Raw genomic sequence first — 57,671 nt, 5'->3', positions numbered from 1 at the left:
TTAGGACATCAACCGATCGTCAAATCCCGACACCAAAAACTTTTAAGCCTGTTGCCTATTAGCTGTTGCCTGTTATATCAAACCACCAACTAATAGGGTTGCTTGTAGAAGTAAAGACATCCCGCAACAGCAAACGTGTCTAAGTTAGTTTGGAGCTTATAGATGTTGGAGAAAATTAATACCCTCAATGGTTTTCAGGCAAACTTAGCAGACCAAGCAGCACTGGAAACTGCGCTCCTGAACCATCCAGAAATTGAAGAGTGTCGGGTATTAATCCGAGAAACAGAAACCACAGATATGTGGTTAGTTGCCTACATAGTTGCATCAGGAAAATGTTCGTTGGCACAGCTAAATGCATATTTGCAGGTTCAGTTGCCAAACACTATCTTGCCTCAATCCTACGTTTGGTTATCCAGATTGCCGCTCACCAGCGAGGGACTGATTGACGATCGCCGTCTAACTGATTTAGCCGTGATTGACATAGATTTGATCGATCGATGGGAATCGTCTTTGCGATCGCTCCCTTCCATCAACCAAGTCGCAGTTATCGTACAAAACCAGACAAAACAACTGCCACCATTACACGTTTGGGATTTACTAGCGGATACTCAAACAACAAAGCTCAATTTTCAATTAGAGGATTCTGGCGTAAATCAACAAATTGAGCCTTCAAAATCTCAGATTTCCCAGCGAAAAGCCAAAGCAATTAGTCATGGCGAACCTTTACAACTGGAAACAGACGCAACCACTAACTTAGCCGAACTACTCCAAAGGGCAGCGTTACAAACTTCAAAAGGAATTACTTACATCCAACCGGATGATGCTTGCCAAAACCAATCCTACGAAAATTTATTAGACGCAGCTCAACGGATTTTGGCGGGTTTAAGAAAATTAGGACTCGTACCTCAAAATCGAATAATTTTTCAATTTGACCGGCCTCAAGACTTCATTCCTGCCTTCTGGGGCTGTATTTTAGGCGGATTTATCCCAATTCCTTTATCCGTTCCTCAGAGTTACGATCGCTCTGATGGTTTCGTTAATAAATTAGCTCAAATCTGGCAAAGACTAGAACCAAGCTTAATACTGACTAGCGATCGATTAGCACCTGAACTGAGACGTTCCCTGACAGATTTGCCAGTTGACAATTTGGCGATTGCTACCCTCAATGAGTTGCAATCTTACCATCCCGATCCTAACTGGTATGTTCCGGCGGCTGATGATTTAGCAGTGCTGTTTCTAACTTCTGGCAGTACAGGTACGCCGAAAGCAGTTATGCAAAGCCATCGCAGTCTCATCTGTCGGTCGGCTGCGAGTGTCCAGATGAATGAATTTACCCAAGAAGATGTTTCCTTAAACTGGATGCCACTCGATCACGTTGCCGGATTAGTGTATTTTCATATTCGGGATGTCTATATAAGTTGTCAGCAAATTCATGCCGTCACCGATTGGGTGTTGCAACAACCCCTGAAATGGCTTGATTGGATGTCTGATTATCGCGTGAGTGTAACCTTTGCACCGAATTTTGCCTATGGGTTAATCAACGCTGCTGAAGCAGAACTTTCTCAGGGGCATTGGAATTTATCATCAGTGCGATACATCTTGAACGGAGCAGAAGCCATTGTTGGTAAAACTGCGAGAAGATTTCTCGAATTGCTGACAGCGCACGGACTCCCGACTACGGCAATACATCCCGTTTGGGGAATGGCTGAAACTTGTTCGGGAGTGACTTACTCTCACAACTTTTCTAGAGAATCAACCACGGATGAAGATGCATTCGTGGAAGTTGGAGCGCCGATTCCCGGATTTTCTCTGCGGATAGTTGATGCTCAAGACCAGCTCGTTGAAGAAGAAGCCATCGGAAGGCTGCAAGTAAAAGGATTGACAGTAACATCAGGTTATTTTGGTCAACCAGAACTGAATTCAGAGGTTTTTACAGAAGATAGCTGGTTCAAGACGGGAGATTTAGCTTTCTTACGACAAGGACGTTTAACAATTACAGGCAGAGAGAAAGACGTTATTATCGTTAATGGACTGAATTACTATAGTCATGAAATCGAAGCAGTTGTTGAAGAAATTGCAGGTGTAGTTGTTTCCTACACTGCCGCAGTTGCAGTCCGCGATGGAGAAAGTTCAGAAAAGCTAGCTATCTTCTTCCATGCAGGTGGCGCGGATGAAATCGAAATTGCAACGTTGATGCAAACCATTCGCCAAAAAGTTGTCCAACGTTGTAGTATCAATCCCAGCTATGTAATTCCAGTTGAAAAAGCTGCGATTCCAAAAACGGCCATTGGTAAGATCCAGCGATCGCAATTGGTTAAACGCTTTGAATCAGGTGAATTTAAACCTATCCTGCGTCAGTTTGATATCCTCAGTGGCAATGCCAACACAATCCCTGACTGGTTTTATCGCCGAATTTGGTGTGTTAAGCAGTTAAATCACAAACATCGGCAGCCAGTTAAACTTCCGACTCAGAAATACCTCGTGTTTCTCGATGATTTAGGTTTAGGAAATTACCTGTGTACAGAACTCGAACGCAATAATCAATCTTATATCTGCGTTACAGCAGGTACAGATTTTATCAAATCTGAGCAAGGCGATCGCTTTACCATCAACCCCGAAAATCCCGATCACTATCGGCGGTTACTAGAGTCTTTGGCATCGGATATTCCCACTCAGATTTTGCATTTATGGACATACAACGAGTCTAGGGGTCAAGTTTCTAGCCTAGAGGAACTAGAACGCGCTCAATACTTAGGACTATATAGCATTCTATTTTTAGTGCAAGCCTTAGCAAATGCCAAGGAAAAACACCAACTACTAAATATAGATATTCAGTTACAAGTCATTTCTAACAACGTCCAGTTAACTAACAGCGATGATGCGATCGCTTATGAAAAATCTACACTTATCGGATTGCTGAAAACAATTCCTTTAGAACTATCTTGGTTGCACTGTCGCCACCTTGACTTAGAAATTGGGTCACTGGAAACAAATGCAAAACATGTGTTTAAAGAATTAAATATTACTAAAAATGATAGTGAAATTGCTTATCGTCAAGGTCAACGGCTAGTCTCATCACTTGCCAAAGTCGATATGCTTGCTAGTCCAACCCAGGAAATACCAATTAAAGCAGGGCAGACTTATCTGGTAACAGGCGGATTGGGTGGAATTGGGGCTTCAGTTTGCCAATATTTACTTAAGCAATTTGGTGTGCGATTGCTGATTGTTGGCAGAACAAATTTGCCACCAGAAACAGAATGGTTGCAGCATCTCGAACAGAATACAGCGATCGCCAAGCGACTAAAAAATTATCGCTCGCTTGTAGCAACAGGTGGTGATTTATTATACAAATCTGTTGATATCTGCGATTTAACTTGCTTGCAACAGGCTGTCACTGAGGCAGAGTTGAGATGGAATCAACCCTTGGCAGGAATTATTCATCTCGCAGGTGAAGGCGATCTCAAACACCACTGGACAGTGATGGAAAATCACTGGATAGCTGTGGCTACACTAGAAAGTTTTCGTACCATGCTACGTCCGAAAGTTCAGGGCACTTGGACGCTTTTTCAATTGATTCAGAATCGACCAGATGCCCTTTTCATCGGCTTTTCTTCTGTAAATAGTGTGTTTGGCGGAGCAACCTTTAGTGCCTATGCTGCTGCCAACAGTTTTTTAGATGGTTGTTGTCAGTATCAGCAATACCATTACCATCCTGAGACTTACTGCTTTAACTGGAGCCAGTGGGATGATGTTGGTATGAGCGAAGGAAACCCGATCCACAGCCGGGAAGCAGCTCATCGCTTGGGGTATCAGAGTATCACTCAAGAACAGGGCTGGCGTTCCTTACTAGCAGGTTTATCGCGTCATCAACCGCAGCTAATTATTGGTTTAAATGGCAGTAATCCCCATATTCGTCGATATCTGAAGACAGAAGCCGATAACGTCAATAAATTAACCGCTTATATTACCACTGTGGATAGTGCAGGGTTGTATGGTTGGGAGCAAATGAGAGTTAGCGATCGCTTTGGGACTCCTAGCCATTGTGAAATTGTACACCTTGCGGAAATGCCCTTAACACAAACGGGTACGATAGACATTGCCAAAATTATTGGCAGCAATCAGAAGCACAACCAACCTTGGCAAGTAGTTTTGCCCCAAACTGACATTCAACGCCAGATAGCTCAAATATGGCAAGACGTACTCGGCATTTCTTCAGTGAGTATCGATCGCAACTTTTTTGAATTAGGTGGTAGTTCGCTCACCTTGGTTCGGGTTCACGATCGCTTACAAAAACAATTTGGGCAACATCTGTCACTGATTGACTTGTTCCAATATCCAACTATTCAGACCTTAGCAGAGTTTCTAAATCAAGCTCAAATGCCATTGCCGGAGCGATCGCAATTATCGCCATCCCATCGTTTGGGTAAGATGAAAGATACCCAGCAATTAGAAATTGCCATCATCGGTATGTCCGGGCGTTTTCCAGGAGCCAAAACACTCGATGAATTCTGGGAAAATTGCTGTAATGGCGTGGAATCGATTTCATTCTTCAGCGATGAAGAACTGGAGTTAGCCGGAATCGATTCTTCATCTTTGAATGATGCCAATTATGTAAAAGCTAGTGGTATCTTATCTGACATAGATTTATTTGATGCTGCATTTTTCGATATCTCGCCCAAAGAAGCTCAAATCCTCGATCCACAGCATCGGCTGTTTTTAGAGTGTGCTTGGGAAACACTCGAAAATGCTGGTTACGACCCTGCAACTTATACAGGATTAATCGGGGTTTATGCAGGCATGGGGATGAATCTTTATGCAGGTCGAACCTACTGGAATCACAATCTTTACCCAAATCGCGATCGCCTAGAACACGTTGACGACTCGCAACTAGCGATCGCCAATGGTACAGATTTTCTCCCCACGCGGGTTTCATACAAATTCAACTTGCAAGGGCCCAGCGTCAACGTGCAAACCGCTTGCTCGACTTCCTTAGTTGCAGTTCATCAAGCGTGTAGGAGTTTGATTCAGGGAGAATGCGATATGGCTCTGGCTGGCGCTGCGGCGATCGCTGTACCTCAAAAATCTGGTTATCGCTATCAGCCAGGAATGATTCTTTCACCCGATGGTCACTGCCGAGCATTTGACGCTAACTCCCAAGGAACCGTTGGCGGCAATGGCGTTGGCATTGTGATGTTGAAACGATTGGCAGATGCGATCGCCGATGGAGATAATATTTACGCCGTCATTAAGGGTTCTGCGATTAATAACGATGGCTCCCAAAAAATCAGCTATACGGCTCCCAGCGTTCAGAGACAGGCAGCAATGATTGCCCAAGCCCAAGCGATCGCAGATATCAATCCAGAAACTATTACTTACATCGAAACCCACGGAACCGGAACGACTCTCGGCGATCCGATTGAAATTGCAGCATTAACCCAAGCATTTCGTAGCAAAACACAGAAGCAACAATTTTGTGCCATTGGTTCTGTAAAGACTAACATCGGACATTTAGATACAGCTTCAGGCATAGCAGGATTGATTAAAACAGTTTTGGCACTCAAGCACGGATTGCTGCCGCCTAGCCTAAATTTTAAACATCCCAATCCCAAGATTGATTTTGCTAACAGTCCATTTTATGTAAATACAACTCTATCAGACTGGCAAACAGACCAAACGCCTCGGCGGGCTGGCGTAACTTCTTTGGGTGTTGGCGGTACGAATGTCCATGTCATTTTGGAGGAAGCGCCCTCCGATTTTAGATTGCCGATTTTAGATTTTAGATTGGATGATGCTGATGACAATCCAAAATCCCTATTGACGGTTTCGGCAAAAACTGAGACAGCTTTACGGGAATTAGCTGGGCGGTATGTGGGGTTTTTGGAGTCTCATTCAGAAGTATGTTTGAGGGATATTTGTTATACGAGTAATGTGGGGCGATCGCATTTTGATTATCGGCTGGCTTTGGTTGCTGATTCACCCGCACAATTGAGAAATCAACTCACAACATTTATTGCCGAAAATTCGCGCACTCGCTTTCAGGCTTCAGGGGTAGCTTTCCTATTCACTGGACAAGGTTCGCAGTATATCGGTATGGGACGAGAGCTTTACGAAACCCAACCTGTTTTCCGACAAGCACTCGATCGCTGTGCCCAAATCCTGGACTCATTATTAGAGCAACCATTGTTAGAAGTGCTGTATCCATTAGGGGAAAGGGAAAAGGGGAAAGGGGAAAGGGAAAAAAACTTAGCGCCTCATCTTCTGGATGAGACGGGCTATACCCAACCTGTCTTATTCGCTTTGGAATATGCATTGTCCCAGCTATGGCAATCTTGGGGTATCAAGCCTAGTGCTGTTATGGGTCATAGTGTGGGCGAATATGTTGCCGCAACTGTTGCAGGTGTATTCAGTCTGGAAGATGGATTGAAACTCATTGCTGCACGGGGTAAATTGATGCAAGCACTACCGCAGACAGGGGCAATGGTAGCGGTATTTACTGATTTGGCACAAGTATCTGCGGTAATTGATTCATTGCCGGAGGTAACGATTGCTGCAATCAACGCACCAAGACAAATCACGATCTCTGGTGCAGCTGGGGCGATCGCATCGGCTGTGGCTATCTTAGAAGCCAGAGGAGTGCAAACAAAGTCACTGAAAGTTTCCCATGCTTTTCATTCGCCGTTGATGCAACCAATGGTGGCAGAGTTTGGGCAGATTGCCCAGCAAGTGAGCTACCGTACACCAAACCCGAATATTCGCTTTATTTCCAACATCACAGGGCAATTGGCAGGAGTGGAGATTAGCACGCCTGAATATTGGGTGCAGCATGTGTTGCAGCCAGTGCAATTTGCTAACAGTATTGTCAGCCTGTCAGCGTTAGGAAATTTGGCTTGTTTGGAAGTGGGGCCGCACCCAATTTTGGTAAGCATGGGTCGTCAGTGTATCCCAGAATCAGGACATCTGTGGCTGGCAAGTCTCAAATCGCAAGAATCAGATTGGCAGCAGATGTTGACCAGTTTAGCGGCGTTGTATGAGCAGGGAATATCGGTAAGTTGGTCGGAGTTTCATCGGGGATCTGAGCATCGGCGCGTGGTATTGCCGAATTATCCCTTTGAGCGATCGCGTTTTTGGGTTGAACCAAACAAAGACAGCAGCCAAAAAAATGTTCAAATCCCCTCTGGAAATCTTAAATCTTCTCATCCTCTGCTCGGTTCTAGATTGCACTTGGCAGACTCGAAAGAAATTCGTTTCCAGACCGAAATCAATTCTAATTTCCCTGCTTTTTTAGCTGAACATCGCGTTTACGGCAAAGTAATCGTGCCAGGAACGGCTTATCTAGAGATGGTTTTAGGGGCAGCAGCGAAGGTTTTGAAATCCAAAAATTTAATTTTAGAAAATGTCCTATATAAACGGGCATTAGTTCTATCAGAAAATGAAAAAACACTCCAGTTAATTTTTCAGCCAACAGAACAACAAGGATATTCCTTTGAAATTTTTAGTTGTGAATTAGATGAAGAAGATTCACCATCTTGGATGCTGCATGTTTCTGGAAATGTCACCGCATCCAATCTCAAACCATCGCTGGAACTTTCTGCAACGCACTGGCTCCCCAAGGAAGTAGCTTCTCATAAGCAAGACGAACATTACCAACAGTTTGTTCAACGGGGAGTTGATTATGGTGCTAGTTTTCGGGGAGTTAAACAGTTGTGGTTGAATTCAGAAGTAGTAACAGGAGAAATTGAGTTACCCCAAAGATGCCTTTTAGAAACAGATACCTATCAGTTTCATCCAGCATTCTTGGATGCTTGTTTTCAGGTTTTACAAGCTAAATTCCCACAAGATAGTAGCAAAGAGGCTTATGTGCCGATCGCCATCAAGCGATTGCAAGTTTGCGATCGCCCCAGCAACCGACTATGGAGTTTTGCCAAAGTACATCCTAGCCAGAACAGTAACAAAACACTGATTAGCGATTTGCAATTAATTACAGATGATGGTGAGATTATAGCGGTTGTTGAAGGTCTGCAACTTCAAAGGGTCGCTGCGGCAACATTGACAGTTTCTCCTCAAGTTCCGCCAGATTGGTTGTATCAAATCGAGTGGCGACCTCAAGCCCAAGTGGGGCGATCGCTTTCACCGGATTACCTGCTCAATCCCAAAGACATCAGCCAAAACCTGATTCCTCAATTGGCCGAACTTTTAACAACAACCTCATCAAACGAGGAATTTTTACCCCAACTCGAAGCCCTCAGTGTGTCTTATGTAATCAGTGCCTTGCAACAACTAGGATGGGACTTTCAACTCGGATTGCAGTTTTCCTTTACAGAAATAGCAGAACAGTTGGGGGTGATTAGCCAGTATCACCAACTGCTACATCGGTTTCTGGATATTTTGACTGAAGCAGGGTGGCTCAGACCTCTTGATTTTGCTAACGGCAGACATCACTGGGAAGTAATTAGCGCCCTCGATCGCCAAACGCCCCAACCAGAGCGATTGTTAGCCCGATTCCCTACCGGAGATACTGAAATCGCCCTAGTAGAACGCTGTGGTGCCAGCTTACCAGAAGTACTTCAGGGAAAACTTGACCCACTACAATTACTATTTCCCGATGGTGATTTCACCCTGCTGACGCAACTGTATCAAGATGCCCCAGCTGCTAGAGTGATGAATACATTGGTGCAAAAGGCAGTTTCCGCAGCACTACTGCGAGTACCACAAAAAAGCAAGATCCGCTTGCTAGAAATTGGAGCGGGAACTGGCAGCACAACCGCTTACATTCTGCCGCAATTGAATAATTATCAAGCTGAATACACCTTCACAGACATTTCACCTCTGTTTGCAGCCAAAGCACGGGAGAAGTTTCGGGATTACCCATTTGTCCGCTATCAATCTTTAGATATCAGCCGAGATCCAGCGACTCAAGGCTTGGAAGGGCAACAATATGATGTGATTGTGGCAGCCAATGTCCTGCACGCGACACCAGATTTACAACAAACATTGGCCCACGTCCACAGCTTATTAGCACCAGGCGGAATTCTGGTGATGTTAGAAGTCACCGATCGCCATTGTTGGCTGGATCTGAGCTTTGGCTTGACCCCAGGTTGGTGGTTGTTTGCCGATCGCTGGTTGCGACCGAATTACCCGCTCTTAAGTAGTGCCGAGTGGCAAGATGTGTTGCAAGCGAATGGATTTACATCGGCGGTGGCGATCGCACCTAAAAACAAAATCATCGGTTCCCTGGCTCAGGCTGCGATCGTTGCCCAAAAAGGAACCGAGAGCCGTATACCACAAAACTGGCTAATTTTAGCAGATAGTCAAGGTATCAGTCAGAAACTTGCTCGACGGTTTCAAGAACGAGGAGATACCTGTACTCTAGTTTTTCCCGGACAGGAATACGAACTGTTGAGCGAGTTCGAGTTCAGGATTAATCCTCACAAACCGGAAGATTTTCAGCAGTTGGTTTCGCACATACTTAGCAAGCGATCGCGTCTCTCAGGGGTGGTACATTTGTGGAGCCTAGAGAGTGGAGAAACTGCACCAACCTTAACCGTCGAAGATTTGCAAGCAGCAACCCGTATTAGCTGTGGCAGTACTCTGTACTTGGTGCAAGCGCTAGTTAAAAAGATGGGTATAACGCCACCTCAGTTATGGGTAATAACTAAAGGAGCAGTTGCCGATAAAGCTGGATTAGTTCAATCGCCCCTATGGGGAATGGGGAAGGCGATCGTCAGAGAACACCCAGAATTACAGCTTCGCTTGATAGATTTAGACCTCCAAGAAAATTATCGGCTAACTCAAAACCCTCTTGATGCACTATTTACAGAGTTGACATCACCAGATCGAGAGAACCAAATTGCATTCCGTAATGGGATGCGTCAGGTGGCAAGACTGGTTCCTTACCGTAACTCTCATAATCGAGCAGATATCCCCATCCATTCAGATAGTACCTACTTAATTACTGGTGGATTAGGGGGACTGGGACTGCTAATTGCCCATTGGTTAGTAGAACGTGGGGCAAAGCACTTAGTTCTCATGGGACGCAAAGGGACAAACGAACACAGCGATCGCCAGATTCAGCAGCTTCAGGCACAAGGTGTATCGGTGATGGTAATGCAAGCTGATGTGTCTGTGCAGTCACAAGTGGCGGAGGTATTGGCAGAAATTGGCCGCAGCCACCCGCCTCTACGCGGCATTATCCATGCAGCCGGAGTTTTGAATGACGGAGTTTTACTCCAGCAAACTTGGGAGCGCTTTCATCAAGTCATGGCACCGAAAGTACAAGGTGCTTGGAATCTGCACGCATTAACCCAAACCTTACCGCTCGATTTCTTCATCTTGTTTTCTTCGGCTGCTTCTGTTTTAGGTTCTGCCGGTCAAGCTAATCACTGCGCTGCTAATGCATTTTTAGACGCTCTAGCACATTATCGTCATCAATTGGGATTACCGGGATTGAGTATTAACTGGGGAGCTTGGGCTGAAATTGGTGCAGCCGCCGAGCGTCAGTTCGGTAAGCAACTCCAACATCAGGGAATGGAAATGATATCGCCATCCCAAGGTTTACAGGCTTTGGAGCAGAGCTTTTTTTGGGAGGTTGCTCAAGTAGGTGTGATGCCGCTCAATTGGCTGACATTTATGCAGCAATTCTCACCGGGGAATTGTCCGGCATATTTGGCAGAGTTTTCTCAACTGGCGGTTACTCAATCGACATCACCACCGCCGATAGAAATTCAGCAGCAATTGCAAACTCATGACTTTGGCGATCGCTTGCAGATTTTAACCATGTACCTGAAAGAAAAGGTTGCCAAAGTGTTGGGTTGTTCTGTGGATCGAGTGGATACTAATCAAGCATTGAGCAAAGCCGGACTAGATTCTTTGATGGCGATCGAAATCCGCAATCGCATCATCACAGAACTGGGAATTGACCTTTCTTTAGAAAAGTTTGTTGAAGGTTCCAGCATCAACCAACTAGCAGACCTGCTATTGAAACAACTAGCTTTACAGGGACTAAACGAAAATTCGGCAACTGAAATCACTGAGGATGTGGAAGAAATAATACTATGAACCTAAATGCCCTTTTAGCCGAGCTTTCAGACCGGGGAGTGAAATTATCAGTTGATGGGGAACAACTCCGCATTCAAGCACCTAAAGGAGTTATCACTCCCGATCTACGGAATGCTTTAGCTAACAATAAAGTAGAGCTAATCCGATTACTACACCAGAATAAAATCGGGGCTGCCTCCATTCCTTTGGTTCCGATTTCACAAACGCAAAACGTTCCGGTATCCTTCCAGCAGGAACGCCTGTGGATTTTGGCCCAGTTAGCTTCTGTAGAATCTGCTCATAATATTGCTCAAGCCTTGCGGTTGAATGGCGATCTAGATTTAAACTGCCTCCAAAAAAGTATTAATGAAGTTTTCCGTCGCCACGATGTCTTTGGGACAACGTTTGGGGTGTGGGAAGGGAATCCCGTGCAAAATATTGCTGCACCAGAACCTTTTACATTATCTGTTTTAAATCTTGAGCATTTAGACACAACCGAACAATTAAAAACTTTCTGGCAAATTGCCGATGAAGCAGCTGAAGCTCCCTTTGATTTAGCGATCGCTCCTTTATGGCGGATTAAACTCATTCGCTTAAATGCAGGCGAGCACATTCTCTTGCTCGTTATTCATCACATTATCAGCGATATGATCTCGATGGGTTTATGGATTCGAGAACTGGCGACAGTCTACAGTCATTTCTACAAGGGACAGCCTTCCCCGCTACCAGAACCTGCGATCCAATATCGAGATTTTGCCGTATGGCAGCGCCAGTGGCTCAACAATGATGCACTCAAAAGCGAACTAGCTTACTGGAAACAGCAACTAGAGGGGGCATCCTTTGAATTAAAATTGCCCATCGACCATCCCCGACCGCCACTCCAGAATTTCCAGGGTCGGCGAAAGTTTTTTAAACTCGATCCTGTGATGTGGGCTGCAATCAAACAACGAAGTCACGAACAAATGGGAATTACTTCCTTTATGACTTTCGTAGCAGCGTTTAAGGCTTTGATTTACCTGTGTTCTCAGCAGGAAGACATTTTAATTGGCTTTACCGCTTCAGGTCGAGTTCATCCGCAAGTGGAGTCCTTGATTGGTTTTTTTGGCTACCCTTTATTGCTGCGTACAGATTTGTCTGGCAATCCCACTTTTGCGGAAGTACTCAGCCGAGTGCGATCGGTGTTGTTATCTGCTTATGCTCACCAAAATGTCCCCTTTGGTAAAGTCGTTGAAGTCATGGGGTCGAGTCGGGTTGCACAAGATACTCCCTTTTTTCAAACATTCCGAACCGGATTAAGCTATGTCAACAGTCAACTGCCCAGCGACTTGACAAATTTACCTAATCTGACGTTTTCATTGATTGACGAAGGAATTTGGGGGCCGACTGATTTAGATTTATATACTTATATTTACGAAGTCGGAGCGGATTTGCAAATAGGAATTGCATATAACACCGACATATTTGAAAGTGAAACAATCGACGCTTTTGGTAATGCTTTATTCCAAATTTTAGCACAATGGGTTGAGTCAAAAGATATTCGCCTCAATGAATTGAAACTACCAACAGACCTTGAGAGAAAAGCAAGATTAGCTAGGAGCCGATATCAAAAGCAAAAGTTGGCGATCGCAGCTACTTTTACCGCCGATTTAGTTGCAGATTCTCTAAATTTCTGGATGCAGCAACTCAATTTACCCTCAGAAATAACCTTTGCTCCCTATAACCAGGTTTTCCAACAACTGCTGACTCCTGATAGCCTGTTATCGCAAAATGAAACGGGAATCAATATTGTTTTAGTGCGGTTAGAAGATTGGGTTAGATCAGAGGATTCACAAGAGTCATCTAGTAACGAACAAAAGAATTCAATTGAGCGCAATACTAAGGATTTAGTTATAGCATTACGTCAATCCTGCGAACGGACTAAAATTCCCCATTTGCTTTGTTTGTTGCCAAGTAATGCAATAATTGCTGATGCAGAAATGGCAACTTTTTTGGAACAAATAGAAGCAAATTTATTAACAGAACTTGCCGATATTAGTGGATTGCATATTATTAATTATCATGAGTTAGCAACAAGATACCCAGTAACTAATTTCTATGATGCTTATAGCGATGAAATCGGACATATTCCATTTACGCCAGCATTCTTCACAGCGTTAGGAACAATGTTGGCGAGAAAAATTCACTGCCTACATAGACCGCCTTATAAAGTAATTGTCTTAGACTGCGATCAAACCTTATGGCAAGGTGTTTGTGGCGAGGATGGAGTTGAAGGTATTGTCATAGATTCATCCTATCAAGCATTGCAAGAATTTATGATTGAGCAGTGCGATCGCGGGATGTTGCTATGTTTGTGCAGCAAAAATAATCAAGCAGATGTCTTTGCTGTATTAGACCAACGCTCCGATATGCTGCTAAAGCGTCACCATTTGGCGGCTTGGCAAATTAATTGGCAGACTAAATCAGAGAACTTGAAATTGCTGTCTCAAGAACTAGGGCTGAGTTTAGATAGCTTCATCTTTATTGATGACAACCCCATCGAATGCGCACAAGTCCGCTATCACTGTCCAGAAGTTTTAACCCTGCAATTGCCGACAAATGCCACTGAAATTCCCCAATTCCTGGCTCATATCTGGGCATTCGATCGTCTAAAGATCACTCTAGAGGATCGACAGCGAACAATTGTTTACCAGCAAAATCGTCAACGCCAGCAAGCAGCTAGCGAATCTCTTTCGTTGCGAGATTTCCTCAATAGCCTCAATCTGCAAGTGGATATTATGGAAATGCAGCCCTCCCAGATAGATCGTGTTGCTCAACTAACGCAGCGAACAAATCAATTTAATACCACCATCTTACGCAGAACGTCGGCTGAAATCAAAACCTTTTGCCTGTTAGATACTCATACTTGCTATGTTGTGGATGTAAAAGACCGCTTTGGTAATTATGGTTTGGTGGGTATGATGATGGTACAGGCCACAGCATCAGCCCTGGTGGTAGATACTTTATTACTTAGTTGTCGAGTGTTGGGCAGAGGAGTTGAGTATCAAATGCTCAATTTCCTGGGTAAAATTGCCCTGGCACGCGGGCTGAAGCAGATCGATATTATTTACAAGCCCAGTTCCAAAAACCAGCCTGTCGGGGATTTTCTAGAACAGTTGACAGCAATTGACAAGGAACGTTTAGCAGAAAGCTATTGTTATAAGTTATCAGCAGATGATTGTCGAGCGATCGCTATTGCTTCCGAACGATTAGACAAAGAAGCAAAACATTCGGCATCTGAAGGGAGTTTAACCCACAGCGATCGCGCAATACCCCAACAATCCGCCAATTACACCGCCTTATACCAAAAAATTGCTTCAGATTGGCATAGACCAGAGCAGATTCTCCAGCACATGGAAGAGTCTCAAGTTCAATACCAACTACAACATCAGACATTTGTTGCACCCCGCACTGAAACCGAAAAACACTTAGCTGACCTGTGGCAAAACTTACTTCACAGATCCCCACTCAGCATCTACGATAACTTCTTCGATTTGGGAGGCAATTCTTTATTGGCAGTGCAACTGCTGTCTCGGTTGCGAGAAAACTTCCAAGTAACCATACCCATTCATCAATTATTAGAAGTTCCAACAATTGCAGGAGTGGCTCAAGTAATTGAAGCGATCGCTCAGACAGGAGTAGCTGCTGATTTAGCGATCGATTTGGCAGCAGAAGCTGTTTTAGATCCGGCAATTCGTCCAACTACAGCATTCAAGTTTATCGCCCAACCCCAGGCGATTTTCTTAACTGGAGCAACTGGATTTCTCGGTGCGTATTTATTAGACGAACTCCTGCAACAGACCACAGCTAATGTTTATTGCTTAGTGCGATGTCTACGACGGGCTGCGCCTACGCAGGATGTAGAACAGGGCATCCAACGTATCCAAAGCCATTTGCAAGCATACGGACTTTGGCAAGAAGAGTTTCGCTCTCGGATCGTTCCGGTCATTGGTGATTTGGCGTTACCCAACTTAGGATTGAATGAGTCACAATTCCATCAATTGAGTCATCAAATTGATGTCATCTATCACAATGGTGCTGTCGTCAATTTTCTTTATCCTTATGCAAAACTCAAAGCAGCCAATGTCTTGGGAACTCAGGCGATTTTGAGTTTAGCAGCTCAAACGAAAGTCAAACCCGTGCATTTTGTTTCGACGCTGGGCATTTTTTCGGCTCCTGCTTATGCAAATGCTAACTACATTCAAGAATCCGATGGATTGGCAGAATTCCAAGGGTTGCAAGGGGGTTATTTACAGAGTAAATGGGTGGCAGAAAAGCTGGTCATGCAGGCACGCGATCGCGGACTTCCTGTATGTATCTACAGACCAGGTGCAATTTCTGGACACAGCAAAACAGGAATCGCCAATGTGGATGACTTCTTTTGCAGTCTGACTAAAGGCTGTATCGAACTAGGTATGGTGCCGGATTTGGAATTTCCGCTCGATTTGACCCCAGTTGATTATGGTAGCAGAGCGATCGTCCACCTCTCTCAAAACCCTGACTCCTTCGGCAAGGCATTTCACCTTGTTTCTCCTGATTGTCTGTCTTGGGGTAAATGGTGTGAGTTAGTTCGGTCTTTAGGCTATTCGCTAGAGCAAGTTTCTTACCATGAGTGGTATGCTAAATTGCTACACAATGCGAAACACAATATTCCAAATGCTTTACATGCTTTCCTGCCATTGTTAGACGAACAATTATTAAAGAACGTGCAGTTACCAGCATTTGATTGCCAAAATACATTGACTGGACTTGCTGACACCAATATTATTTATCCAACAATAAACACCGAATTACTCAATATCTACTTTGCCTACTTCAAGAAAAGTGGATTTTTCAGCGGAATTTAGACTAAGCAGCAAAAAACAACGCAGGAATGCTGAGTTGAAAACAAGCAGGCTTTAGGCATGAAAGTTGGCAATGTTAAGTAGATTCTGGTTGTTTTTTACGTGGCAAGGAATTATGTCAAACCTGCGTGCTGTGAGGGTTTAATGCCATGAAACCTTAAAATGAGAATGAATTAGCGATCGCTAGATATTTACCACTACCAAGATTCTTATGGCGCTGGATGCAGTCCCGCCGAGGTCAGAAGGCGACGCAAGTTAACGACTCCAACCCGATTTAATTGCAGAGCTGACACCGTTGCTCGACCACAGGGAGTTTTACCAATAATATGATGTCCGGGTAATTAACCATAATAACCGGAACCCCACCCCGCAAAAGCTGCGCTTTAGCTCCCCTCCCCGCTTGCGGGGAGGGGTTGGGGGTGGGGTTCTTTTATTATGGGTAATTTGGCGGACATGATATAACCTGTGTAAAATCATCGTTTCAGCTAAAATGCTCTGACCAAAGCTGCTGACGAGGATGAAACAGTGCCACCTCAAGTTTTGTTTCTGGATCGCAATAGCTGGTTTTAGTATGCTTTCGACCATTGCAGCCATAACACGACCAAGCTAAATTTTCTACAAAGGTTGAGCCGATCCAAATTAAGAACAGATGTGCTTTTAGAATTACCCAAGGAATGTTTATAACGACCAAAAAGCAGGTTATTAATCATGCGTTTAAGTTTTTGCATAAATCTGCTTCGGTTTGATTAGTTTTTATTAAAATATAAATCTTAATAATATGTTATATTATTCATCTCATTCTTAAAACGGATTATTAGTAAAACAATTAACTAAAATAGACAGATAATTTAAGTATGATTTTCTCGTCGGAAATTTGACGTTAGCAAAAAGATATAAAAATATGCCTTGAATAGTAAAGCTTTGAGTTAGAGCAGACAGACTTTAGTTTTTAATAGCTGATGTTTGGAGAGTTTTAATCAACACTAATCATACTGTAGGTAGATCCAAAACAAATGAGAAAATATTCAAAATAGAGTTACAAATATTAATAATTTCTGATCGTGGATGAAATCTTGTGTAGCTGCTTCTGGAGATGGAAAAATGGTTTTTATGGAAAGTAAACGCTTGCTCTTCGTTGCTGACTTTCCATCTGTACAGCAGGGTAAAGACTTTTCTCAAACTTTAGTCCAAATACCACCGTCACCGCATTGCGAAGTTTGTGTAATTGTTCCAGTTCGCAATGAAGCTCAGATGTTGGCAGCAACCCTTACTGCCCTGATACATCAAGTTGATTTACAAGGACAGCTTTTAGATCCCAGACGCTACGAGATAATTTTGTTGGCAAATAATTGTAGCGATGAGTCAGCAGCTATAGCCCGGAGTTTCGCCCAAGAACATCCAGATATAGCACTGCATGTAGTGGAAAAAACTCTGCCTCCTGCACAAGCTTATATTGGTCGAGTGCGTCAGATTTTAATGGATGAAGCACACCGCCGTTTGTGTAGCTTAGGACGCACAAGGGGGGTAATCGCTTCAACTGATGGAGACTCGCAGGTAAGCCCAACTTGGATTGCTGCCAATCTGTATGAAATTAACTGTGGTGCTGATGCTGTAGGTGGGCGAATTCTTGTTGAACGGACTGGTCGTGCGGGTCTACACCCTTACGCCAGAGCTTGCTATCTGCGTGAAGTGGGCTACCGCTATTTAATAACCGAGTTAGAAACTTATCTCGATCCCGACCCTGATGACAGCTTTCCCCGCCACTATCAACACTATGGAGCAAGTTTGGCAGTAACAGCAGAAATGTATGCACTGGCGGGAGGCTTACCACCAGTGCGGACTCCTGAAGATGAAGCTTTTTACCGTGCTTTGGTACGGGTAAATGCCCGTTTTCGCCATAGTTCTTTAGTGCGAGTAGTAACTTCGGCCAGACAAATTGGACGTACCAATGTTGGTTTAGCAAATCAGCTGAATGAATGGATAGAAATGGGACGGCAACAACAACCATTTGTAGTCGAGCCAGCAGGGGCTATCGAAACTCGTTTTGTTGCCCGCCGTCAATTACGAGTGATGTGGTGGTGCGTTCTTAATGGCTATCAACCAGATCGCAATAGCGTCGTATCCTTGGCAGAGATGCTGGGAGTTTCAGTCCAATGGCTTTTAGAAAAATTAACCCAACCTTATACCTTTGGTCAGTTGTTTGAACAAGTCGAAGAACGCCAGCAGTCAGAACAAATTTGGGCTTCGCGCTGGAAATTTGTGGAAATTGAACAAGCAATTGGAGACTTGCGCTTGCGTCTTGAGAGTTTACGGCTCAGTTACAGCAAACTCCACGGAAATTCGACCCAGGATGATTTGGAACTAACTAAAGAGCTTTACCCTACGAAAAGCCTAGAAAATAGGGGTCTTAAACCCTCGATCTAAGCGCGTCACAAAACAACCAATCACACAGAGCGTCGGGAGGAATGCGCGGTTGAGGTAGCATTCGCTACGTCAACCAATCTCTTTTCGGACATACAGACAACCTGTTTCTGATGAGCAATTCTGCGATAGCGAAGCGGTAGCGAGTATTCGAGCGTCGCGTCTTGATTATGACCGGAGGCGGAGCGTTTCCGGCTCCGCTCCTGAATTACTTCTTCAACCGAAAATTATTGCACGCTGTACGTGATAGCGTCGGCGTCGGGTAGTTTACACTCGCTCGAATAAATCAAGTCGATATTCTTCATCCCGTTGACCTTTTAAATGCCGCAGTTTATTTGGGGTCAACTCAAAAAACGAGTCATGAACTTCATCTCCACTCAATGGATAATCACGGGCATAAAGTATCCAATGAACTAAAAGTAGATGTCCTCCAGGTTCCAGGTGTTCCAGAATGTACTGTTGGGATTTTTTCAGGTCTTCCCAGCACCAGTAATAGCCAACTTCTGAGACTAGGGTCAAATCAAACATTTCATCAGGATATTGCTCTGGGACACGCATAATCTGGAACTTGATATTGGAGAGATGCTGACAGCGCTCTTTTGCTCTATCCTGCGCCAATTTTGATACATCAACTGAGAGCAGTGAGTCACAACGTTCTTGCAGTTTTTCAGTTAAAACGCCAATGGAACCACCGATTTCAAAGGCAGACCGATAGCGATCTTTGGGTAAAGCTGCAATTGTGGCAGCATATTTGTTAGCTTCGTAAATACTTGTCTCAAACTTCCACGGGTCTGGATTTTCGCTGTAGAGTTTATCAAAGTAGCTGGGTGGTAGGGAATTAGATTGTAACGGGTTCATCGGTTTTCCTCTATATAAACTTCCCAAGGATGAGTAAAATTTGCTAACATTTCGGGAGTTAGGCGAAAGCCTTCTGGATCGTCATCAATTAAGTCTGTAGTTTGGGAACGATAAGCAGCGATCGCTTGCTGTTTCAACTCCACCACTGCGCTAATATTCAATCGCCAAGTTGTCACCTCAAGAGGTACTGGCAGACTCTCTCGTTGGTCAAAGTCCCAATCCCAAATCGGATACTCAATCAATCGGGGGGATAAGTGCAAGTCATTCAGCACTGTGTGAATTAACTTCCACGTCGCTCGGTGGTCTGCATGAGGGTCATATCGCCAGGGTAAAAAGATAATTTGTGGGGCGATTTCTGTAATGTAAGCACGACAACTAGCTACTGCACTTTGATACTGTGTTGAAATTGACCCATCCTCCATTCTACAGAAGGTGACATCATTCACCTCTACACCCAGCAATTTTAATGCTGATAGCGTTTCTGCTTCCCGCAGAGCTAGGAGTCTAGCTGCGGGATATTTCTGGGAACGAGGGTGTGAAAGAGTACCATCACTGATGACTAACACTTGCACATGACAATTTAAAGACCGTAATAGAGCGATCGCACCTCCACAACCTAATGTCTCATCATCAGGATGGGGTGCAACAATCAGTACTGGGCTACAAGCGATCTCGTTAACTGAACGCCAGGGCAAAACATTAGGATTGTCTAGTGGTAATGCAATCAAGCCAAATTCATTCATCATTCCAAAGTATTGAAGCCGGATTACTTTCATGCAAGACATATTGCCCGACATTTGCCAAGGCTGCATCAAAAGCAGGTTGACGCAGATATAGAGTCAAATCTCGGATAATTCGTTCCATCGGATTTGGTGGTAGTAAGCCGCGAGTTCCCACAGAACGTTGACACAAATGCATCACATCAATGCAAATTTGTTCAATTGCTGTCCTGACCATGTTGGCATAGGCGACGAGTTGGTTTGCTTGCGGGTGAACAATAGTGGGATCGCCACCAAACACTGGTGCATAGGCTGCTACTCGATCCGCAGCCCCCCGCAGCCAGAGATTACCACTTTCAATGGCGATCGCCATTCTGCCAAGCCGTTCCTGTTGATATGGATCGTTTGTATATTCCAACTTTTGTAGATACTGACGAGTTAGGTTAAACAGTGCTTCTGCTCCACCTAGTTGCACAGCAGCAAACCGAATTACCCCAACAGATAACCAAGGCTGTCGATAGTAATCTCCTGGCTGACCGATTAAATAGCTTTGATCCAACTCGACACCGCTAAAATCCACTTTGTAACTAGCAGTAGCTCGCATCCCAGAAGGTTGCCACCAAGCGGGATCGCTAAGAGTTGTCACTTCGTCCATTGGCACAATGCACATTTGCCAACCGCCCTCTGGCAATACTCCATTCACGAAAGGACGTTCAACATAGCCAGTACCACTACAAAACGTTTTAGAACCTTCCAGCCGATAACGCCCATTCTCACAAGGAATTATCTTCACACCATCAGAGGCTTCAGCATTCCAAACGCCAAATATTTTCTGGCGATCGCGGGTATCATGAGCGCAGCTTGCGATCTGTTCTATGGAACCAAAGGTCTGAATCAGTTGTAGGGCGTTGATATGTCCTTCATAAATTCGCCCAACTGCCAGATTGCCATGCCCTATCTGCTTTAATAGCATTAAAAGCTCGTAGGTAACATTAGCATCAATTCCTGCACCCCATCCACCTAATTCTTTCGCTAATGGTGCAGCCAATAACCCAGCCTTAGCAATTAGCTCAAACTCTTGCTTGGGAAAAGCAGTATTGCAATCGATTGCAGTGGCATTGTTTAAACAATAATCCGCAATTTCTGCGGCACGTTTGAGATCCAGAGCAATGTTGGAATTATGCCATTTTGGGATGACGACATTCTTTAATAATTGGATGCTAATAGCCGACTCCTTTCTGTAATATTTCTTTATATCTTGTTAAGAAGAATTAAATTAAATAAGTTAATATCTCTATCTTTTGTATGATTATATACCTAACCAAAGGGAGATTATTATATGCATAAATTATTTTTTGCGTAGGACAATGGAGTATACTTTAATTTTAGCAGAATCACCAGAGTTTAACCATCAACTCTCATCTGCCAATATTAAACGTGCCAAATTAGAAGAATTTCATTAAGCAGCGTATAACTATTCAGGTAGAGCGTATGATGCAACTTTTGAACTGATGGATGCGATATTGCTGACGCGAAACGCTTACAGTTTGGTAGATTTATTGCTATCATTGAATGTCTGCTTGATTAAGAGTAGCGTTAAGTAGGCCGGCAGACAATACTTGTCGGGTTTTGGGGGAAGGAGAAAAGGTAAAAAACCCTTAACTCTTATCCTTTAGCCCTTTCCCAACAATGAACGAGGCTAAAATCCTCTTCCTTCCTGCCCGATCCCAACTACTTAAATCTTACTAAAAATTGCTTTTATCTCAGAACTTTTAGTAGTAAAGTAGATATAAAACAACCCATCTTCTATTGGTTTTTCTAAAACTTTAGCATAAATATCAGCGCTTAATTCTTTTGAATAATTTGGTGATAAAACTAATTTAATATTACTGAATAAAGAAGGGATGATATCCTTTTGTATATCCTTGGGACGTACCTCAGCCCCCTTAGTGGACAGTTTAACTAAACTGCCTTGAAAAAGGGTTTTTTCAATGTGCTTTTCATCTAAAATTGTATATTCTATTGGTATTGCTTCAGCTAAGGGTAGTAATCTTTCTTCTTCTTGAGTTAAAAAGAGATTGTATTTTCCAATAATCCCGCTAACTTCGTAAATATTTATCGGTAGTTTAATTCCTTTTACTTGTACTTGCTTTTGCCCACAGATTTTAACAATTGACTCTACTTCTCTAAATGTCGATTCTGAAATAACAATCTGTCCTCCAATTGTATAGGATTCAATACGATAGGTGAGATTCACCTGGCTACCGACTACACCATATTTGGTTCGGATATAAGAACCAATATTTCCAACAACAACTTCGCCGGTGTTGACAGCTATTCCCATTTCTAATGGCGGCAGATTCCACTGCTGCATCTTTTCATTTATATTCATCATTGCTAACTGCATAGCGATCGCACAAGCAATAGCCCTTATAGTGTCGTCTTCTTTGGCAGTAGGCGCACCAAACAACACTAAAATACCATCACCTGTAAACTCATCAATGGTTCCTTGATACTGGGTAATGATATCTGCCATTGATGCTAAATAAAAGTTGAGAATTTGAACAACCTTTTCCGGGGGTAATTGTTCCGAAATACTGGTAAATCCTCTTAAATCGGAGACGAGTATGGTGATTTTGCGCCGTTCGCCCCCAAGCTGTAAACCTTTTGGGCTTTCTAATAAGGTAGTGACTACTTCTTTGCTTAAGTAACGCCCAAATGTATAACGAATTTCTCCAGCAGTACGGGCGATGTAGACTGTAATGGCGATCGCAGATCCCAACAATGCTAATAATGGTGGTACTACAGGTATCCACCAACTGGCGATAAAGGCTGTATATGTACTAGCCAATAGCACACCTGCTGCCAAAATTGGGCTAGTTATTTTCTGGAAGGATAAAAATTTTATCCCACCTGCATATCGCCATTGCCAAGTTAGACTTGCACCCACAAAAGACCACAAAAAAATCCATCCTATTTCTATTGGCTGCGACCAACTCTTAATTAGTGGGCGACCTGCTGTAGCTGCACTGATAATTTGGCTAGCCATATTCGCGTGAATCTCTACCCCAGGCATAGGTTCGGGAGAAGTCAACAAATCACTACTATAGGGAGTGAAAAATAAATCCTCAAAACTCTCGCTGACGTTACCAATCAAAATAATGCGATCGCGTCCCCATTCTGGTGGTACCTTGTCTTCTAAAATATCTGTCATCGTGACTGTAGAAAAGCGTTTGGCTGGCCCCCTGTAATTTATTAAAATTTGGTAGCCACGGTCATCAGCTCGCACATAGCCACCATCATTAGCAGCAAAAGGGATAAATCTTGTCTTTCCTAACTGCCAATTTTTTGTCTGTCCAGAAGTTTGGGGTGCAATACCTTCGGCATCGAGATAAAGTAAAGCTAAATATAATGCAAAACTGTAAATAGTCTCTCCATTTTTATCTGTTAAGTAGAGCAAACTGCGTCTTACCTTTTTATCTGGATCTAAAACCAAATCATTTGCACCTACTTGCCCTTTATCTTTGAGTGCTGTTGGCGGGTCAATTGGCTCGCGTTGGTTATCTCCTACCACTCTTTGAATCCCGACTAAATTAGGGGTAGATGTAAATACTTTGGTTAATTCTTGATGTCCTGGTTCTACAGGTAAATCGCGGTAGATATCTAAACCAATAGCTCGTGGTTTCCTGGCTTTTAATTTTTGCAACAATTGAGCATACAGACCATCTGGAACGATTGGCTGACGAATTTTTTTCATGTCTGCAAGATTTACTCCCACAATGACAATTCGATCGTCGGGTGCTTCTTGGGGTCGCAGACGCATATATCCATCAAAAGCCTCCAACTCCCAAGGCTGCATTAAACCAGCAAAGCGTAATAAGATGACTACACCAGCCACACTAGGAGTAGTAATCAAAACACCGCGCCATTGCCACAGTAGCTTTTTCCACTTTCTCCAGATCATCTTGTTTGTACCAAAATTAATTTTTCCGGGTAGCAAAGTAGCCGTTTTAACTTTGCTGATATTTAGCTGTACTGAGGTTAGGGATCGCTCGTGCAGCAGTCAAGGAAAGGTTCTTTGGCGATCGCCTCTAAACCGACTGATTGTAAAAGTTCTTCCCATTCAGTTGGCTTCTCGCGGCGCAATTGAGCAACGGTATTCAGTGCTTCCTGCCAAATTTGAGACTTTGCATAAATTTTTGCCTGTTCTAGAAGTCCTGCCCCAGCTAGCTGATTTTTCAGGGATGAACTTACTTCAGTACGCTGGAGTAATCCCTTGACAAATTGATCCTGAGAGCGGTCTTGAAAATCGCAAATCATCGTGAAGTACCATCGATAATACTTGCCAATTTGGAGAGAAACATTTGCTGGTAATTCCAGTTTAATGATGCCAGGAGTACTAGGCAGTTTAAAAGTTGTCAGATAAACCTGATTTCCGGCTTCATCTGTCAAAGCCAATTCTCCAGATTGGGCAGTATTTTCAGGAATGTACCAATATAGTGTTGGATTGGCTGCAACCGTTTTCCCAAAATTATTTTTTGACGGCATCAAAGGCGTTATCGGTATTCCTCTCTCATCGATACAAGAAGAGCCACGCGTTCCTCCACCCAATGTTTGAGAGGGCGCTCCTCGGTCATCTACAGGTGGGAATTTGAGACTGACTTTCCACTCCACGTTGGATGGCGATCGCCGTGATGGCAAGCCAGCAAAAGTGACAATGGTGGGAGAAAGTGCGCTAACAAGGATCGCTAAAAACAGAAAAGATTTTGGTAAATTCATGATCCACGTAAAGACTTCTATTGAATGTAAATCAGTCTTTTCAGAAGTATAGTTGAGTGCTGTTAGCGGATAGCTAAAGTTTAGCCCGTGCTGAGTCAAGAGGCAGAGCCTCTTGGAACTCGTTCCCAGTTTTCAGGCTAGGAACGAAGGTACAATAAGTCTTTGGGCTTTACAAGCGTGCCATTCCGCTCCCAGTTAATTGGATAATTTATTTTCTGGAAGTCCCTTACCAGGGATTGCCGACGAGCGTGAAACCACTCCAATAATAAGGATGAGCAAATTCTTTGTCTCCTATTTGTCTTAACTCCGGCGGTAAAGGAAAACTCTGACTCGCTGTTACCAACTGACCCTTCTCTAGTCGCACCTGGCCCTTGAGCATCGCTACCTGTGCTTGCCGTAGAGCCTCGGCTTTGATGGGAGTTTCTTTCAATTTCTCGTAGAAACTTGTCATTAGTCCCATTGTGCTTTCATCGTTGACAGACCATAGACTGCCCATCGCTGATTTCACTCCTGCTAACACCGCCAAACCTGCAAATCCCAACTCCGCTTCTGGGTTGCCTAATGCTGTACGACAGGCACTCAAAACCAATAGTTCCACTGGTGGCTGACTTAACTTCAACTGCTGCAATTGGCTAATTAGTAATTTGCTATACCAAAACTCAATATAGGATTTATTGATATTACCAGGCTGAAAGTTGGCATGGGTAGAGAAATGGACAATACCAAACGTCTGTAAAGCGCGGGCTTGTTTGAGCTTTTCCACTGTGAAGTTTTCGTTGAGGAAAGACTTACCAGACCACAATTGACTAACGATTAAAGACAACTCTACTGAAGCTGCTGGTAAGGGCTTTTGATCGGGGAAGCGATCGGCTCCCATCGCTAAGACTTGCTGATTTCTCACATCCGCATAGCGAGTGTCAGTAAGTGATAGGCTGGGCATAAGACCAACGCTGTATCTTTCCACAATAAACCCTTGTCCGTCATGCAGGGCGGCGATCGGCAGGGAGCGTAAACCCGCGTCCATCAAAAAGCTGAGATTCGTGATTTTTTGAGCTTGTAAATCCTTTTCCAAAGGCCCAAGCAGCCACTTATAGAGCTTTTGAGCCAAAGCTAGATATGGGGGAGAGCGTTGAATGTTAGTGATAGCTGCTTGGAATTCTTGAGCGTTTTTGAGGACTTGCTCTCGCGTCGCTCCCTTAATCTGCCGTCTGATTGGTGTTCCAGAGGAAGTGACCATCACTAGTTCGAGCTGGTAGTTACCTTGAGCTTGTTGCGTAGTGGGTTGTACTTGCTGTCGGCGCTGCTCCAAACTTTGAGAATTGAACTCCCAGATAGGTTGTGGTTGCTTAACAGTCTCCTCTTGTTGAGATTTGGAGTCTTGCTCGGTTTTGGGTTGAAATAAGACATAAATCAGGGCAGGTTTAATGCCAGTGGCTTGTTCAATTCGGCGCAATATAGCCTGAGCCTCTTTTAGGGTTTTGATGCGGGCATTGCTGATGCCCAAATGGTTCTCAAAGGTCTTGGTGAAGGCTTCCTCCAGTTCTGGTAGGTTGGTGTCAGTTGCTGGTGTGGAGGCAAAGGTTACTTGTAGTGGCTGCGTAACAGGGAAGGGATTGGTGAGATCGACGGGATTAAAATTAACAAGTGGAGTCTCAGTTGGGGGTGGAGGGGGGATAATAGAGATTTTCCCGCCAACGATCGCACCAGCTGTACCATTTACCGAGGCATTGCCAATCTGAAACGGATTTAAGTTGCCTCCCCCATGCCGGATTGTGATGTCTCCGCCACTGTTACCGCCAAGGCTGGAAATGCTAGCCAGACTGCTGTTGCTGTCGGTGAAGGTGTCTGTGACTCGGAAAAATTGTCTAGCGGTAATATCTATGTCACCACCTCTACCGTTTTTCCCACCTTGGGCGTTAATCTGGGTAGCTTGAATGTCACGGCTGGAGTCAAGGGTGACATTCCCACCGTTGCCGAAACTACTGCTGGAATCAATTGCGCCAGTGGTAATATTATTGGTGGCAGCTTTTGCGATGATGGCACCACCGTTAACTCCTGAGCTGTTCAGGTTGCCCGTGGAAATGGCATCGCCGCTTTCGAGAGCGATCGCTCCCCCATTCCCTGTTGTAGAACTAGTATTGAGAGTTCCCGCACTGGTATTGATATTGCCATTGGTGCTGGTTATTCTAATCTCTCGACCTTGATTTACCACATCGCCAGTGGTAATGTTTTGGTTGGCTTGCAGGTTAAGGGTGGCATTGTCAGCTCCTGTGAGTTGAAATCCACTAGTGTTGATGGAACCTGAGCCAAAGGGCGATCGCAAAGTAACCGGATCGTTGAAAGTCACATCACCTGCTAAGGTAATGCTACCGCTGCTGTTATCTCGCCCGATCGATATTTGAGAAAAGCCATTTTGCCAGGTGTTTAATTTACTGGCATTTAGATTTAAACGGGCATCGTTAATGTTGCCACCCAAGGTAATGTCTAAGCTAGGAGTCCGAGGCTGCAACTGAAGGATACCAGTACCTTTGATTTGGGTGGAGCCAAGGAAGTTCATTTCATCAGCAGTGAGGGCGATCGTACCACTGCCTGTTCCAGTGGGGTTAATCGAACTGTTTTTAATGCTAATTCCTTCTGTGCTGTTTCTACTAGCGCCATCTAAGCTTATATTTCCGGTTGCCGTCGATTCCACCTCTGCGCCGTTTTCCAGTAAAATGCCGAAGTTCCGATTTCCTTCTCCATTACCGCCAGTACCCATGAGGCTGATGTTTCCATTGGCTGAACTGACTTTGGAATTGGCACCGATATATATCCCCTCACTAATATCAGTCCCGACTCCGGCAATCCCCTCTAGAGTAATTGTCCCCGTTTTTGTCGCCGTGATGATGCTACTGTTTACTTCAATGCCGTCGTTGTCCCTACCTCCTCTGGCGTTACTAGTACCTTGGAGTGTAATCTTCCCAGTACCCGTGGAACTTACCAGGCTATTGTTAAGCTGAATCCCGTTGTTATTGTTTCCATTCCCGTAGCCTATGCCTGTTAAGCTGATATCTCCATTTTCAACCATGATGCTGCTATTATTCAGCAAAATGCCTTTCTGCTCGCTCGCATCAGCGTTGTTTCCCTGACCTTTAATTGAAATATTGCCAGTACCAGAGTTGAGAGTCGCTCCATCAAGACTGACTCCAATGGGATTTGCTGCTGTTCCTTGTGTTGGCTCGTTTAAGGGGTTACTACTACCGCCCAGAATTATATTGCCTCCATTAGAATCGATCGCAGCACCGCTTTTGAGAGCGATCGCTCCTCCATTGATCCCGTCTCGATTTGCATTGAGGGTGACATCCAACTTCCCCACACCACTGGCTGTTAGCTTGGCATTTGAGTTGATAAAAATACTGTTATTAGCTTCTAGCGTGAGATTTGCATTGGCAGCACCCGTTGTGCCGATGTTGGCATTGATGTTGATATTGCGATCGGCAGCTAATTTCAACGAAGAACCGCTACTCCAGGAGATTGGATTGCTGACTGTAATATCTCCTTTACCAGCCAAACCCGATGTTGTCGAAACGGTAACATTACTCAAAGCTAGTTGATTTTGTAGCCTAGTCGAGTTGAGATTAGAAGAGGTTGTGGTGGTGTCAGCAAATATCCCCCTACCGAAGGTCATACTGGCGGTATCTGTTGCGCTGCTGATGGTGATATCAGTCGGATCTAGCAGGAGCGTGCCGACTTCCCCCGCAGGCGAGAGCAAATCAACTAAGCCTTGAAATAAAAGCAATCCCTTACTAGATACTTCGACTAACCCGCCATTCCCAGCATTAAGCCCCCCGATGGCGTCGATCTTACCAAAGAACTGAGTGTTATTATCTGACCAAACGATCGCCCGACCGCCATCACCGTTTCGCAGGGCGTTAGCATTAATTACCGAATCACTGCTAACAAACGTCTGTAAGGCATTGGGCAAAATACCTTGACCTTTGTAGTCTCCCCCAATCCGAACGATGCCGCCACCAGATGTGCCAGAGGCATTAATGTTAGCACCTATCAATCCGACGCGATCGCCCAAGACGTTTACTGTACCACCTGTCTGCATAACTCCTGTATTAGAAACATCTAGGGTTCCAGAAGCGATCGTAGTTCCTGCGGCAGTTGGGATAGTTGTACCAGATCGTGTTAACTGCACTGTACCCGCATCTAAATTCGCGATCGCACCCAGATTTAGTCCCTTAGCCCCTTGGGTTAACAGCGTTGGCAAATCCAGAGGGTTAATTGCTAGGTGTTGGTCTATTGTATTTCTTGGCAGTTCTAGCTCTAAACTCAGCAGGTTTCCTGCTTGAGAGATCCGAATCAGGTTTGTTCCCGGTACTGCTGCAAGAGTGATATTGCCGCCAGGTGCGCTCAATGTCGCCGTATTGATAATACTCCCACCGATTAAAGCCAGATTGTGTTTTTCTAAAACTGACAAACTACCAGCATTGATAATAGTCCCAGGATTGGCGAAATCAAAGGCAAACCCAAAGGGATTGCCATTTAAATTTGAGTAATCATTTTTACCGACTGCATTAAACCAAAAGCGATTGTCAAAACCAATTGCTGTAGCAGTCGTTACTGTAAAGTCAGCCGGAAGGTTAATTTGGGCATTCGGCCCAAAGATGACTCCTGCTGGATTCATGATGAATAAGTTGGAATTTCCTCCAGTTACCTGAATCAATCCATTGATGGTTGAAGGATCTTTGCCGACAACTCGTGTGAGAATGTTATGAATATTGGGATTCGAGAGAAAATTGGCAATCTGCTCCTGATTGAGTCCAAATTTCTCCAAGCTGTGAAATAGATTCGCCCGATCGCCAGAAAGTTTACCCCCTTGGATGTCGATGCGATTGCCTTCTTGAGTCACAACTGTTCCTGTCCCATCATTAGCTGGAACGATGGATTGTCCTAGTACGGGTTTGGCAGCAATGTTCCCTAACCAAAAGCATAGGGTAAGTGCGATCGGCAATGCAGCATCCTGACTTCTAAACACCAGTGGCTTTTGCTGACAAAAACGCTGTAAGTAGCTTGCTTCCCTAAAAAAGTACAAGTGCGCAATTACCGACGCTCGATGACTCGCTACCGCTGACGCTCGATGACTCGCTAACGCTGCGCTAACGCTAACGCCAACGTACTGCCTTGCTAACGGACTATTTCCTTTTGACTTTTGATTTTTTCTGTTCACTGCCAATTCCCCAAGCTTAAAGTTGATAATTCACTTGGAAATAAAAGCCATCATCTATGAGCGTTATTGCTATGTGCGATCGCCATAATTCTAGTGGTGCGCTACACAAACTTTTCCTCGTAGCCAGCAGAGGGGAAAGAACACTTGCGAACTATCTTCTTTTTGTCCAAAGTCCAAACAGTAGATATCTTTAAAATAGTATCATTCTAATATATAAGAACATTAGAGAATCTTTTTACACAAAAATATGAGCAACATACTGAATTATCTTGAAGACAATCCTAAAAAACAAAGTTTTTGATTAGTTGGGAGTATGAACAATTACAACAATTAATTTTAAATACCCAATGATTGTATCATGAAAAACAAGCTTTATTAGAATTGAAAAAAGTGAAAATTATTGTTATACGAGGAGGTCGTAAACCAAAACTATCTATTAAAGAACAAATTATTTTAAAAGGCTCGACCTTAACTTCTCACGACGAATACATACTGCGTTGTCTTGTAGTTTAAAAATTTACTTTATAAATTGTCTCTTAATTAACGTAACCAATAATTAGTGATGAGCAGATGGGGTCATTAGCTTCATCTACTGTTACATTTCATACCTTAAAACCAAGTATGTCTTTTTGGAATTTAGCACGCGATGTGAAACAACAAATCGCTACGAATATCCAGCGCAACGATCTATTTAGTATGATGCTAGCGTCTGGACTGGCAGTGGCAACGAAGGGGATGCTCTTAAATCAAGTACTGGCAAGTGTTGGAGTCACTAAGCTTGGTTTAGTTAACATTTCCGATCGCTATGGGGTATTTCAACTCGAAGAAATTAATGCTGTAGCTTCAGCATCGGTGTTTCCAGGTGTTTTTATGGTTGAGGCATTAAGGTTTCAGAAAAACATGTTTTTGAATTTTATATTTTCTGAGCCTTCACTCAGTTAGGAAACGATCGCGGCACTTGCAGACGATGCTATTGCCTACCTAGTTGATGCTTGTGCAGATTAGAGTTTTTGCCAGCGTAAATTTGTTTTTTTGGTAGTAACTAGTTGAGTTTCTCAGGAAGCAGCATCATATTCATCAACTATAAGTAGGCTTTGGTCAAGTCCAGTTTTTTTGAGTGTATCCAAGACCATTTCTTGCGGAGCAACTATGTAAATATTTGCATTAGCATCTATTGTTTGTTTAGCAAAAATGAGTACCCGCAGACCCGCACTGGCCATATATTCTAAGTCTTGCATCAACAACACGAGGTGTTTTGGATGCTCAACTGCTGCTTTCTCTACCTCTGTCTTGAAAATGGGTGCAGTCATTGCATCTAATTCTCCAGACAAAGTGATTTTAGCAACATCATTGCCGATTTCTAGTGTAACGCTCAAAGCCATAACTTTTTCCTCTATCTCTATGCTTATTTATTTGAACCTATTTGTAAGATTTTAATGTCGGAGATAATTTATCAACAAGTAATTATAGTTAAAATATTGCTGAAAATTGGCGTTGTAAACATAATCTTTGAACAGGTGATGCCTACTTTGGGCTATGTTTACGCGTAAGGGACTTCCAACTCAAAAAAAATCCCATCGCTTTGTAGGCAGAGGGGCAGGGAGATATTAACAGTCTATACTTTGACGACGCCTTCAGGAGCTTGTTGGCGGATAGGCACTTGAATTATGAAATTAGTGCCTTGCCCAAGGCTAGAAAAACATAGCAATTTCCCACCATGCTTTTCCGTAATGATTTGGTAGCTGATTGCCATACCCATACCTGTTCCTTTGCCTACGGGTTTGGTAGTAAAAAATGGATCGAAGATCCGGTTTTGAACCGATTCTGGCATTCCTTGTGCATTATCAGCGATCGCAATTTCTATTGATTGTGAATCAACTACTGAAGTGCGGATAGTAATTTGACTGGGATTTTCTTGTATCTGTTGAGAGGTACGCTTGATGTCTGCTTCATCAAGGGCATCGATTGCATTTACCAAAATATTCATCAATACTTGATTGAGTTGACCAGGATAGCATTCTACTTGCGGCAAGTTGCCATAATCTTTAATAACTTCAATTGCTGGACGGTCTGGTTTATCTTTAAGGCGATGTTGCAGAATCAAGAGTGTACTTTCGATACCTTCATGAATATCAACTGTCTTAAATTCCGCTTCATCCATACGCGAAAAATTTCGCAGCGATAGCACAATATTACGAATTCTTTCAGTCCCCATTTTCATCGAAGACAGCATCTTTTGTAAATCTTCCACAAGAAATTCTAGATCGATTTTCTCTGCTAATGCTTGAATTTCTGGGTCATGACTAGAATGGCGTTCTTGGTAGAGATAAATCATCTGTAACAAGTTTTCAGTATATTCATCCAAGTAAGTAAGATTGCCGTGAATAAAGTTGACTGGGTTATTGATTTCATGGGCAATACCTGCTACCAGTTGACCCAGACTAGACATTTTTTCACTTTGAACTACTTGTGCTTGGGTACGTTGCAATTCACTCAAGGCTGTTTTCAGTTCAACAGTCCGTTGTTCGACTCGCGCTTCTAGTTCTGCATTACTATTTTCTAAAGCCACAAAGGATTCGCGCAATTGTCCTGCCATGTGATTAAAAGAGTGAGCAAGAGTGTTGAGTTCATCGATATTCCCCTCTTCGAGTGTCTGTTGTAAATCACCAAATGCTATTGCCTGGGTAGTCTGATTCAAGCGCAAGATAGGATGGGCAATCCAACGCGAGGTAAATATGCCAATCGTTGTTGCTACTATCAGCGCCCCAAAACACAACAGGATACTAATTTGGGTGTTGGCATGGATTTGCGCCATGTAAGTTTTTTCCGGAATACCAACTACCACTAACCAGTCCAAACCATGTTGGTCTCGCCAAGGTACAACGTGCACATAGAAATTTTCTCCTTGAACATTAACTTTCAGTTTTTGGGTATTGGTAATCGACTGGAAATTTGGAATGCGCTGCTGAAGCTGCTTGGCAATGTTTTGTACCGCCGGATTGGGGCTGTCGATCGCTTTCAGGCGTTTAATTTGGTTATTGAGTACAGTAAAAGGCTTTTCTTGAGCAGAATTGGCAACCAACATACCATCACGCTCCATAATAAAAACTTGTCCAAAGTGGCTGACATTTAATTTTTGTAAAAATTCACTGAGTTTCAACAGGTGAATTTCAGCCCCGACAACACCAATCAGTTTTTTGCTGGCATCATAAATCGGACGACCTGCCGATGCCACAATATAGGGGGGATAAGCAGGATCGTAATAAGTATAAATGCGAACCCAGATAGGTTTTCCGGCTTTCACAGGTTCAGTATAGGCAAGTTCATTGACGGTATCCCAAGTACTGGTTGTCATCACTTTGGTTGGGTTGCCATGATTATCTGTTAAGTAAGTTTTCGTATTTTTCGGCAGACTTGGAGTTTTGATGGCGTTATCATCGATTGTCACTGTTTTGCCATCGTAGCGGCCGGCTCCAGTTCCTTCTCCAGTTGCTAGGTTCAAGCTGATAAAGGTTAGGTCATAGGCTTGCATTTCGTGCCAGAAATACTTACCAACCTTGAGGCGATCGCGCACATCCAGCAATCCCATATTAATTGCATCCGCATTTAACTGGATAACTTTATGGGGAATCGACAGGTAAGCATCCAAATGTTGATTTACTTCACCACTAGTTCGTTCCATCAACTGATCCGCCAGATCGTTCACCGCTTTCTCGCCATTTTTAAATGACACATATCCAACCAGTCCCACGATGCCAAAAACTTGCAATACGAAAGGAACGATCAGAACAAGGTGTAATGAAAATGCACGGACTTTGCTAGACGGATGTATCTTCATAAGTGGTAAATCTTGGTTCGCTCAAGTCTTGGCTTAACCTAGATTACCCATCACAAACTTCATACTATCAAATACCAGAAAAATCACTTAGTTGTATTTATACTATTTTTAAGATAATTTGTGCTTCATCTTCCCGAACTTTATCCTCAATCAAGCTCATTCCTTGCTTCTGTGAACAAGATAAATACATCTTTGTCCTGCTATTTGGGATATTTAATGTGATTTACTAAATATCAATACTTAGTAATTAAGTTTACTTTAATAATGCCATTTGAAAAATGTTTCAGTAGCTAAACATTACTTAAATAATCTTAATGAAGTATTAATGTTTATAATGATTTAATATTTGTAGAAATAAAAATTCAAGGTTTTTGAATTCCAAAAACCAAATCTGGCAATCAAGAATGCCAAAAACTTCATAAATTAACTGTTTGCAATTTCAGACCTGATATCGGTATTCAGAAATCTTTGGTAATCAACCAAGCTAACTGAGTATCAATTTTGTCTTAGCTGTATTCAGAAATACTTGGCGATCGGGCTAGTGAAATGCGTATTAATTTTACGTATCAATTTTGCTTGGTTTTGATATGCCGCTAGTATCACCGTTTGCAAATTTAGTCCTGATATCAGTATTCAGAAATCTTTGGTAATCAACCAAGCTAACTGAGTATCAATTTTGCCTTGCCTGTATTCAGAAATACTTGGCGATCGGCCCAGTGAAATGCGTATTAATTTTACGCATCAATTTTGCTTGGTTTTGATATTGCCGCTAGTATCACCTTTTTTATATTTACACCAACTTTTGAGACAAATCGACCGACACTACTTCAACTTTTGAAAGGACTAAAATGGTGAACACATTCGATTGCCTAACTCAGCAGCTAAATCAACTGCTCGCTCAGGATTACCTGGCATTTAGTATTACAAAAAATCCTGTTGCACAAATGCTGAGTCAAGCAAGCTTTGCTCAGATTGCTTATATCATGCAGCAATATTCGATTTTTCCAAAGGAGTTGGTGGGTTTCACAGAATTAGCAAGACAGAAAGCGCTGGTAGCAGAATGGGACATTGTAGCCCAAGAACTCAAAGAAAACATTGCCGAAGAGATGGGCAAAAGTACACAAGGAATTTCTCATTACACGCTTTTAGCTGAAGGGTTAGAACAAGGACTGAGTGTTCCTGTGAAGAACGCAACACCATCGATCGCTACATCCAAATTGTTAAGAACTGTGCAATCGATATTTGAGCAACAACTACCTAATGTGCTGGGAGCAACCTATGCGATCGAGGCAACCTCAATTCCAGAATTAACTCTGATCGTGCAACTTGTAGAGTGGTTGCTAGAAGGAGCAATGCCCAAAGATTTGGAATATTTCTTTAGCAAACATTTAGATGAGTGGGAAATTGAACATGAAGCGGGCTTGAGAACATCTCTGGCAGCATATATCCAACCCGAACAATTTGGAGAGTTTGCAGCAGGGTTTCGGGCAACGATCGATGCGATGGAAGCTTGGTGGCAGGAATTAGCACAAGAGGCAATCTCATCTGAGGTTGTTCTGACTACAGCGATCGCTCAACACCACTGATTAAATAGAACTTAACACTATGAATATCTTCACCCATTCATCATTTGTAGATGAAACTCCTAATAGTAATAAACCAAAATTTGGACTACCTGGTGATTACTACTTTAGCGAGCAAATTTTTGCTTACGAGCAGCAAACTATCTGGCGTAACACCTGGCAGTTTGTAGGACGTGAATCCGATCTACCTAATCCTGGGGATTATCTCACTTGCCAAGTTGGCGATCAGCCCATGTTCGTGATTCGAGATAATAATGGTGAATTGCAAGCAATGCACAATGTTTGTCCGCATCGCGGAGCGCAGATGTTACAAGGGCAGGGTCATTGTCAACGGGTGCGTTGTCCGTATCATGGTTGGAACTTCAATTATGAAGGCAATCTTAAAGGTTTACCTCGCGCTGAGTGTTTTCCCAATTTAGATAAGTCGGCTGTCTATCTAGCTAAGGGACGAGTAGAGACATGGGGCGGCTTTATCTTTATTTGCTCAGAAGCAGAAGGCGAATCCTTAGTCAGTTATTTAGCCGGATTCTCAGACTATTTAGAGCAATATCAGCACTCCTGGCAGGAACTTCAGCAGGTCGATCGTTGGTTTTATGAAGAGCCAGCCAATTGGAAATTTCCCATTGAAAATTATCTAGAGTGTTATCATTTGTCAGTTGTTCATGCCCAAAGTTTAAAGTGTTTCGATCCGAAGAATATTATTTACACTTCAACTGGGCGACACTATCAGATATTTGTTCCTTTTACAGATGATGAATTTGTCAAAGATCACCCCGCTTTTTCAGGAGAACCAAGGGGACAATCGTATCAGGGCTTCATCTTTCCTAATATGATGGTGAATACTGCAAGAGACAAAGTTTCAGTTTTTCGGCTGACTCCTTTATCTCCCACAAGAACCAAGTTTGAGGTTTTCATTTATCAAACAAAAGCACAGATTGAAGCATTTCCTTATAAGCAGGATGAATTTAGACCGGAATTTGAGCGGGTGTTAAATGAAGACTTTGGGATAGTGCGATCGCTACAAGCAAGCGTTCATTCTAAAGCTTATGGTGTACTTCAGTTTGCAGATATTGAATATGGAATTTCTCACTTCCATCAAGTTTTGTCGAAGTACTAATTTGTCATCAATAGTCATCTTCTTTAAAGGCAGAATCCAATACCCAATATAATGAGTTTTGAATCTCCCAGTCCCAAAATTTATCTTCTTGTCCGTACAATCTTAGCCCCTACGGCGATCCATAAAGGCTTAGATGCGCGATCGCTACAACCCATTGAAGTAATTTTGCTGAAAAACGGGAAGACTATGGTTAATCCCAAATGGGGAAATTTCTATAAAAATCCTGAACAGCAAAATGCTCAAAAAATCTCTACTTAACTGTTTAATTTTGCCTTTTTCTCTAGTGCCCTGGCTCTGTGTGGGAACGCTTTTTGATTCCCAAGCCAATGCTTTACCAGGACAAAGTACAGAAGAGGTAGGCACTTGGATTAAAGCACATCCGACACTCCGCCCTAGGAGAGGGGAGCAATTATTTGTGCAAAAGACTGATACTGCTGCCCAACGATTCACTTTTCAAGCGTCAGTATTGCCTCCTGGTAGGGTGGAGTTTTCCAAAGACCGGGGCACAATTCGGACTGAGCGCATTACTATGTATGATGCTATTAACGGCATGACATTTGCGCGTCTCCAAGAATCCTTGCGGGTGATTTATGGCTTGGAGATTTATCAAGATTACGATCGCGCCCAAGTTGTGTATCAATATCCCAACCAGAAGGTAGTTAATTCCGCACGTCTGGCTAAAACTCCGATTCGGGAAGCCTTAAAGGGAGAATTACGAGTAGGCGATCGCTATGTATATTGGGTGGAAGTTGCCCAACCCAAGAATGGCAAAGCTTTTACCGGTCAAATGACCGTTTTGCTCAAAACTGATTTAGGCAAGTTAGAAAATGAACTGCAAATTCGTTAGTGGGCGACAAGAGGAGGCAGCAGGCAGGAGGCAGGAGGCAGAAGTTCTTTAATTTTGAATTTTGAATTTTGAATTTTGAATTTTGAATTTTGAATTGATTTCTCCCTCATCTCTTCCCCAACTCCATAGTCGCTAAGGTTTGCCATATACCCGAAAAGATACTTTCAGCTGCTAAGGAAATTCGTAGTAAATCTTCTTTGAGTAGTGGTGGCCAATCAACCCCGGCTTTACGCCCTGCACCAAATAGTTGTTGCGCCTTAATGCTTAACTGATGAAGGGCTAAAGCCAGTTCTCGGTCTACGTTCTTTGCATCTTTGAGGGCTTCAAACACCACTTTCAATGCCAACAAAATCGAAGTGATCTGACCGGGTACCGGCGGTTTGCCCTGTTTCATACGCGTTAACAGCGCATCTGGGTTTTCCTCGGTTGTAATTGTCTGATCTATGAGGAGTTTCCTAGCTGTTTCGTAATTCATGTAGTCAGTTTAGCGTACATTTTGCTTCAGCAGTAATACTTAATTAAAAAGTAATAAAACGGCTTTCTAGTTATTTATAGCAATCTCTGATGATTTGTGAAATGATAGGCGTGGGGAAAATGATGAGGAATTGGCCATGCTCTAGGTTAACCAGATAGACTGAATATAATATCTTTGAAAAATACATCTGACTAGGAATCAAAAGTAAAATGATCTCATTGAATTTACTAGAAATTGAGCGCTCTATCCTTGCCTTGTCTGTGGAAGAACAACTTTGGTTGTTAGAAAGTATTGTTCGACAAATCCGAGAAAGGGAATATGTAAAAGATAATTTTAATGATGCTAAAAATCTAGATGAACAACTGCAAGTAACCGCTACCCTGCCAAATATTCAAACACAAATTGCTACTATAAATGATGAGTTTGCAATTTCTGAAATTCTCTGATGATATGTAGGAAAAAATATTATGAAATTGCCAGGCCTAAAAAATTAAATATACAAGTTATTAGTGAGCGATCGCAAAAAAATTGCTGAGTGCGATCGCAGTCTCGAAATTAATCATTTACATCGCACTCAGCAGTTTTATTCAGTAATGAAAACAAGTTTTTGCGTAATCTAGATTGCCAACCTGTTTTTGTTTACACGGAGATGTGGCGATCGCAAAATCAAATTATTAACCAAAATCCCCATAGTTAAAATTATGGAGATGTCCCTATTTACTTTTAATTTTGTTTCATTTGTCTTTACGATTAAACCCTATTATGGTATATAACTGTGGGAAATACGCTCTGATGATGTTGCTGATTATCAGTCAATAGGGATAATCTCGCAAAAGCAAATTTTAACGGTGCTTATTACATTGTTTAAAGTTATGTAGCCTTTTGATTACGGCCTATCAACCACTGCGGTAGACTATGCGTTGATTATGATTCTTTCGCAGAAAAGAACACTCGAAAGGAGCCGTTTTTTCAATGTCTCATACCGTAAAAATCTACGATACCTGCATTGGCTGCACCCAATGCGTCCGCGCTTGCCCTACTGATGTACTTGAGATGGTTCCTTGGGATGGCTGTAAAGCTGCTCAAATTGCCTCTTCACCCCGTACAGAAGACTGCGTGGGCTGTAAGCGCTGCGAAACTGCTTGTCCCACCGACTTTTTGAGCATCCGGGTTTACCTGGGCGCTGAAACAACTCGCAGTATGGGTCTAGCTTACTAAAAAGCTGAGTGCTGAGTGCCCAGTGCTGAGTGCTGAGACAAAAAGAAGTAAATCAGAAACACAATTTCTTGATTCTTCACTCGGAACCCAGAACTCGGAACTCAGCACTCAAGACTTTTAATTGTCTCAATAGCAAGCACCTTTACGATCGTAAAGTGGACACTGCCCGCCTTACGAAATCGCAATTTTAGATTGGGGATATAATCTCTGGGTATCTAAATCCTAGAAGTTGTATTTGTACCGTCAGGTCAAAAGCTGACGGCGAATCCACTGTAAAAAAACCTAAAATCCATAACAATACCTAGTAGTCTGCCAACCTAAAAATGTTAAGTGGAGGTTGGGTAAAGGTTAAAGGGACTCATGGTAAGGGATAAAAAACCTTTCCCCCTGCCCCTTATCCCCAGAGGGTACCCCACCTTCCCCCTTACCCTTTTCCCCGCTTGCGTTGCCAAGGCGAACTACTAGTGGTAGGGGAGTAAATCACTCCCTTTTTCTTTGCAAAACGTCCACTTTATGCTACCTACTATACTGGATTTAATCATCCTGAAAAAAAGTGGCGTGAAGAATGTGCGGAATTGTTGGATATATAGGCACTCAAGCAGCGACAGACATTTTACTAGCTGGACTGGAGAAACTAGAATACAGGGGCTACGATTCGGCTGGAATCGCCACTGTTTGGGAAGGTGAGGTAAATTGTGTGCGGGCAAAGGGTAAACTCCATAACCTGCGTTCTAAACTGGAACAAATAGAAACCCCTGCCCAAATTGGTATTGGTCATACACGCTGGGCAACTCATGGCAAACCAGAAGAGTATAATGCCCATCCCCATTTGGATACAGCAAAGCGAGTGGCAGTGGTGCAAAATGGCATTATCGAAAACTACCGCGAGTTACGCGAGGAACTCAAAGCTAAAGGACACGAATTTCGTTCTGAAACCGATACCGAAGTCATTCCCCATCTAATAGCCGAGCTTTTAAAGAATCTTCCCCCTTCATCTCCCTTCATCGACGCAGTTCGCCAAGCCGTTAACCATTTGCGTGGAGCGTTTGCACTTGCAGTTATTTCTGCTGATTTCCCCGATGAATTGATTGTTGTTCGCCAACAAGCACCTTTAGTAATTGGTTTTGGTCAAGGGGAGTTATTTTGTGCCTCTGACACACCTGCGATCGTTTCTTACACCCGTGCAGTACTACCTCTGGAAAATGGCGAAATTGCCCGCCTCACACCTTTGGGCGTTGAGATTTACAATTTTGCTGGCGACAGGTTGAAAAAACAACCCCGGCTGCTCAACTTCAATCCGGCAATGGTAGAAAAGCAGGGATTCAAACATTTCATGCTCAAAGAAATTCATGAGCAACCAGGAGTAGTAAGAGCGAGTTTAGACGCATACTTTAACCCAACCGAATCTACCGAATCACCAATCAATCTTGGTTTACCTGAAGATTTATATACCGATTTAGAACAAATTCAGATCGTCGCCTGTGGTACCAGTTGGCACGCAGCATTAATTGGAAAATATTTAATTGAACAATTAGCAGGAATTTCAACTCAGGTGCATTACGCTTCTGAGTATCGCTATGCACCATCACCCGTGACGGCTAACACCTTGATCGTTGGCGTTACCCAATCAGGTGAAACAGCCGATACCCTAGCAGCTTTGACGATGGAAAAAGAACGTCGCCAAGGGAAAGAACCCAAATATCAAGCGCGACTACTGGGCATTACCAATCGTCCTGAAAGCAGCCTTGGTCATCTAGTACCTCATGTCATCAGTACCCTAGCGGGAATTGAAATTGGGGTGGCGGCGACAAAAACTTTTACTGCTCAACTGATGGCGTTTTATGCTTTGGCATTGGATTTAGCAGCTCGTCGTCAGACAGTTTCAAAAGATACACTAGATCAAATTATTAATGGGTTGCGACAGATTCCCAAAGAAATTGAGGCGACTTTGGCAAATCAGGAAAGTTTAACTGAACAGCTAGCCCATGAATTTGCTGAAACTCAAGATTTCATTTTTGTGGGTAGAGGAATTAACTTTCCCATTGCTTTGGAAGGGGCATTGAAATTAAAAGAAATCAGCTATATTCATGCCGAAGGGTATCCGGCTGGAGAGATGAAACATGGCCCGATCGCACTTTTAGATGCGAAAGTACCAGTAGTTGCGATCGCAATCCCTGGTAGTGTTTACGAAAAAGTTATTTCTAATGCCCAAGAAGCCAAAGCTAGAGATTCTCGGTTAATTGGTGTTACCCCCGTCAACGATGGCGAAGCTGCGGAAATCTTTAACAATCTTCTTCCCGTCTCTCATGTGGAAGAATTACTTTCTCCGATTTTGACAGTAGTTCCTTTGCAATTATTGGCTTATCATATTGCCGCCCGTCGCGGTTTGGATGTCGATCAGCCAAGAAATCTCGCTAAAAGTGTTACGGTAGAATAATTTATACTACTAAAGCAGTAATTGTACTGTAATTTACATGATATTATTGCTGGATGGTTAAATTTTAGCACATCCAGCAATTTTTTTGAGGTGATATCTGGCACAAGAGGCTATATGTCTATACAATCACAAAATGATTGACGTTGGGCTTTAACCTTGAATAAATCAATTTTTATACTAAAGCGATGCAAAAAACGAACTTATGGTTATTAGAGGAGTAACACTCACTGGTAAGTGGTCAGAAAAAACAGAACGTAAAAAACGGCAATAGGGCGACTTTATATTTTGAGCAACCCATTTGGGCATCTGCCAATAAGCTACAAAGTCATATCGACGCAGCAGAGTTTATAACAGTTTACAATAGTAGGTAATTTATGAATCAACAAACAATTAAATCCTTAGATCTAACTATTGACAAATTATTTGATGACTTCTACAGTATACCACCTTATCAAAGAGAGTATGTTTGAGAAGAAAAGCAAGTAGAACAACTTTTGTATGATGTACATAAAGAATTTCCTCCCCTTGAATTTCGTCATAAATCAGATGATTATTTTATTGGTAGCATTGTCGTTTGCCCTAGTTCTGATGGCACTAACAATCTTTATGAAGTAATTGATGGACAACAACGAATTACTACTGCTCACATTTTCTCTTGTGTTGTTAAAAACTATCTTATAAAGTTAGAAAATCATGCTGCTGTTGATAGCATAAAAACTCGGATATACGGAATAGATACAGATTCTAACGGGTTTGATGTACCTCTGTACAAAGTAGCACTTCAGTATGAAGATAGTAGCAAAGTTTTAGACAAGTTTGCAGATGATAATTTTGATTTAGAGCAGATAGTTGATAATACTAAATCTGCCCAGAATCTGGTCAATGCTTATGGGATAATTTACAATTTTATTTCCAATGAATTTGGGCAAGATGAAAGTGAATTAAGGAGATTTTACTTACATTTTACGAAAAAAGTAAAACTTGTACGTGTTGAAACAGCAGATGTTAATCATGCATTACGAGTTTTTGAAACTCTTAATGATAGAGGTGTTGGTTTAAATCCTATGGATTTATTAAAGAACCTTATGTTTAAACAAGCGAATATAGAGAACTTTGAAAATATTAATACTCAATGGAAAGAACTAAATGATGCAATACAATCAGCTAATGAAAAACCTTTTAGTTTTCTGCGTTACTTTATTTTTTCAAATTTTGATGTTAAGCGTGATGATGTACAAGAAGAAAAAGTTTATGAATGGTTTTTGAACAATAACTCAGTGTGTCAATATACGGAAAAACCAATTGAATTCGTAGAAAAGCTACGTAAATCTGCTAACGCATATGCTTCTTTTATTAAAGGAAAAAATACAGATGGTACAAATAATTGTTATTTAGCTAACATTAAACATTTAACTCCTAATTCTAGACAACATATGAGTCTATTATTAACAGGTCTTGAGTTACCAAAAGAATTATTTATAGAATTATGCCGCCAGCTCGAAAATACACTTTTTGCTCTTATTATTACTGGGAAAAAGCTGAATGAACTAGAACGCACTTTTATTGAATGGTCTAGTGAAATCCGCAAAGTAAAAGATGCTGATACCTTACATCAGTTCGTAAATCAGTACATTTTACCCATTAAGCGAGATCTTAGACAAAAGTTTGAAGAAATATTCCTTAGCCTACAAGAAAAAGATTTGCCAAAATATCGATTAAAGTATATGTTGGCAAAACTTAGTCAGTATATTAATGAAAAAGCATTTGGTAGTGAAGAAAATTGGATAAATTTAAATACATTCATTCAGAATAAAATAGAAATAGAACACATTTTACCTCAAAAACCTGAGCAAGCTATTGTTGAGGATTTTGATAAGCCAAATGAAATAACAAAATATATATCTAGGCTAGGTAATCTGACTTTATTAGAAAAGACTATAAACGCCTCCATTGGTAGGGGCACATTTTCCGAAAAAAAGGCTGCTTATCCGCAGTCTATTTTCTTGTTAACTAGGTCAATAACAGAGAAGCCTGTACTTGGAACTAATACAGCTATTAATCGAGCAGTTCAAGACCCTAAGGAATTTACAATTTGGAATTCTCAAGCTATTGAAGAGCGTCAGAAAATGCTCACTGATTTGGCAAAACAGGTTTGGGATATGGATCAAGCAGTTTAAGAAGTCACTTTAGAGTCAGCTACATTGGAATATGCTTTTGAAGACATTGTGGCTTCTAAATAAAGAATGGTTATTGTGATCGCTCATTTTCAATCCCAAATCCACGACATGGATAATACATTAGGGTATTTACACTATTGCAGGTATTCCCAGCGAGGATGGTCAGATTCATCTGACTGATAATTCCAGGCTTCAGATTCGCCTACCTGTGGACAAAATCAGTCTAATCTATCCGTTAGCAGGGAAGTCGCTGAAAATTGGTAAGCATACAATTCGCTTGGGGATTCCTGAAATTTATTTGCTTGAGCCTGCTGAGAGATTGCGATCGCGTATAGTGATTATCCAGGCTTATCAAGAACCGGAGTCGTTTTTAGCAGCAGCACAGCGTCAGTTAGAACAACTGGGTATCCAGGGGAAAGCCTTTATTACCAAAAATACTGATGGTAGCCCAAAACGTAGAAGTATCAAAATCAAGCGCTTTACGGTTGTGGGTTTTGGATTAGAAATCATTAATCTCAACAATGAAGATTCGCTAACATTGCTGAGATATGGCATTGGGGGAAAACGTAAGATGGGCTGTGGCGTTTTTGTGCCTGTGAAGATAAAGGGAAACGCAAGTTAAAGCTGGTTTTGACTACTACCCAATATAAGTTTGAGAGTATTTCCCAGAAATAAATAAGATATCCGTAGTAGCTAGTGTTGTCAACCCCAAAATTCAGTTAAATTTGGGCGATCCAAGCATAACTTGGATACATCGTGCTGGCATAGCAGGGCTGTGGATGACGCTCAAGCAACTAGAAAAACTATACCCAATACCTGCAGAACGACCTGGTAATTTAACTTGGTTGCTGACTACTCGCAGCATCAGCCTCGAATGGCAAGGGCAGGATTTCGTAGTTTTAGACTGGCTGCTAAAGCAATCCTTTCAGATTAATAAAGAAGGTCTAATTTCGCTGACAGGCTTAAATACGCATTCAATCAATATTGAAACCCAAATTAATATTCACTTGGGAATAACAGGAACGTTTCTCCAACATAACCAAGTTTTTAAATTTGATGGGGGTAAATCCTGGTCATTAATAGTTGATGGTATAGAAATCGATGTCGAGTATAAGAAAGCAGTTTCCTATGCTCATCAAGATTTTGCTAAACAACTCTGTGATAAACAAGGTCAATTATTTGGAGAATCAATTGGTGTAGCAGGGTGGCTATATCCGGGATCTGTAGTTCGTCATGTTGCTTTTACAAAAAAGACTAAGTTTGAAGAGAAACCACAATTGGCTTTTGCTCTTTTATATGCTCTTGTTGCTTGCCACTATTTTGTTTTGCGATCGCATACGAAACTGGAACTTACACAATATGCCTTAGTCATACCTGAAGTGGTTGACTTAGAAATTTATGCCCAGGAATACTGGAATTTGGGAAACTTAGATTACAAGGATTTCCATGTATCTAGCTTAGGAGATGCTGCATTAAGATTCCTTACTTGCGAAACAATTATAGAACTGGCTATACCCAATCAAGTAAAACGATGCCAAGTAATATTATTTGGAACGGTAGTTTGGTCAAAGCAGCAAAAAACTCGCATAGAAATAGCAGTGGTAGAAACAACTGAAATAATAGATTTTATCTATAAGCTTAGTCGTATTTATTTTCCCAAGTACCAAATTATTAAATATAAAAATAAAAATATTATCATTAGCGATGTGTTTACGGGAACAATTGCCGATAACTTAGTAAAAGGCTTTCCTTGGTGGGCTAATTTATATACAATCTTTAAAAATAAAAGTTTATTTAAATTTATTACTAATGATGGAGTTTATAAAATGATTCAAAACGCTGAATGGAATCTAGAAAGTCAAAAACTCTTCATTAAAGCTTGTCATGAGGCATTGAAGAAAATATACGCTAAAATTTATGGACGAACAAATGAAGGTCAATATGCTCAAATCGAGCGAGAAAATATACGTATTTTATCGCAACTAGGACGTTGTACAAATGCTGAAAATTTTCGGAAATTTATTGCGGAGTTTTGGGGAAGAGCAGGTCAACTTTCCATTTTAGAAAAACACTGGGAAGAATTACTGCCATTAACTTCTGGGATAATGGATTGGAAAGTTGCCAGAGATTTAACTTTTATTGCGATTGCTAGTTATCCAAAAAGCAATGTGGTTGAGAAAAAAATATTGGAAATCTCTGATTCTAATAGTGAATAATTACACATTTTTTTGCTTAATAAAACACAAAATATGAATTTAGTAGGCAATTTTAAATGTTTCATTTATTCGGTAATATTTTGACTAGCTATGGAACCGCAGCTAATAATCGTGGGGAAAATGAAGGTAATATAACTCCCTTACAAAAATTGAATTGGAAAGGTGAAGTTCATACTATTATTTCATCTGAGGCGATTCGTTGGGCATTACGGTACTACTGGCAAAATGTTGGCTATCCGGTGAATCGACGTTGGGATGAGAACGCTCAACCAGTAGCGGATCATATTTGGCAAGACCTCAACTTTGATGATATTCGCTTCATTGATGATGATGTTTTGGGATTTATGCAGGCTGAAGCAGCAAAAGTGGAAGCGTCAGATGAGTCTGGAGGCGATGCCGAGGAAGCATCTCAAGATGAGAACAAAAAAAGTTCTAAAGGTAAGGATAAGCAAACTTCTCCACGTAAGGGCAAGCAAAAGCCTAAAGGAAAAATAACTGCTAGACGAGGTGTATTAGAAGTTACTCGTGCAGTATCAATGATACCTTTTATGGGAGACATTACCTTTAATGCTGTTAGTGGAGTAAAAAGACGAAATTCTCTTTATGCCACAGAGATTCATGCTACTCGTTATCAATATGGTTTTGCATTGACACCTGATAGCCTCAAAGAGAAATCTCGCATCCATGCTGTTCTAGATGGTTTGATTTCGATTGGTGAAGTGGCGGGAAATCATGCCCGTTTTTTGTATGATTTCTCCCCTGAAAGTATTGTACTGCGGTGGACACATGATTTTTCCCCTCGTTTTCTATATTGCTTTGAGCAAGACGAACTGGGAAATATGTCAGTATCCAACTTAGTGCGACAGGTAGAGGTAGGAGATATTGATCCCAAAGAATTATGGATTGGAGGCTTAATTTCTCAGGGTTTAGAAGATTTGGGAGCAAATGTGTTTCCTGGAGTGAAGTCGGCGGTCAAAGCATTAAAACAGGTCATTGCTGAAGATTTGCAGTTGTCATCGGGGAGCGATTAACATGATGACAATTGCTTTGAAAGTTGAAGTACCTATTGCTTGCTTTCGTCAATCCCGTGCTAGAGAATACGCTGAAACGTATCCAGTACCTCCACCTTCTACGGTGTACGGGATGTTGCTTTCTCTGATTGGTGAGATAGATCGTTATAAACATTGTGGAACTCAATTAGCGATCGCGCTCTTGTCTAAACCAGAAAAATCTATTATAATTCGGACTTTTCGCAGGTTTAAAACGAAAGATATCCACCACCCTAAGAATGCTAAACCTGATTACCAAGAGTTGCTAACGAACGTTGAGTTTGTAGTTTGGGTGAAAACAGACAAAGCAAAGCCTACTTTAGCAGAACTTTTGCAGCAGGCATTTGCGAACCCAGCTTCTATCAATCGATTTGGTGGACTGTGTTTAGGTGAAAGTCGGGATCTAATCAATACTGTTACCCTTTTACCTGAGAAGTATCATGGTGAGTCTTTGTGGTGGTTAGTTACAGATGAAGATGGTTCGCTAACCCTACCTTACTGGGTTGACCATGTTGGGTCTAAGAGAACACGCTGGCAGTGTTATGAGCTTCAAGAGTCCCAAATATGGCAACCACCGGATTTATCGTGGACTACAATTCAAACTAGTTGAAAAATGAGGATATTTAGATTTTGACAAGCATATCTGCTTGTTGAGCCGACATAAAGAGATAAAAAGTCGGTATTCTCTACTGAATCAGCAATTCAGCGTTTTCATTATGATTAAGGATGCTTGCAATTCCTCAGAAAGTTCCAACAATAAGCCTTCTGGGTGTTGTTAAGCTAGCCTAGCCCATTAAATTTTGCAAATTTAGTGCCTCCTAATGACAGGTGCTTGTAAGATTATCTAGAAGACTTGATGGATTAAGATGTTTAGCCATCGCTGTTCTTTAACATTAGATGTCGTCAGACGTTGAGCAGTATGCGCTCTTTACGTACACAAATACCAAAAATCTGTTCTTTAACATTAGATGTCGTCAGACGTTGAGCAGTTGTCAAAAAGATAAATGTTGAAGGAACGCTGTTTCGTTCTTTAACATTAGATGTCGTCAGACGTTGAGCAGTCATATTCTGGTTGAGCCAAGCAGATTATCGAAACGTTCTTTAACATTAGATGTCGTCAGACGTTGAGCAGAAACGTGTTGATGCCGTCATCAACACCGCCGTCACGTTCTTTAACATTAGTTAGATGTCGTCAGACGTTGAGCAGTCGGGAGCTTTGAGTGCTGGGGAATGCCCAAACTGAGTTCTTTAACATTTAGATGTCGTCAGACGTTGAACAATGGGATATGGGGTAAGCGGAACGGGAGCATCCACTTTTGGAAGATATACAAATTCTGGGAGAATATAACAACAGATAAAACCGTGTGCCTCAATAACTATGAAGCAGGATAAACAAGAACGGCTTAAAGCGTGCTTAGAAGAATTGGCAACATTGTTATATGAAGAAGCAGACAAAAGCCAGCTAACAGACCTCGAAGGGATAGAAAAAACAGTTCGCAGTCAAATATTAGAGCTAGTTAGCCCAGAAATAGCCTTTTTTTGATCGCAAACAAAACAGGGACAAAGGTAGGTAAAACCAGGAAAATCAAAAGCCTGGTTGGAGAATTGAAATTAAAGGCGAAACAGATACATAGACTGGGTTTGAAACCTAGAAGTCGGCTAAGTCCTTTACTTCAAAAGTGTTGTTTGAGACTATCAGCCAACGAATCATACCAAAATGCCGAAACCGAAATTGAGGCATTAACAGGAGTCAAAGTTGGTCACTCAACGCAGCAAAAATTAGTTATGGAACAAGATTTTCAACTGCCACAAGCACTTCAAGCTATATCAGAAGTGAGCGTGGATGGAGGAAAAGTAAGACTACGAGGTAAACCTCATGTCGGTTGTCACTGGCGAGACTATAAAACTGTTCGTCTACAAGGGATTTACTACGGCGCATTTTTCGACTCAAACCAATCATTAATTGATTATGTCAATAGTCAGCGTTTGGTTGACCCACTTGTTTGCTTGGGAGATGGCCACGATGGTGTATGGAATTTAGTCAAGGAGTTTGCGTAGGCGTAGCCCGTCGTAGACATCGCTAGCCAAAGATGGGAAATTTTAGATTGGTTTCATCTGGTGGAAAATCTTTATAAAGTTGGCGGTTCTTTAAAGCGGCTTAAAGCTGCTGAGACTCTGTTATGGCAAGGTCAGGTGGAGTCTGCTCAGACTTTATTTACTAATTGTCGAGGTAAACAAGTTAAGAACTTCTGTGCCTACTTAGAAAAACATCGCTCTGGCATTGTCAACTACAGCTATTACCAGGCTGAACAAGTCTGTTCCATCGGTTCTGGAGCAGTTGAGTCTGCGATTAAACAAATTGGGACAAGGATTAAAATATCTGGGGCACAGTGGAATGTTGAAAGTGTCAATCAAATTCTTTCTGAACGCTTACGCTTATCTCAATGGTTTACTTGCTATTTGAGTATTTCTGCCAAAACTGGATGCTCCCAGCGGAACCCTTGGTACAGTATTCTTTAACATTAGATGTCGTCAGACGTTAAGCAAGATTTTGCTGCTCGCTCCCATAGCTGATACTTCAAAAACCTCCCTCAACCCTTTTCATGCGAAATTTTTGTGCGGATTTGTTCCCATTGCTCAATCTGCTTCTGTAGTTGCAACTTGCGATCGCCCTCAACTGCACCAAGACCAGTAAACAAACCCTGATCTTTCAACTGATCGCTGTAAATAGCAATCAATTCAGCCAGTGCTTTTTTATAGCTTCCATCTCCTCCTCAGTGAAGGAATTTATATCTAGGCAAATCAGTCGTCTGCCAATTCTCTCTACAAGCTCCGACCTGCTTATATCAAAATTGGAAGCGATCGCATCTAATCCTTCAATACCAGTGGGAGTAAGGGCTAGGTTGACCCTTTTCTTCACCTCGTCGTACATCTCTGGTACGTCTTTTTGTCCTTTCTGCCCTTTCTTTCCCATTAGTACCCAGCTATTACACACCTCCTAAATCATAGTCAACAGCAAGGACTACAGGTAGATTCTATAAATTGCTCAAAAATACTTAGTTATTGTGTAATACCTGAACTGTTGATAATATAAGTGTTGTGTAATGCCTAAAACTTTGATGATAAAGGGCAAAAATCCTCATAATTTTGTTGGCTGTGCAGAGAAAGGTGTGGAAGGCGATCGCCACAAACTTGAAACACTTTGGAATTTACAAAAATATTCTTTTCAGGTTTCAACATAAGAAAGAATCTATGCTTGGCTTTTTCCCAGCCCCTTATCCAGATGAAATTTTATACAGTATCTTGGCTCGTTACCACATTAGGAGTGGTAACACAAGTCCAAAAATAACTCTAACAGAGCTATTTAATTCTCAAGATGTAATAGCTACTGTTGACTTACCTTCTAACCTTAATTTGTTGATTGAAAATCTACAACTTATCTCGAATTATCAAGTAGAAGATTTGATATATAAATATACCCTCTATCCTTTCTACAGTGTTTTCCTACCACCAAAAAGAGCCAGTCAGGTGATGGAGTCTATGAAAGCAGATTTCGGAGGAGATATTCATACCAGAACCGGAATTATGGCGAGTTCGTTGAAGATGCAGAGGTATCTGCGATTTTGCCCGAAATGTTTGGAAGAAGATTTGCAAAAGTATGGAGAGTCCTACTGGCATAGACTACATCAAACACCAGGGGTTCTAGTTTGCCCAGTTCATGGTGTGACTTTGCAAGATAGCACAATTCCTATGCAAGGTTTTAACAGGCATGAATACTATGCTGCAAGCCAAGAAAACTGTCCTATTGTACCGATACAACAGACTTACAGTCAAGAGACTTTAAAAAAGTTGCGACTGCTGGCTCAAGATATTTCCTGGTTGATAACTAGTAATCTTTCCTCTAGAGAACCAGAGTGGTTTCAAAGAAAATATATAGCTTTATTGATTGAAAAAGATTTTGCAACGGCAACTGGGCGAGTAAACCAGAAGAGACTACTAGATAATTTCTTATTCTTTTATGGTGCTGAAGTGCTTGAGGCTATTAACTCAATGGTGAATTACGAAAATGAGCAAAACTGGCTATTCAGCATTGTTAGGAAGCATAGAAAGTCATTTCATTCCATCAGACATCTACTGGTAATTAGATTTTTGACGAATTCTATCGAGGAATTTTTCAATACGGATTATCAGTATAAACCTTTTGGTGAGGGGTCTTGGCTGTGTCTAAATGCTGCGGTAGACCACTACCTCAAGCCAGTGATAACTAATCTTGTTGTCACTCACTGTTTGGATAATAAAAAGCCGTTAGGTACTTTTTATTGTTCCTGTGGGATGGTTTATTGCAGAACTGGCCCTGATGAAACTGATGAAGATAAGCAGCGAATTGGCAAAGTCTTGACATACGGTCAATTCTGGGAGCAAAAGCTAAAAGAACTGGTAGAAATCCAAAAGTTAGGTCTACGGGAGACAGCAAGACAACTCAAGGTCGATTCCAGAACAGTAAAACGCTATACTGCCATACTTAAGCTAAAAACTTTTTGGAAATCTTCACAGGAAAATCAGCTAGTAGACTTAGAGGAAGTTTTAGACTCAAATCTAAATTTAGCCAGCGATCGCAAAGTAAAATTCAGGGAAGTTTGGAAAGCTTTACAAAAGCAGTACCCAGAGGCATCGAAAACTACTCTCAGGGCATTAGCTAAGGCAACCTATATTTGGCTATACAGAAACGATAAAGAGTGGCTCAACAAAAATTCGCCTTCTTTAAAAATGCCTGTCCCTTGCGTCGGTAAAGTTGACTGGGTAGAAAGAGACAAGCAAGTTCTCGAAAAGGTAAAAAATGCTGTGCGATCGCTTCTGAGTGCAGAAAAACCCGCGAGAATAACTCTTGGCAAGATAGGCAAAGCTATTGGGTTACTGGCACTACTCGAAAAACATTTGTCAGAAATGCCAGTGACTAAGGTTTATTTAGAATCAGTGACAGAAACTGTAGAGGATTTTCAGATTCGGCGTATTAAGTGGGCAATTCAGCGGCTTGATGATTGCGGAGAAGAAATTCAGCCTTGGAAGGTGATTAGACTGGCTGCGCTACGAGAAAATTGCTCACAAAGAGTACAAGCAGCTCTAGAAAATGAGCTTTATAAGCAACCGAATTAAATTAATAACACTTTTTTGATAATAGTTTTGTTGATCAAAAGCTCCAAACAAGAAAGAGACGTGTTAAATTCACGTCTCTAAATGATAGGAAGAATACTGGGTTCTAAGCTACATCCGCGACCAGTAAGCCGTTGACAGCAACAATCAAAAGCAGTGCTGAATCAGAAGTATCACAGCAGTGTCTTTTATCGCTATTACAGGGTTGTGCTACCCATTTGCTTTCAATATTCTGGTAAAAAGTTCCCAGAAGTTGGGAACCGTTCCAAACTCGATACAGTTCTCCCAATTCATCTGGTACTGAGTCAATTTCAATTTCTGGTGCTGCTACGTCAGCTAAGTAGTCAACATATCCCTCAAACTCTGCTTGAGCCGAGGCTTGGTTGTCAAATTCATCTTGTACAATCATCTGAGTAACCTCATTGATGGGGTTTAACAAAAGGTGATCGCAATCTTTGGACGGAGGGCGATCGCCTTTGTCTTGTTACTATATTGTAATTACTTGTTATTACTAAAACAATAGCGTTACTACAAAATTTTCAAAATTCGCCACAATTAAGGTAAATAGAGTTATTACAGATTGAAAGTTTTCAGCAGAAACTAGTATGGCAAAGCGGCAGACAACGAAATTGAGCAATCAGATTATTGTCAGAATGGATGATGAGACAAAGGAAGCTTTTATGAATAAAGCTAAGGCTGAAGGCAAGACAGCTTCAGAATTGATCATGGGATGGATTCGTTCTTACATGGCTGAAGAACTCCAAGGAACTCCAGACTTAGCCAAAATGCAAGCGGACTTGGAGAATCTAAAACAACAAGTTGCTGCACTCCAAAATGAATACTTGGGAAAATTAGCAGCCTGAGAGAAGAGAACGATTCTCTCAGGCTATGGATAGATCAAATTATCAGTTCTGCCCCTAAGAACCCAAAAAACCCGTCAGATGCCTGACGGGTTTAGTTTTGTTAAGGAGATTAACTATGGGAAGAAGCACAGTTACTACAAGTAATAACTATGTATTAACTATAAATAAGACTGCGATCGCACTCAAATCCGTTAACCCACAAGACTTTCCCTGACTTCGCTGGGTGTAACTTAATGCTTTACCTCATTACTATCTAACAAGTTTATCTACCTCAACTTTATTCTTGTTCAAATCCCTGATTACTAAATTTGAGAACCCGACAATTCTCGCTGACTGTGCGAATCACGTTCTCTGGAACTCCTTCAGGGACAGTGACCTGAAGTTCTAAGGTAATTTCTACTTCAGCATCTACTAAACTACTGAGGTGTTGAATAACCTCGTCTGCTATCTGTCCTATGTCACGTCTTAGCCGCAATGCGTCCAATTTGACTGAACCATAGAAACGTTTTGGTGGAACTATGACAGCAGAGGAAGCATTATCTGTTATTACAATGTCAATAGTTTTTTCTTTTTCAATCTTGTAGCTTCCTGTTTTTTCTTTAAATCCTGGTGGAGTTACTTTAGCAGCAGCATCTGCCTCAAACTGGCGTTGCGCTACTTCTGGCTTAACTATCAGATTTTGACTGCTAAGGGTTACGGTAATGTGTTCAGCTGCTTTCAAACCAAGATAACGTCCTTTGGATTCATCCCAGCCAGTGGCATAAGCAAAGTTTTCATTCCACAGTAACGCTGCAACTCCTTCTGCGATCGCGCACAGAGCGATACCTATAAAACCGACTGTTGTCAAAAAAACCGTATTCTAAAATACATTTTTTAGAATACTCCTTCAGCAACTATAAATAAGTAAAACTAATTAATAACCGAAAAAGTTAAGGTAACGCGCCTACCAAAAGATAGTTCTGGATATGTAGTATGCAATTTGTGTAAAGTAAAGTATGGAGGTAAAGAAGCAAAATTGAGAATTATTTAGTTGGGTTATGAATGCAACGGAGCCAGTTCTAACTGATAGTAAAACCTTAAACGAAGTAGTTAACTGTTTAACAGAACATATTCCAATTCAAACTCAAGGAAAGTGTGAAAAAAAAATATCTTTGAGATTTTAATTCGAGCAGCCACCCAAAGCGATAGTATCGAAAACACAACGAAAGTCTTAAAGAATGTTCCTACCAGTAACGATATTCGTTACCATTTAGATAAATATTCAAACATTAAATCTTTAGAATCAGACTTAAATACAGCAATTCAAAGCCGCTTACCAGATGGAATCCGACAAGGTAAACAAAAAATTGCTATCGATTTTAACTTAATTCCATATTATGGTGAACCCTCACCAACCGAAGCACCATATATTTATAGAAGTCAAGCTACAAGTGGAACTTGTTCTTTTTACGCCTACGCTACTGTCTATGTAATTAAGAGGAATAAACGAGTAACTTTAGCTATCAAAGCTCTTCAACAACAAAATACGAAGGCAGCAATTATCACTTATCTTTTATCACTGATTGAGCCTTTGAATCTTCAAATCGAAAGATTGTATTTAGACCGGGAATTTTTCTGTGTGTCAGTCATCAGATGGTTGCTAGTTTTGGATATTGCTTTTGAAATACCAGTGATTATTCGAGGTAAAAATGGAGGTACTAGACAATTAATTAGAGGTCGGCGCAGTTATAAAACAACTTACACTTTAAACAGTGATAAATATGGCTCATGTACTTTCCCAGTTTGGATAGTTTGTACATATAAAAACGGTAAAAGACGAGCGCACGGGCGATAATTTTTTATTTATGCTGTTTATAAAGTTAAGTTGTCATTACATTCAATACATGACGACTATCGTCTCCGTTTTGGAATTGAAAGTAGCTATCGGATGAAAAATCAATGTCGGATTAAAACAACTATCAAAAATCCAACAATTAGATTTCTATTTGTAGCTTTAGCTTTTTTAATTATTAATGTTTGGATTTATCTAGTCTGGCATTATCTCAGCCGTTTAAAAAAAAGTTCAAGACAAGTTTTCTCCCATCTATTTACCCTTAAACAAATGCTTGAGTTTTTAGGTCAAGCAGTAGACCACAATTATGGAGTTGCCTGTGAAATTTACTTGCCATCTGGCTGATTTTAGTTGATTTTGGGGTTTATTGATAATTTAATCTTATCATTTAGCCAAGCAATCAGCTTTTGTATATTTCCCCCGAAAACGGTATCACAGGCTACCATGTTTTAGCGAGCGCCAAACTTTTCGGTCTACTAAATTTTGGCTTCTGGTATTCCCAAGCAAAAATCAAGAACTGGTAAGGCTTCTGGAAAACTTTTCGGTCTACTGACTTTGCTGCTCCTGAAAATCAAGATTTAGGAGTTGTCAAAGCCTTACGAAAACAAGTCTCCAGGCTGGATTTATCCCCTTTTCCTGCACCCTCTTGACAAATGTGCAATTACTTAACCTCTCACGAATGGGTTACATGGGTACATTTATGCAAATATAAAAGCCTGTATTGCTCTCAACACAGGCTTTTGAGGTCTATTTAGTACATTCGTACAGAGGGAAGTTCAGCTTAACCTCTCACGGATGACCCAAGAGCGATCGCAAAAGTTTTCGGTCTACTGAATATTCAAATTGACATGCACAATCATATCGTTGAAATCTTTGTCACCACCATTTGCTAAATCCTCAAAACCAAAGGTGTTATTTTCTAGCAGACGAATGTGATCTGTCTTGTCTGAGTTAGCACCCAAAAATGCGAAGTATATTGCTGGATTGTTATTCGCATTGCTATCAAGAATGGCATCAGGTCTACCATTAACAATAATAAACGGTGCATACAGAGAATCAGGTGCGATATTCCCAGAGTAACTTGCTGTACCTTGGTTATTCCCCGTCAAGTCTATACCTGCAACACTTCCACGGATAGCAGCTTCGGCATAACCAGCTTGCCCTACGAGAATATCTGCTGTACCATCCCCGTTGGTGTCGATACCACCATTTGTATCAGCCACTTTATAGAAACCGATAACATCATCGTATGCAGCTTCTCTATTGACTACAAAATCAGCTTTTACCTGTTGTGTCACACCACGTAAATCAAGGAGTTCTCCTTGTTGGTTTCCTTGTAAACCTGTACCCAAAGGCAAATTTTTATCTGTTGCCTGAATGTTGAACATCAAATCCTTGAATTCACTGCTGTTGCTAGCTTTCCAAGACAAGGAGAAGTTATTATTACCTGAGCTTGTAACTTTAAGATTTGTCGGATCGGAAATCAGTACATCTGTAACAGCAGCTTGTCCAGCCAAGATATTATCTATGGTATTATCGCGTACTAAGTAAAATTTTAGCTGTTCGCCAGAAGTAAATTCCGACAAACTAGCTAAATCAGCATTGAATCCAATTGGATACTTGGTAAGTGAGGAGAGAATCACCTTGGATCGTTTCAAAGCTGCTTCCACGTAACCAGGATCGCTAGAGGCAATACCTTGAATTCTCCCTTGTTCATCATCTACAGCAAATACTCCCAATTCATAAACATGATTAGAACTTTGTCCTGTCAGTTGGACTGAAAGTGTTGCTTTTTCGCTATTACCTTTACCTTTAATAGTAAAGATATCGTTATTAGCATTCTTTATCAGGGTTGGTATGTCGTTAATACCTCCAGAAGAAGTACCACCTCCAGAAGAAGTACCACCTCCAGAAGAAGTACCACCTCCAGAAGAAGTGCCACCTCCAGAAGAAGTACCACCTCCAGAAGAAGTACCACCTCCAGAAGAAGTGCCACCCCCAGAAGAAGTACCACCTCCAGAAGAAGTGCCACCTCCAGAAGAAGTACCACCCCCAGAAGAAGTACCACCTCCAGAAGAATTGCCACCTCCAGAAACTAATGGATCGGTGATGTTAGCAGTGACTGTGATGGGATTGAGTCCAAGCAAAGAGACACCATCGATTGCAATTGTGGCGCTGATTATACCTTTGTTATCAGTATCAGCTTCTGTCTTACCATCATCAATGGCGCTGACGGCGACGGATAAGTTTTCGGTAGATTTAGTTGTGTCGATAGCTATAGCAACCGGATTATTTGAACCGTTTAAGTTCAGTTGACCATCGGAATTACTAAGGATGACCTCAGCTTTAGCTCCCGGCAAGAGTACACCACCCGGCAAGAGCGCAAGGAGGTCAGTTACATTAACACTCACCCCTAAAGTATCTGTAGCACCGCCTTCTGTCAGAGGGTTTGTTATTCCTGTTAAAGTAATCGGGGAGACAATTGCTGGAGGTGTTACCGGATCGAGGATATTAGCAGTAACATTTGCAGACAGTAGGGAGGAAATGGGGTTAAGAATAGCCTGGAGAGTAGGGTTACTAGTTGTAATTGTGGCGCTAATTGTACCAGTCTGATTAGTTTCTGTCAGATTATCATTGATGGCGGCGATGGTGACTGAGGGGAAAACTTGGGTGGTTTGAGTCGGGTCGATAGTTAAAGTCACCGAGGAGTTTGAACCATTCAAGTTCAGTTGAGCATCGGGAGTCAGAGTCAGGTTGATTGGCACTCCACCATTAACCAAAGTCGTGCCGGCAACACCGAGACTACTAAGTAGGCTGGCGACATTAACACTCACCCCTAAAGTATCTGTAGCACCACCTTCTGTCAGAGGGTTTGTTAGTCCTGTTAAAGTAATCGGGGAGACAATTACTGGAGGTGTTACCGGATCGAGGATATTAGCAGTAACATTTGCAGACAGTAGGGA

General features: G+C 41.9%; 37 protein-coding genes and 2 pseudogenes. 23 read left to right on the top strand and 16 right to left on the bottom strand.

The genetic code is table 11. The annotated features are described in order from the left end of the window. Window positions 1–162: 162 nt before the first annotated feature. A complete protein-coding gene (locus RMX89_RS00455) occupies window positions 163–11,055 on the top strand; it encodes an SDR family NAD(P)-dependent oxidoreductase (RefSeq protein ID WP_322687537.1) in 10,893 nt (3,630 codons plus the stop codon). Continuing rightward, complete coding sequence (locus RMX89_RS00450; RefSeq protein ID WP_322687536.1) at window positions 11,052–15,917, top strand: thioester reductase domain-containing protein; 4,866 nt, start codon at window positions 11,052–11,054, stop codon at window positions 15,915–15,917. Before RMX89_RS00455 ends, RMX89_RS00450 begins: the two co-directional genes overlap by 4 nt. Window positions 15,918–16,395: 478 nt before the next feature. Here the strand turns inward: RMX89_RS00450 and RMX89_RS00445 are convergent, their stop codons facing one another. Beyond that, window positions 16,396–16,605: a hypothetical protein gene (locus tag RMX89_RS00445; protein WP_322672801.1), complete on the bottom strand. Its 210-nt coding sequence runs from the start codon at window positions 16,603–16,605 to the stop codon at window positions 16,396–16,398. A gap of 374 nt (window positions 16,606–16,979) precedes the next feature. On the opposite strand from RMX89_RS00445, the gene RMX89_RS00440 reads away from it, so the two are divergent. Next, window positions 16,980–18,338: a glycosyltransferase family A protein gene (locus tag RMX89_RS00440; RefSeq protein ID WP_322687535.1), complete on the top strand. Its 1,359-nt coding sequence runs from the start codon at window positions 16,980–16,982 to the stop codon at window positions 18,336–18,338. Window positions 18,339–18,602: 264 nt separating this feature from the next. Here the strand turns inward: RMX89_RS00440 and RMX89_RS00435 are convergent, their stop codons facing one another. From RMX89_RS00435 to RMX89_RS00410, 6 genes are all read right to left on the bottom strand, one after another. Further along, entirely contained in the window at window positions 18,603–19,193 is a 591-nt protein-coding gene (locus RMX89_RS00435) for a class I SAM-dependent DNA methyltransferase (protein WP_322672799.1), read from the bottom strand. Continuing rightward, window positions 19,190–19,939 (bottom strand): PIG-L family deacetylase, encoded by a 750-nt coding sequence (locus RMX89_RS00430; protein WP_322687534.1) that lies wholly within the window; start codon window positions 19,937–19,939, stop codon window positions 19,190–19,192. Before RMX89_RS00430 ends, RMX89_RS00435 begins: the two co-directional genes overlap by 4 nt. Beyond that, window positions 19,929–21,053, bottom strand: a complete 1,125-nt coding sequence (locus RMX89_RS00425) for an acyl-CoA dehydrogenase family protein (protein ID WP_322687610.1) — start codon at window positions 21,051–21,053, stop codon at window positions 19,929–19,931. The genes RMX89_RS00430 and RMX89_RS00425 overlap by 11 nt, the downstream gene beginning before the upstream one ends. Before the next feature lie 594 nt (window positions 21,054–21,647). After that, window positions 21,648–23,876, bottom strand: coding sequence for an adenylate/guanylate cyclase domain-containing protein (locus RMX89_RS00420; RefSeq protein ID WP_322687533.1), 2,229 nt, complete (start codon window positions 23,874–23,876; stop codon window positions 21,648–21,650). Window positions 23,877–23,953: 77 nt separating this feature from the next. Further along, window positions 23,954–24,691 carry a DUF928 domain-containing protein gene (locus RMX89_RS00415; protein WP_322672796.1) on the bottom strand — a complete coding sequence of 246 codons (738 nt, stop codon included), beginning with the start codon at window positions 24,689–24,691 and terminating at the stop codon, window positions 23,954–23,956. 226 nt (window positions 24,692–24,917) lie between these two features. Then, entirely contained in the window at window positions 24,918–29,906 is a 4,989-nt protein-coding gene (locus RMX89_RS00410; protein ID WP_322687532.1) for a CHAT domain-containing protein, read from the bottom strand. Between the two features lie 621 nt (window positions 29,907–30,527). Between RMX89_RS00410 and RMX89_RS00405 the strand changes: the two genes are divergently transcribed. Further along, window positions 30,528–30,848, top strand: coding sequence for a hypothetical protein (locus RMX89_RS00405; protein WP_322687531.1), 321 nt, complete (start codon window positions 30,528–30,530; stop codon window positions 30,846–30,848). Between the two features lie 113 nt (window positions 30,849–30,961). Here RMX89_RS00405 and RMX89_RS00400 read toward each other — a convergent pair whose 3' ends face one another. Both RMX89_RS00400 and RMX89_RS00395 read right to left on the bottom strand, forming a co-directional pair. Then, window positions 30,962–31,288: an anti-sigma factor antagonist gene (locus tag RMX89_RS00400; protein ID WP_322684360.1), complete on the bottom strand. Its 327-nt coding sequence runs from the start codon at window positions 31,286–31,288 to the stop codon at window positions 30,962–30,964. Window positions 31,289–31,521: 233 nt separating this feature from the next. Next, on the bottom strand, window positions 31,522–33,744 hold the full coding sequence (locus tag RMX89_RS00395) for a sensor histidine kinase (RefSeq protein ID WP_322687530.1): 2,223 nt from the start codon (window positions 33,742–33,744) through the stop codon (window positions 31,522–31,524). An 848-nt stretch (window positions 33,745–34,592) separates the two neighbouring features. Here RMX89_RS00395 and RMX89_RS00390 point away from each other — a divergent pair. Genes RMX89_RS00390 through RMX89_RS00375 form a run of 4 tightly spaced genes read left to right on the top strand, consistent with a single transcriptional unit; the run spans window position 34,593 to window position 37,291 of the window. Further along, a complete protein-coding gene (locus tag RMX89_RS00390) occupies window positions 34,593–35,330 on the top strand; it encodes a DUF3865 domain-containing protein (RefSeq protein ID WP_322684358.1) in 738 nt (245 codons plus the stop codon). A gap of 19 nt (window positions 35,331–35,349) precedes the next feature. Beyond that, window positions 35,350–36,444 carry an aromatic ring-hydroxylating dioxygenase subunit alpha gene (locus RMX89_RS00385; RefSeq protein ID WP_322687529.1) on the top strand — a complete coding sequence of 365 codons (1,095 nt, stop codon included), beginning with the start codon at window positions 35,350–35,352 and terminating at the stop codon, window positions 36,442–36,444. Between the two features lie 51 nt (window positions 36,445–36,495). Then, on the top strand, window positions 36,496–36,702 hold the full coding sequence (locus RMX89_RS00380; RefSeq protein WP_322687528.1) for a hypothetical protein: 207 nt from the start codon (window positions 36,496–36,498) through the stop codon (window positions 36,700–36,702). Next, window positions 36,680–37,291 carry a hypothetical protein gene (locus RMX89_RS00375; protein ID WP_322684356.1) on the top strand — a complete coding sequence of 204 codons (612 nt, stop codon included), beginning with the start codon at window positions 36,680–36,682 and terminating at the stop codon, window positions 37,289–37,291. Before RMX89_RS00380 ends, RMX89_RS00375 begins: the two co-directional genes overlap by 23 nt. Window positions 37,292–37,397: 106 nt before the next feature. On the opposite strand, the gene RMX89_RS00370 is transcribed toward RMX89_RS00375, so the two are convergent. Next, the gene (locus tag RMX89_RS00370) at window positions 37,398–37,766 is read right to left on the bottom strand and encodes a Dethiobiotin synthetase (protein WP_322687527.1); all 369 of its coding nucleotides are present in this window, start codon (window positions 37,764–37,766) and stop codon (window positions 37,398–37,400) included. 209 nt (window positions 37,767–37,975) lie between these two features. Here RMX89_RS00370 and RMX89_RS00365 point away from each other — a divergent pair, with 209 nt between their 5' ends. The 9 genes and pseudogenes from RMX89_RS00365 to cas5 all read left to right on the top strand — a co-directional run bounded on the left by RMX89_RS00365 (window position 37,976) and on the right by cas5 (window position 47,473). Next, the gene (locus RMX89_RS00365; RefSeq protein WP_322672786.1) at window positions 37,976–38,212 is read left to right on the top strand and encodes a hypothetical protein; all 237 of its coding nucleotides are present in this window, start codon (window positions 37,976–37,978) and stop codon (window positions 38,210–38,212) included. A 526-nt stretch (window positions 38,213–38,738) separates the two neighbouring features. Further along, window positions 38,739–38,984 (top strand): photosystem I iron-sulfur center protein PsaC, encoded by a 246-nt coding sequence (psaC, locus tag RMX89_RS00360; protein WP_012411495.1) that lies wholly within the window; start codon window positions 38,739–38,741, stop codon window positions 38,982–38,984. A 565-nt stretch (window positions 38,985–39,549) separates the two neighbouring features. Continuing rightward, window positions 39,550–41,421 (top strand): glutamine--fructose-6-phosphate transaminase (isomerizing), encoded by a 1,872-nt coding sequence (gene glmS, locus RMX89_RS00355; RefSeq protein ID WP_322687526.1) that lies wholly within the window; start codon window positions 39,550–39,552, stop codon window positions 41,419–41,421. A gap of 482 nt (window positions 41,422–41,903) precedes the next feature. Continuing rightward, window positions 41,904–42,500, top strand: a pseudogene (locus tag RMX89_RS00350) (DUF262 domain-containing protein); the annotation flags it as partial. Then, on the top strand, window positions 42,486–43,598 hold the full coding sequence (locus RMX89_RS00345) for an HNH endonuclease family protein (RefSeq protein ID WP_322687609.1): 1,113 nt from the start codon (window positions 42,486–42,488) through the stop codon (window positions 43,596–43,598). The pseudogene RMX89_RS00350 and the gene RMX89_RS00345, both read left to right, overlap by 15 nt. 127 nt (window positions 43,599–43,725) lie before the next feature. Continuing rightward, window positions 43,726–44,220: a type I-MYXAN CRISPR-associated protein Cas6/Cmx6 gene (gene cas6, locus RMX89_RS00340; protein WP_322687608.1), complete on the top strand. Its 495-nt coding sequence runs from the start codon at window positions 43,726–43,728 to the stop codon at window positions 44,218–44,220. A 103-nt stretch (window positions 44,221–44,323) separates the two neighbouring features. Beyond that, complete coding sequence (cas8a1, locus tag RMX89_RS00335) at window positions 44,324–45,814, top strand: type I-MYXAN CRISPR-associated Cas8a1/Cmx1 (RefSeq protein WP_322687525.1); 1,491 nt, start codon at window positions 44,324–44,326, stop codon at window positions 45,812–45,814. Window positions 45,815–45,870: 56 nt separating this feature from the next. Next, window positions 45,871–46,845, top strand: a complete 975-nt coding sequence (locus RMX89_RS00330; RefSeq protein WP_322687524.1) for a DevR family CRISPR-associated autoregulator — start codon at window positions 45,871–45,873, stop codon at window positions 46,843–46,845. A 1-nt stretch (window position 46,846) separates the two neighbouring features. Beyond that, window positions 46,847–47,473, top strand: coding sequence for a type I-MYXAN CRISPR-associated protein Cas5/Cmx5/DevS (cas5, locus tag RMX89_RS00325; protein ID WP_322687523.1), 627 nt, complete (start codon window positions 46,847–46,849; stop codon window positions 47,471–47,473). 293 nt (window positions 47,474–47,766) lie between these two features. Here cas5 and RMX89_RS34410 read toward each other — a convergent pair whose 3' ends face one another. Further along, on the bottom strand, window positions 47,767–47,928 hold the full coding sequence (locus RMX89_RS34410; RefSeq protein WP_416211953.1) for a hypothetical protein: 162 nt from the start codon (window positions 47,926–47,928) through the stop codon (window positions 47,767–47,769). 313 nt (window positions 47,929–48,241) lie between these two features. On the opposite strand from RMX89_RS34410, the pseudogene RMX89_RS00320 reads away from it, so the two are divergent. Then, window positions 48,242–49,327: pseudogene (locus tag RMX89_RS00320) on the top strand (ISKra4 family transposase). A 127-nt stretch (window positions 49,328–49,454) separates the two neighbouring features. Here RMX89_RS00320 and RMX89_RS00315 read toward each other — a convergent pair. Further along, entirely contained in the window at window positions 49,455–49,601 is a 147-nt protein-coding gene (locus RMX89_RS00315; RefSeq protein ID WP_322687522.1) for a hypothetical protein, read from the bottom strand. Continuing rightward, window positions 49,598–49,837 (bottom strand): hypothetical protein, encoded by a 240-nt coding sequence (locus tag RMX89_RS00310; protein WP_292736648.1) that lies wholly within the window; start codon window positions 49,835–49,837, stop codon window positions 49,598–49,600. The genes RMX89_RS00315 and RMX89_RS00310 overlap by 4 nt, the downstream gene beginning before the upstream one ends. A gap of 130 nt (window positions 49,838–49,967) precedes the next feature. Between RMX89_RS00310 and RMX89_RS00305 the strand changes: the two genes are divergently transcribed. Then, window positions 49,968–50,105, top strand: coding sequence for a hypothetical protein (locus RMX89_RS00305; protein ID WP_322687521.1), 138 nt, complete (start codon window positions 49,968–49,970; stop codon window positions 50,103–50,105). Between the two features lie 10 nt (window positions 50,106–50,115). Then, the gene (locus RMX89_RS00300; protein ID WP_322687520.1) at window positions 50,116–52,017 is read left to right on the top strand and encodes a TnsD family transposase; all 1,902 of its coding nucleotides are present in this window, start codon (window positions 50,116–50,118) and stop codon (window positions 52,015–52,017) included. Between the two features lie 103 nt (window positions 52,018–52,120). Here RMX89_RS00300 and RMX89_RS00295 read toward each other — a convergent pair whose 3' ends face one another. Beyond that, complete coding sequence (locus tag RMX89_RS00295; protein WP_322687519.1) at window positions 52,121–52,423, bottom strand: hypothetical protein; 303 nt, start codon at window positions 52,421–52,423, stop codon at window positions 52,121–52,123. A gap of 196 nt (window positions 52,424–52,619) precedes the next feature. Here RMX89_RS00295 and RMX89_RS00290 point away from each other — a divergent pair, with 196 nt between their 5' ends. Then, window positions 52,620–52,877, top strand: coding sequence for a hypothetical protein (locus tag RMX89_RS00290; RefSeq protein ID WP_094343937.1), 258 nt, complete (start codon window positions 52,620–52,622; stop codon window positions 52,875–52,877). Window positions 52,878–53,154: 277 nt separating this feature from the next. Here the strand turns inward: RMX89_RS00290 and RMX89_RS00285 are convergent, their stop codons facing one another. Continuing rightward, complete coding sequence (locus tag RMX89_RS00285; RefSeq protein ID WP_322687518.1) at window positions 53,155–53,724, bottom strand: hypothetical protein; 570 nt, start codon at window positions 53,722–53,724, stop codon at window positions 53,155–53,157. A 771-nt stretch (window positions 53,725–54,495) separates the two neighbouring features. Between RMX89_RS00285 and RMX89_RS00280 the strand changes: the two genes are divergently transcribed. Continuing rightward, a complete protein-coding gene (locus RMX89_RS00280; protein WP_322683236.1) occupies window positions 54,496–54,711 on the top strand; it encodes a hypothetical protein in 216 nt (71 codons plus the stop codon). Between the two features lie 93 nt (window positions 54,712–54,804). Then, a complete protein-coding gene (locus RMX89_RS00275; RefSeq protein ID WP_322687517.1) occupies window positions 54,805–55,053 on the top strand; it encodes a hypothetical protein in 249 nt (82 codons plus the stop codon). A 482-nt stretch (window positions 55,054–55,535) separates the two neighbouring features. On the opposite strand, the gene RMX89_RS00270 is transcribed toward RMX89_RS00275, so the two are convergent. Further along, window positions 55,536–57,671: DUF4114 domain-containing protein (locus RMX89_RS00270; protein ID WP_322687516.1), on the bottom strand; the 2,136-nt coding region annotated here is incomplete at its 5' end.

The sequence above is a fragment of the Nostoc sp. DedSLP04 genome, assembly GCF_034530775.1.
In the GTDB taxonomy this organism is placed as follows: Bacteria; Cyanobacteriota; Cyanobacteriia; order Cyanobacteriales; family Nostocaceae; genus Nostoc.
Note: the sequence above shows the minus strand (reverse complement) of the source record. Positions and strands in the feature narration are given on the sequence as shown.

What these genes read in the sequence shown, in the direction of transcription:
- RMX89_RS00455 (WP_322687537.1), top strand. Translation starts at nt 163, where the DNA reads ATGTTGGAGAAAATTAATACCCTCAATGGTTTTCAGGCAAACTTAGCA.
- RMX89_RS00450 (WP_322687536.1), top strand. Translation starts at nt 11,052, where the DNA reads ATGAACCTAAATGCCCTTTTAGCCGAGCTTTCAGACCGGGGAGTGAAA.
- RMX89_RS00440 (WP_322687535.1), top strand. Translation starts at nt 16,980, where the DNA reads ATGAAATCTTGTGTAGCTGCTTCTGGAGATGGAAAAATGGTTTTTATG.
- RMX89_RS00435 (WP_322672799.1), bottom strand. Translation starts at nt 19,193, where the DNA reads ATGAACCCGTTACAATCTAATTCCCTACCACCCAGCTACTTTGATAAA.
- RMX89_RS00430 (WP_322687534.1), bottom strand. Translation starts at nt 19,939, where the DNA reads ATGATGAATGAATTTGGCTTGATTGCATTACCACTAGACAATCCTAAT.
- RMX89_RS00420 (WP_322687533.1), bottom strand. Translation starts at nt 23,876, where the DNA reads ATGATCTGGAGAAAGTGGAAAAAGCTACTGTGGCAATGGCGCGGTGTT.
- RMX89_RS00415 (WP_322672796.1), bottom strand. Translation starts at nt 24,691, where the DNA reads ATGAATTTACCAAAATCTTTTCTGTTTTTAGCGATCCTTGTTAGCGCA.
- RMX89_RS00405 (WP_322687531.1), top strand. Translation starts at nt 30,528, where the DNA reads ATGTCTTTTTGGAATTTAGCACGCGATGTGAAACAACAAATCGCTACG.
- RMX89_RS00400 (WP_322684360.1), bottom strand. Translation starts at nt 31,288, where the DNA reads ATGGCTTTGAGCGTTACACTAGAAATCGGCAATGATGTTGCTAAAATC.
- RMX89_RS00395 (WP_322687530.1), bottom strand. Translation starts at nt 33,744, where the DNA reads ATGAAGATACATCCGTCTAGCAAAGTCCGTGCATTTTCATTACACCTT.
- RMX89_RS00390 (WP_322684358.1), top strand. Translation starts at nt 34,593, where the DNA reads ATGGTGAACACATTCGATTGCCTAACTCAGCAGCTAAATCAACTGCTC.
- RMX89_RS00385 (WP_322687529.1), top strand. Translation starts at nt 35,350, where the DNA reads ATGAATATCTTCACCCATTCATCATTTGTAGATGAAACTCCTAATAGT.
- RMX89_RS00380 (WP_322687528.1), top strand. Translation starts at nt 36,496, where the DNA reads ATGAGTTTTGAATCTCCCAGTCCCAAAATTTATCTTCTTGTCCGTACA.
- RMX89_RS00375 (WP_322684356.1), top strand. Translation starts at nt 36,680, where the DNA reads ATGCTCAAAAAATCTCTACTTAACTGTTTAATTTTGCCTTTTTCTCTA.
- RMX89_RS00370 (WP_322687527.1), bottom strand. Translation starts at nt 37,766, where the DNA reads ATGAATTACGAAACAGCTAGGAAACTCCTCATAGATCAGACAATTACA.
- RMX89_RS00365 (WP_322672786.1), top strand. Translation starts at nt 37,976, where the DNA reads ATGATCTCATTGAATTTACTAGAAATTGAGCGCTCTATCCTTGCCTTG.
- psaC (WP_012411495.1), top strand. Translation starts at nt 38,739, where the DNA reads ATGTCTCATACCGTAAAAATCTACGATACCTGCATTGGCTGCACCCAA.
- glmS (WP_322687526.1), top strand. Translation starts at nt 39,550, where the DNA reads ATGTGCGGAATTGTTGGATATATAGGCACTCAAGCAGCGACAGACATT.
- RMX89_RS00345 (WP_322687609.1), top strand. Translation starts at nt 42,486, where the DNA reads ATGGATTTATTAAAGAACCTTATGTTTAAACAAGCGAATATAGAGAAC.
- RMX89_RS00330 (WP_322687524.1), top strand. Translation starts at nt 45,871, where the DNA reads ATGTTTCATTTATTCGGTAATATTTTGACTAGCTATGGAACCGCAGCT.
- cas5 (WP_322687523.1), top strand. Translation starts at nt 46,847, where the DNA reads ATGATGACAATTGCTTTGAAAGTTGAAGTACCTATTGCTTGCTTTCGT.
- RMX89_RS34410 (WP_416211953.1), bottom strand. Translation starts at nt 47,928, where the DNA reads ATGACTGCTCAACGTCTGACGACATCTAATGTTAAAGAACGAAACAGC.
- RMX89_RS00310 (WP_292736648.1), bottom strand. Translation starts at nt 49,837, where the DNA reads ATGGGAAAGAAAGGGCAGAAAGGACAAAAAGACGTACCAGAGATGTAC.
- RMX89_RS00305 (WP_322687521.1), top strand. Translation starts at nt 49,968, where the DNA reads ATGCCTAAAACTTTGATGATAAAGGGCAAAAATCCTCATAATTTTGTT.
- RMX89_RS00300 (WP_322687520.1), top strand. Translation starts at nt 50,116, where the DNA reads ATGCTTGGCTTTTTCCCAGCCCCTTATCCAGATGAAATTTTATACAGT.
- RMX89_RS00295 (WP_322687519.1), bottom strand. Translation starts at nt 52,423, where the DNA reads ATGATTGTACAAGATGAATTTGACAACCAAGCCTCGGCTCAAGCAGAG.
- RMX89_RS00290 (WP_094343937.1), top strand. Translation starts at nt 52,620, where the DNA reads ATGGCAAAGCGGCAGACAACGAAATTGAGCAATCAGATTATTGTCAGA.
- RMX89_RS00275 (WP_322687517.1), top strand. Translation starts at nt 54,805, where the DNA reads ATGAAAAATCAATGTCGGATTAAAACAACTATCAAAAATCCAACAATT.